Genomic DNA, 57,487 nt, shown 5'->3' with positions numbered 1-57,487 from the left:
GCCACCGGGGTGCCCGTCGACCACCACGGCGAGTTCACCGAGTTCGCGGGGGCGATCACCGTCCCGCCGTCGGCGCAGGGACACCCGGTGGTGTTCCAGGCCGGGGGATCGCCGCACGGACGAGACTTCGCCGCGCGCGTCGCCGAGGGCGTGTTCGCCGTCGAGCTGACACCCGAGCCCGCCCGGGAGCACTACCGCGCCGTCAAGCAGGCGGCCCGGACGTACGGCCGTCGGGCGGCGGACGTGGCGATCGTCCCGGGGCTGTCGCTCGTGCTCGGCAGCACCGAGGCCGAGGCGCAGCGGCGGTTCGACGAGCTCGAGGCCCTCGCCCCGGACGGCTACTCCCTGCGGGCGCTCGGGACGCACCTCGACGCCGACCTCACCGACCTCGACCCGGACGCGCCGGTCCCCGCGGCGATCCTCGACCGCGAGGTGGACCCCGTCACCTACGGCCCCTCGCTCGGGTACCACGAGACCGTCGTGCGCTGGGTCCGCGCGCACAACACGTCCCTGCGGGAGGTCCTGCGCGGCTTCGGTGGCTACGGCGCCCGGATCGTCGTCGGTACCCCGGAGCAGGCCGCCGACACCATCGAGGAGTGGTACCGGACCGGGGCCGCCGACGGCTTCAACCTCATGATCGACGAGTTCCCGCGCGGCCTCGAAACCGTGGTCGACGAGCTCGTGCCGATCCTGCAGCGGCGCGGCGTGTTCCACCGCGAGTACGAGGACGTCACGTTGCGCGGGCGGCTCGGGGCGCGGGCGCGCGGGCTGTAGGGCGCGCTCCGCGTGACGCCGTGTGACGCGACGACCAGGCCCGCCGCGTCACACGGGGCAACGCCCGGTCACGCTCCGCAACACCCGTCGTGCCCGGGCCCGGTCGGTCATAGCGTCGCCACCATGACCGACTACCTCGACCGCGAGCACGACAAGACCTTCACGAAGGTCTACAAGCAGCAGACCCCGGACATCCTCTCGGCCTTCGTCCAGTTCGACGAGTCGGTGTTCCGGGCCGAGGGTCGCGAGATCCCGCTGAAGTACCGGGAGCTCATCGCACTGGCGGTCGGCATCACCACGCAGTGCGTCTACTGCATCGACGGCCACAGCCAGCGCGCGGTCACGGCCGGCGCGAACGAGGCCGAGCTCGCCGAGGCCGCCTGGGTCGCCACGGCCATCCGCGCCGGCGGCGGGTTCGCCCACGGCCGCCTCGGCTTCAAGTTCGGCGCCGACGCCGCGGCTCCCTCCGACTCCGCGACCTCCGCGTCGCACCAGCACTGACCACCGACCACACCCGACGGAAGCGCACCCCATGCCCGACCGCATCACCCTCGTCACCGCCCTGCAGGGCGCCGGCTGGCACCCCGCCGCCTGGCGCACCGCCGGCCCCGCGGCACAGCGCCTCACCAGCCTCCGGCACTGGCGCGACGTCGTCGTGGAGCAGGACCGCCTCGGCGTCGACGCCGTCACGATCGAGGACTCCTTCACCGCCGGTCCGGTGGACGCGGCGGGCGACCTCGACACGAGCACGGTCGTCGGCCGCCTCGACGCCCTCCTCGTCGCGAACGCGGTCGCCCCCGCGACGCGCGCGCTCGGTCTGGTCCCGACCGTCTCGGTGACGCACACCGAACCGTTCCACGTCGCCACGGGCCTCCAGACCCTCGACCACGTCTCGCAGGGGCGAGCCGGGTGGCGGATCCAGGTGAGCCCGACGGCCCGCGAGGCAGCGCTCTTCGGGCGCCGTCCCGGCGGCGACGAGGCGTCCGTCCTCTTCGACGAGGCGCGCGAGGTCGCCGAGGTCGTCTCGCGACTCTGGGACAGCTGGGACGACGACGCGATCATCCGCGACGTGACCACCGGCCGGTTCATCGACCGCGACCGCATCCACAACGCCGCGTTCGCGGGGTCCTTCGTCTCGGTCCACGGCGCGTCGATCGTGCCGCGGTCGCCGCAGGGCCGTCCGCCGGTCTTCTCGCTGGCGCACCGCGCCGACGCGGCCGCGTTCGCGGTGGACGCTGCGGACGTCGTGCTCGTCACGCCCGGGTACGACGGACGGGAGGCGCGGGACCTGCTGTCGGAGATCCGTCACCTCGAGCAGGTGGCCGGCTCGGACGTCCGTCGTCCGGTCCTCGCCGACCTCGCGGTGCTCATCGGGTCGTCGTCGGCCGCCGCCGCCGACGCGCTGGCCTCGCTCGACACGGCTGCCGGTGCCCCGTACGCGTCGACGTCCGACACGTCCGTGCTGGCGACGACCGTGCCCGAGCTCGTCACGCTCATCGGGGACCTGCGAGACCTCGGGTTCGCCGGTGTCCGACTCCGGCCGCTGCGCATCCCGCTCGACTCCACGGCGATCGCCCGCGAGCTCGTCCCCGCGCTCGTCACGGCCGGCCTCCGTGCCGACGTGGCCTCGCGTCCCACCGCCGACCTGCGCACGCGGCTCGGCATCGCCCCGGCGGTCAGCCGGTACGCGTCCGCATCCGCCCCCGTGGAGGTCCCAGCATGAGCGCCAAGCGTCAGGTCCACCTCGCCGCCCACTTCCCGGGCGTCAACAACACCACGATCTGGAGCGACGACCGGGCCGAGAGCCAGATCGCGTTCTCGTCGTTCGAGCACTTCGCCCGGAACGCCGAGCGCGGGCTGTTCGACTACCTGTTCCTCGCCGAGGGCCTGCGGCTCCGCGAGCAGAAGGGGCGCATCCACGACCTCGACGTCGTCGGGCGCCCGAACACGCTCGCGGTCCTCGCCGCCCTCGCCGGGGTCACCGAGCACATCGGGCTCGTCGGCACGCTGCAGACCACGTTCAACGAGCCGCTCGAACTCGCGAAGCAGCTCGCGACGCTCGACCACCTCACCGACGGACGCGCCGGCTGGAACGTCGTGACCAGCTCGGACGCGTTCCACGGCGCGAACTTCCGTCGTGGCGGGTTCCTGGACCACGCCGACCGGTACACGCGGGCGGCGGAGTTCATCGAGCTGTCCCGCGAGCTCTGGGACTCGTGGGAGTCCGACGCCGTCGTGGCCTCGGGCGTGTTCGCCGACCGCTCCCGGATCCGCGACGTCGACCACCACGGGCCGCAGTTCGACGTGACCGGGACGTTCCCGGTGCCCCGGAGCCCGCAGGGGCACCCGGTGGTCGTGCAGGCCGGCGACTCCGACGAGGGGCGCGACCTCGCCGCGGCGCACGCCGAGGTGATCTTCTCGCTGCACACCGAGTTCGAGGACGCGAAGTCCTACTACGACGACATCACGGCGCGCCTCGAGCGCGTCGGCCGCTCGAAGGACGAGCTGCACATCCTGCCCGCGTCGACCTTCGTCCTCGGAGACACCGCCGCGGACGCCGCTGAGCGGGCCCGGGCGATCCAGCGTGCCCAGGTCAGCCCGGCCACGGCGATCGCGTTCCTCGAGCAGGTGTGGAACCGCGACCTGTCCGGGTACGACGTGGACGGCCCGCTGCCCGACGTCGAGCCGGACCTCGAGGGCGCCGCGATCACCCGCGGCCGCGCACGGCACACCCGCGACGTGCCGGCGCTCGTGCGGTCGTGGCGCGACCGCGCCGAGGCCGAGCACCTGTCCATCCGTGAGCTCGTCATCGCGGTGTCGACGCGCGGCGGGTTCGTCGGGACGCCGTCCCACATCGCGGCCGAGATCGACCGGTACGTCCAGGAACGTGCGACGGACGGCTTCGTCGTGGTCCCGCACACCAACCCGTACGGCCTCGACGAGTTCGTCGACACGGTCGTCCCGCTGCTGCAGGAGCGCGGCGTCTACCGGGAGTCCTACACCGAGGGCGCGACGCTCCGCGAGACGCTCGGTCTGCCCGGGACCATCCGGGACCGCCGGGGAGTGCTCGCGTGACGGTGCGCAGCCTGTCGATCCTCGTGCCGGGGAACTTCGCGGACGACGCACCCGTCGACGGCCTCGAGGCCACGCTCGACCTCTTCGTCACGGCGGAGCGGCTCGGCGTCGACGGCGCCTGGGTCCGGCACCGTCACCTCGAGCACGGCATCGGATCGGCGGCGGTGTTCCTCGCCGCGGCCTCGCAGCGCACGATCGCGATCGAGCTCGGCGTCGCCGTCGTGCCGATCGGGTGGGAGAGCCCGTTCCGCCTCGCCGAGGACTTCTCGCTCGCCGACGTCCTGTCGCACGGGCGGGTCCAGGTCGGGCTGTCGACCAGCGCCCCGCACGAGGGCATCCTCGGCGACCTGGTGTTCGACGGCGACTGGCGCTCCTTCGACCGCGGCTACGGACGGGTCACCCGCTTCGTCGACAACCTGCGCGGGGACTTCCTCGGCGGGGACGACACCGTCATCCAGAGCCCCGGCAACGTCCAGCGCCCGCGGCTGCAGCCGTACGCACCGGGGCTCGTCGACCGGGTCTGGTACGGCGGGGGATCGCTCCGGTCGGCCGCCTTCGCGGGCAGCGCCGGGCTCAACCTGCTCATCGGCAACCTCACCTCGGGCGAGGGCACGGACGACTACGGCACCGCTCAGCGGAACCAGCTCGCCGCCTACCGCGCCGCGCTCCCGTCCGGCCGGACACCCCGCGTCGCCTGGGGACGATGCGTCGTCCCGACGGACTCGGCCGACCGCGTCTCGCGTGAGCGGTACCGGACCTGGTACGAGTCGCGCCTCGATCGGCAGACGGCACCGCAGGGTCCCCGGCGCACCCTGTTCTCGGCGGACCTCGTGGGACCGGCCGAGCAGATCGTCGAGCAGCTCGTCCGGGACGCCACGCTCGCCGAGGTCGACGAGTTCCGCATCGAGCTGCCGTACGAGTTCGCCGGCGACGAGTACGAGCAGATCGTCTCGGACGTCGTGTCGAGGGTCGCGCCGGCCCTCGGGTGGGCACCAGCGCGGACGGTGGTGGCGGCGTGACCCGGTACGTGCTCTCGCGCATCGGGCAGGCGGTGCTCGTGCTCTGGGCGGCGTGGACGATCTCCTTCTTCGTCCTCTACGTCCTGCCGAGCGACCCCGCCCGGATCATGCTCGGTCCGGACGCCACCGACGTGACGCAGGCGCAGCTCGACGCGCTCCGCCACCAGTACGGACTCGACCAGCCCGTGCTCGTGCAGTACTTCCAGCACCTCGGTTCGCTGCTCACAGGCGACCTCGGCCGCTCGATCGGCGTCGGACGACCCGTCACCGAGGTCATCGGCGAGGCCGTCGGTCCCACCGCGCAGATCGCCGTCGTCGGCCTGCTGCTCGCGATCGTGTTCGGCGGCGGGCTCGCGGTCCTCGCCACGTGGACCCGCAACCGCGCCCTCGGGCAGTTCCTGCTGCAGCTGCCGCCGGTCGGTGTCGCCGTCCCGGGCTTCTGGTTCGCCCTGCTGCTCGTGCAGTGGTTCTCGTTCGGCCTGCACGTGTTCCCGGCGTTCGGCGGCGAGGGACCGTCGTCGGTCGTCCTCCCCGCGATCACCCTGGCGCTGCCGACCGGCGCGACGATCGCCCAGCTGCTGTCGAAGTCCCTGGTCGCGACGCTCCGTGAGCCGTACGTCGACACCGCCTACGCCAAGGGCGCCGGACGCTGGCGCGTGCAGCTCCGGCACGCGCTGAAGAACGCCGCGCTGCCGGCCCTCACCGTGACCGGCCTCATCGTCGGACAGCTGTTCTCCGGCACCGTCGTCACCGAGACGGTGTTCTCCCGCCCGGGCCTCGGCCGCGTCACCGCGACCGCCGTGCAGGGGCAGGACATCCCCGTGGTCCAGGGCATCGTGCTCGTCGCCGCGGCGATCTTCGTCGTCGCGAACCTCGTCGTCGACCTCGTGTACCCGCTCCTCGACCCGCGTGTCGTCCTGGCCGGGAGCCGCCGGAAGCTCCGGGAGCAGGACGGTCCGACACCGGGCGGCGGCACGGGCGACGCGGCGGGCCCCGGCGCAACCACGGGCACCACCGCCCCGACACCCCAGGGAGTCCCCGCATGACCGAGACCACGCAGCTCGCGATCGGCCGTCCCGCGTCGCTCGTCTCCGACCGCGTCCCCGGCGGCGCGACCGCACTCCGAGGCGTCGTCGCCCGGCCGACCCTCACGCTCGCCGTGCTCTGGCTCGCCCTGGTCGTCCTCGCCGCGCTGCTCCCCGGCGCCTTGACCCACCTCGACCCGCTCGCCGCGGAACCCGCCGTGAAGCTCACCGCGCCCGACGCCGCACACTGGTTCGGCACCGACCAGCTCGGCCGCGACCTCTACGCCCGCGTCGTGCACGGCACGGCGCTCACCCTGCAGGCGGCGATCCTCGCGATCCTCATCGGGCTCGTCGGCGGCTCGGTGGTCGGGCTCCTCGCCGGGTTCGTCGGCGGGGTGGTCGACACCGTGCTCATGCGCGTCGCGGACGTCCTGCTCGCCATCCCGAGCCTGCTGCTGTCGCTGACGATCGTCACCGTCCTGGGCTTCGGCACCGTGAACGTCGCGGTGGCGGTCGGCGTCGCGAGCATCGCCACCATCGCCCGGATCATGCGCTCCGAGGTCGTCCGGGTCCGCACCGCCCCGTACGTCGAGGCGGCCACGGCGAACGGGAACCGCTGGTGGCGGGTGCTGCTCGTGCACGTGCTGCCGAACGCGGCCGGACCGGTGCTCGTCCTCGCCGCGCTCGAGTTCGGCACCGCGATCCTCGCCGTCTCCAGCCTGAGCTTCCTCGGCTACGGCGCCCAGCCGCCGGCACCGGAGTGGGGCTCGCTCGTCTCGACCGGCCGCGACTTCATCGCCACCTCGTGGTGGCTGACGACCATCCCCGGTCTCGTCATCGCGGTCACGGTCCTCGCCGGCAACCGCGTCGCCCGGGCACTCGACACCGAACGGCGGGCCGTCCGATGAGCCTCCTCAGCATCCGCGACCTCACGGTCGCGTACGGCCACGGCCGGCACGCGCGGACGGCGCTGCACGGCGTCTCCCTCGACGTCGGTCGCGGCGAGCGCGTCGCGATCGTCGGCGAGTCCGGTTCGGGCAAGTCGACGACGGCGCACGCGGTCCTGCGGCTCCTGCCCGCAGCGGCCGAGCTGACGGGAGGCACGGTGCGGCTCTCCGGGACCGCCGCCGGTTCCGCGGACCTCGACCTGGTCACCGCGTCCGACGCCGAGGTCCGTCGTGTCCGCGGCGTCCGGATCGGCTTCGTGCCGCAGGACCCGACCGTCTCGCTCAACCCCGTCACGCGCATCGGTCGGCAGGTCGCCGAGGTGCTCGAGATCCACGGGATCGCGACCGGGGCCGACGCCCGCCAGCGCGCCGTGGAGGAGCTCCGTCGCGCCGGGATCGACCGTCCGGAACTGCGCGCGGAGCAGTACCCGCACGAACTCTCCGGCGGCATGCGGCAGCGAGTGCTCATCGCCATCGCGTTGATCGGCGACCCGGAGCTCCTCGTCGCCGACGAGCCCACGAGCGCCCTCGACGTCACCGTGCAGCGGACGATCCTCGACCACCTCGACCGACTCGTCGCCGAGCGGGGGACGAGCGTGCTCTTCATCACGCACGACCTCGGGGTCGCCGCGGACCGGGCGGACCGGATCGTCGTGATGTCCGAGGGGCGGATCGTCGAGCAGGGCACCCCCGCCGAGGTGCTCGGCGCTCCCCGCGAGGCGTACACCCGCACGCTCATCGCCGCGGCGCCCAGTCTCGACGACGTGACCGTGTCCGTGGGGGCCGACCCGCGCCTCCCGTCCGACCGTGACGACCCGCTCGTCGTCGCGACGGGCCTGCGGAAGTCCTTCGCCCGCGTGGCCGCCGTCGACGGCGTCGACGTGACCGTCCCGCGCGGCCGCACCCTCGCGCTGGTGGGGGAGTCCGGGTCCGGGAAGTCGACCACGGCGCGCCTCGTGCTCGGTCTCGAGCGCGCCGACGTGGGCACCGTCCGGTTCGACGGCGACGACGTGAGCGCCGCCCGCGGTGCGGCGCTGCGGGCGTACCGGCGCCGCGCGCAGATCGTGCAGCAGAACCCGTACGCGGCCCTGCACCCGCGGCTTTCGGTCGGGTCGATCATCGCCGACCCGCTCGCGGCGTTCGGGATCGGCACCCGGCGGTCTCGTGCGGCCCGTGCGGCGGAGCTGCTCGACCTCGTGGCCCTGCCCGCATCGGCGGCGGGGCGGCGGCCGTCGGAGCTGTCGGGCGGCCAGCGGCAGCGCGTCGCCATCGCCCGGGCGCTCGCGCTCGACCCGTCGTTCGTCGTCCTGGACGAACCGGTCTCGGCGCTCGACGTGTCCGTCCAGGCGCAGATCCTCGACCTGCTCGCGTCGCTGCAGGAGACGCTCGGCGTCACGTACCTGTTCATCTCGCACGACCTCGCCGTCGTCCGCCGCATCGCCCACGAGGTGTCCGTCCTCCGGGGCGGGCGTGTGGTCGAGCACGGCGCTGTCGCCGAGGTCCTCCACCACCCGCAGCACGAGTACACCCGTGCCCTGCTCGACGCGATCCCCGGTCGATCCCGGCGCGTCGCACCCCTCACCCCCTCCGAAGGAGTCTCATGACCATCCACCGCACCCCGATCCGTCTGGTGGTCGCGATCGCGGCCGGCACCGCGGCGGCCCTGGTGATGGCCGGCTGCTCGTCGGGCGGCACCGCGTCGTCGTCCTCGTCGAAGCCCGTCGACGGCGGCTCGCTGACCTACGCGATCGCCAACGACCCGATCACGCTCAACCCGACCGGGACCGGCGCCGGCAACGACACCCTCGCCATCACCCGGCAGCTCGTCGACTCGCTGCTCTGGCAGGACCCGTCGGACGGCTCGCTGAAGCCCTGGCTGGCGACGAAGTACTCGGCGAACGCAGACGCGACCGCGTTCACGTTCGACCTGCGCTCCGGTGTGACGTTCTCCGACGGGTCGGCCTTCGACGCCACCGCCGTGAAGGACACCTTCGACGACATCGCGAAGGCCGGGGCGTCCAGCACCGCCGCCGCGTACTTCTCGGGGTACCAGGAGACGAAGGTCGTCGACGACGACACCGTCGAGGTCGACTTCACGACGCCGAACGCCGCGTTCCCGAACGCCACCGCGTCGGTCGCGCTCGGCATCGTCGCGCCGAAGACCACCGAGACGCCGTTCGAGGACCGGGCCGACGGCACGGCCGTCATCGGGACGGGCCCGTTCACGCTGTCGTCGTACACGAAGAACACCTCCACCGTCCTGACGAAGCGCAAGGACTACGACTGGGGCCCGGCCGCGCGGTCGAACACCGGCGCGGCGCACCTGTCGAAGGTGACGTTCCAGGTCGTCCCGGAGGCGAGCGTCCGCACCGGCAGCCTGCAGTCCGGCCAGCTCGACGCGATCAGCAGCGTGCAGCCGAGCGACGTCGACACGCTCAAGTCGCAGTACGAGCTCGTGACCCGCGCCAACCCCGGGCAGGTGTTCGGGCTCACGTTCAACCAGAAGCGCCCGCTCGTGTCCGACCTCGTCGTCCGCAGGGCGATCGCGCAGGCCGTCGACCCGAAGACCGTCCGGGACACGTCGCTGAACGACCTGTTCGAGGTCGCGACGTCGGTGCTCGGCTCGACCACCCCCGGGTACTCCGACACCTCCTCGGCGATCTCGTACGACCCGGCCGCGGCCGAGCAGGCGCTCGACGAGGCCGGGTGGAAGACGGGCTCGGACGGCATCCGCGCGAAGGACGGCCAGGAGCTTCGGCTCAAGCTCATCTGGATCACGAACTTCGGGCCGAACCAGACCTCGCTCGAACTCATCCAGCAGGAGCTGCGGAAGGTCGGCGTCGGTCTGACCCTCGAGAGCGGCACCGTCCCGCAGTACCTCGCCAACACCACGAGCGGGGACTGGGACCTCGCGTGGGACAACAGCTCCCGCGCCGACGGCGACGTCCTCCGCTCGAAGTTCTCGAGCGACGGCGCCCAGTCGATCGGCGCCGCCGACGGCACGCTCGACGCCCTGTTCACGAAGGAGCTCTCGCAGTCGTCCGCCACCGAGCGTGCGGCCACGTTCGCGGCGATCCAGGAACGGATCGCGTCGCAGGTGGACTTCGTCCCCGTGCACGAGCTCACCAGCATCATCGCCACAACGAAGGACGTGCACGGCATCGCGTTCGGCGCGGACACCCGCCTCGACCAGCTCACCGGCGCCTGGACGGACGCAGCATGACCGCCGTCCCCCTGTCCGTCCTCGACCTCGTCCCGGTCAGCGCCGGGTCCACCGCCGCGCAGGCGCTGCACCGCACGATCGACCTCGCGCAGCACGCCGAGCGTGCCGGGTACGCCCGGTACTGGCTCGCCGAGCACCACCTCAACCCGGGTGTCGCCGGCAGCGCACCGAACATCGTGATCGGGGCCGTGGCCGCCGCGACCTCGACGATCCGCGTCGGCAGCGCGGCGACGCTGGTCGGCAACGTCCGAGGGCTGCAGATCGCCGAGACCTTCGGCACGCTCGCCGCGTTGTACGGGCCGCGGATCGACCTCGGTCTCGGCCGGTCGGGCGCCCCCGCACCCGGTGCTCCGAAGCCGCCGTCGCTCGCCCCGCGCGAGGACGAGGTCGTCGACGGGCTGCTCATCCCGGCACCGTTCGACTTCCGGATCGCCCCGCGCAGCCGGTTCGCGCTGCAGGGCGAGCTGCTCGGTCGCGTGCCGGGCGACGTCGACCGGTTCGAGGGCGAACTCGACCTGATCCGGGCGCTGTTCGCCGGGACCTGGTCACACGACGGCGCGGTCGTCGAGGCGCCGCCCGCCGCCGGTACCCCCGTCGAACTCTGGATCCACGGCTCCACCGGGGGTGCGAGCGCACGGGCCGCCGGCGCGCTCGGCCTGCCCTACGGCGCGAACTACCACACGTCGCCGGGCACGGTCCTGGCGTCGGTCGAGGCGTACCGCGACGCGTTCCGCCCCGGTGTGCTCGACGCGCCGCACGTCATCGTGTCGGCGGACGTCGTCGTCGGCCGGGACACCCACGAGGCGTCCGGACTCGCCCTCGGCTACGGCCAGTGGGTGCACTCCATCCGCTCCGGTGTCGGGGCGATCGAGTACCCGACGCCCGAGTGGGCCCGGGAGCACCCGTTGGACGACGCTGCGGCGGCATCGGTCGCGGACCGCATCGCCACGCGGTTCGTCGGCGATGCGGGCACGGTCGCGGACCAGCTCGAGACGCTCCGGCGGGCCACCGGGGCGGACGAGCTCCTCGTCACGACGATCACGCACGACCACGACGCGCGGGTGCGCTCCTACGAGCTGCTCGCGGCCGAGTGGGCGCGGCGTGCCGAGCAGGCGGTGCCGGCCGCGGTCTGAGACGTCGTCGGCCGACGGACGGGAGGCACGGTGCCAGCTGGCACCGCGCCTCCCGTCCGTCGTGTGCGCGTGTCTCGCGCACGGCTGGTCGGTTGCCGACTCGACGCGACATCGTCGTCGTCGTACGACGTCGACCGTGTCGCTGTCGTGCGTCCGCGGAAGCCCGCGTGCGCAACGAGCGACGTGACTGCTGTCGTACGACGTCGACCTTGTCGCACGGCATGGCACGGCACCGCACCGCACCGCGCCCCGAGGGCACGCGCGACGACACCCCCGCGGCCAGATCGGCCACGGGGGTGTCGGACAGCGCGTGCCGGGTCAGCTGGCGTCGAGCGGCAGGCCCTCCGGGTTCAGCTCGGACTGCTTCACGGCCTCGTTCGACAGGTTGTAGGCCGTGAGCCACTTGGCGTACGTGCCGTCGTCGATGAGCTCGTTGATGGCCTCCTGGACCGGCTTCGCGAGCCCGTCGCCCTTCTTGGTGGTCGCCGCGATGAGCCCCTGCAGGTCGGCGCCGGCACCCGAGTACGTGCCCGCGGTCGTCGTCGCCTTCGCCGTCCCCGCGTTCTGCTTGTTCTGGTAGGCGATCGTCGGGTTCGGGCCGAGGTAGCCGTCGACCTTGCCGGACTGCACGGCTAGGAGCTTCGCGTTCGCGTCCGGGTAGTACTTCACCGTGATGGTCTTGCCCTGCTTCGCGAGGTCGGCCTTCCACCCGAGCAGGATCTTCTCCTGGTTCGTGCCGGAGTCGGTGGCGATCGTCTTGCCGGCGAGCACGGACGGGTCTCCGTCGAACCGCAGGGAGCTGCCCTCCTTCACCTGCAGCGCGAGGTTGTCCTGGCGGTACGAGGCGAAGTCGTACTTCTCCTTGCGCTGCTCCGTCACGGTGATGTTCGACAGGCCGACGTCGACCGATCCGCCGTCGATGCCGACGAACAGGTTGTCCCACGTGGCGTTCTTCACCTGGGGCTCGAGGCCGAGCTTCGCCGCGACGAGACGGCCGAGGTCGGGCTCGGAACCGGTCAGCGTCTTCTGGTCGTCGCCGGTGAAGGCGAGGGGCGGGTACCCGGACGGCAGGGCCCCGATGCCGATGACGAGCTTGCCGGACTGCTTGACGTCGGCGGGGAGCTCGTCGTGGAGCTTCGAGTCCTCCTGCACGGAGACCTTCGTCTCGGTCGCGGCGCCGTTCGAGGCGGCGCCGATCGTGACGGTGCCGTCGTCCGAGCCGGTGCCGGCGCTGGCGTTCGCGGCGCAGCCGGCGAGGGCGACGACGACGCCGGCGGCGAGGACGAGGGCGCCGGCGCGGTGCCGCCAGCGGGAGGGGGTGATCGGGGACATGGTTCTCCAGGGTGCGTCGTGGGTCGGAACGGGTGGGGAGTTCAGCGGACGCGGGACAGGAAGTCGCGCGTGCGGGGGTGCTGCGGGTCGTCGATGAGCTGCGCCGGTGGGCCCTGCTCGACGATGCGGCCGTGGTCGAGGAAGACGACGTGGTCGGCGACCTCGCGGGCGAAGGCGACCTCGTGCGTGACGATGACGAGCGTCGTACCGGACTCGGCGAGGTCCGTGATCACGCCGAGCACCTCGCCGACGAGTTCGGGGTCGAGGGCCGAGGTCGGTTCGTCCAGCAGGACCACCGAGGGCTCGAGCGCCAGCGCCCGGGCGATCGCCACGCGCTGCTGCTGCCCGCCGGAGAGCTGGCGCGGGCGGGTGGCTCCGCGGTCGCCGAGACCGACGCGTTCGAGCAGCGTCTGGGCCCGGGCCCTCGCGGTGGCGGCGGGGACCCCGGAGGCGATCGGTCCCTCGGCCACGTTCTCGAGCGCGGTGAGGTGCGGGAACAGGTTAAAGTGCTGGAACACGAACCCGATCCGGGAGCGCTGCCGCAGGATCAGGCGCTCGGGCAGCTCCTTGTAGCGCGGGACCCCGTCGCGGCCGGTCCGCACCCGGACGCCGATGGTCTCGCCGCCGACGGTGACGACACCGCGGTCGAGGGGTTCGAGGTGGTTGATCGCCCGCAGCAGCGTGGACTTGCCGGACCCGGACGGGCCGAGGATCACGGTGACGCTCCCGGACGGCAGCGACAGGTCGACGCCGTCGATGACGACGTTCTCGCCGAAGGCCTTCACGGCGCCGTGGATGCCGATGGTGGCGCTCATCAGATGGCCTTCCCGTCGTTCTGGCCGGACGCGACCACGCGGTCGGCGGCGACCACCTGTGCAGCGCGTGCCGACGAGGAGGGGCGATCCGCGCCTCCTGGGCCTCCCCGGCCGCGCCCGGAACCGCGGCGCACCGCGGACCGGAGCCGCTGGAACGGCGTCGGCGGGAGCGCGCGGACGGAGCCGCGGGCCGTCCAGCGCTCGACGTAGTACTGCACGATCGACACCGCACTCGTGAGCGCGAGGTACCAGATCGTCGCCACGACGAGCAGCGGGATGACGTCCGTCGGGTACGTGCTCGACAGGTTCTGCACCACGCCGAACAGGTCGAGGAGCGACACGTAGAACAGCAGCGAGGACGCCTTGAGCAGGCCGACGATCTGGTTCACGAAGGCCGGCACGATCGAGCGGAGCGCCTGCGGCAGGATCACCCGCACGAACTGGCGGCGGCGGGGGAGCCCGAGGGCCTGCGCGGCCTCGTGCTGGCCGTGGTCGACGGCGAGCACACCGGCGCGGACGATCTCCGACGCGTAGGCGATCTCGCTGAGGCTCAGCCCGATGACGCCGATCGCCAGGTCGCCGAGGACGTTCGCGGTCGGGACCTCGAACTGCGGTCCGAACGGGACGCCGATGCCGATGGTCGGGTACAGCGACCCGAGGTTGTAGAGGAAGACGAGCACCAGGATGAGCGGCACCGAACGGAACAGCCACACGTAGCCCCAGGCGAGCCCGGACAGCACCGGGTTGCGCGAGAGCCGGCCGATCGCCACGACGATGCCGCCGGCGAAGCTGATCACCGCGCTCAGTGCCGTCGCGACGAGGGTGAGCTGCAGGCCGGTCAGGATCGCCGGGCTGAACAGCCACTTGCCGACCGCCGGCCAGCCCCACTGCTCGTTGGTGAAGAGCGTCTCGACGAAGTTCAGGAGGACCACGAGGACGACCGCCGCGGCGATCCACCGCAGCGGGTGGCGCAGCGGGACGACGGGGCGGTCGAGCGCGGCGCGTCCGGCGGCGTCGATGGTCGCGTCGGCCGGGCTTCCGGCGGGACTTCCGGTCGGAGTTCCGGCGGGGCTTCCGGTCGGGCGCTCCGTGTCGGTGGTCTGGGTCATGTCGCGACCGTAGGAGGTGCGCCGAGGCGCGACAACGCCGCGCGAAACACATCGGCACGGGAGGGAACCCGGCGTCACACGCGGGGATCGGATGACGCTCTGTGACGCGGGACGGCGGCTATCGTGACCCCCATGACCGCACACCGCGTGACCGCACCGGAGCCGCCGGCCGACGGCAGCAAGCCGAAGGGGCCGGCGTCGTACTTCCCGAGCATCGAGAAGACCTACGGGCGTCCGGTGCAGGAGTGGCTCGACCTCGTCGTGGACCGGCTCGACGGCCAGAAGCACATGGAGGTCGTCGCCTGGCTCAAGACCGAGCACGGCATGGGACACGGGCACGCGAACGCCCTCGTCGGCTACGTGCGGAACGCCCTCGCCGACTGATCCCCTCGCCGTGGCGGTTGTCGGTGGTGCTGCCTAGCGTGACAGCGTGGCCGAACCCGTCGACGCGTGGTGGCGCCGCCGACAGTGGTCGCGCGGCGTGGCGGTTCCGTACGCCGTGGGGGAGTTCCGTGCCGAGTGGTCCTCGTACCCGGTGCTCGTCCGGCAGTACCACCCGGAGTGGAACCACGGCGTCGTCCTCAGCCAGGTGCCACCAGCTGCCGAGGTCCTGCTGACGTGGGAGTGCGACGTCGGGCACGTCTTCGTCGCGACCCCGGGTGAGCAGCGCTCCCGTCCGGGTCGTGAACGACGCCGGTCGGTGTGGTGCCCCGAGTGCGCCGTCCAGGCCCAGCCGCAGCGCTGGCCCGTGCTGCCCTCCGACTGGCCGGCCGCGGTGCCGGTGCCGCAGCGGGTCGTGCGGGTCACCGGTCGGCAGACCCTGCCCGCGGCTCCGGCGCGAGGGACCCCGGCCGGTGCCGTGGCGTCGACGCGGTCCCGCCCTCGTCGCCCGGAACCCGGTGCACCCCGCCGGCCTCGGCCCCCGGCCGTCCCGCGGTCGATCTGCCCGAAGACGCCGCGGCTGCCCTCGGGGGAGTCGTTCACGAGCGTGTGCGCCCCGGCGACGGCCTCCGCGGTCGAGGCCGAGCTCCGGGCCGCCCTCGCCGAGCGGTTCGCCTTCACGTTCGACCACTCCGCGATCCGCCTCGACCGACCGTTCTTCGACCACGTCGAGGTCTGGCCGGACATCATCCTGCCGGAGCTCCGCGTCGCGATCGAGTACGACTCCACCGGACGTCACGGCCTCGAGCACGTCGGACCCCGGCAGGAGACGGACCGCCGGAAGGACCGTGCCGTGCGCGGTGTCGGGTGGGAGGTCGTCCGTATCCGGACCGGCCGGCTGCAGGCGCTGGGGCCGTACGACCTCGAGGTCTCCGGGATCTCCGGCCGGACGATCGCGCGCCTGGCCGACACGCTGCGCGAGGTCCGCGGCGCGCTCTTCGTCGACGCGTACGCGCGCTGACGCGCTGGCGCCCGCGCGTCGGCGCCGCACAACCACAGTGCGCCGGAACCGCGGTTCCCCGCGGTTCGGCGTGCCTTCCGTTGTGCGCAGCACCCGCCGGCCGCCCGCCGCCCCCGCGTCAAACCACGGAAACGACGTCGAACCGCGTGCGACGGCTGGTGCGACGTCGCTTTCGTGGTTCGACGCGCGGGGCGCGCACGCCTTCGCCCGCCGCACAACCACAGTGGGCTGGAACCGCGGTTCCCCGCGGTTCTACTTGCCTTGCGTTGTGCGCAACACTCGCCGACCGGGCGCCGCCGGCCGCCCGCCGCCGCACCGCGCCGCGCGTCACCCGCGCAGCGCCAGCGCCTCGCTCCGCCACCGGGCGTGCAGCTCCCACGGGTCGCTCACGCCCGCGGCCACGACCGCGACGTGCTCGAGCAACTCCGGCGTCACCCGGAACCACTCCGTACCGGGGTACCGCGACCCGGCGAACTGCGCGTGCCGCCGCCGCTCGAGGGTCCGGTCGCCGCGCTCGAACCCGAGGAGGTCCTGGTGCGGGATCGCCGCGAGCCGCTGCCGCGGGTTCGCCGTCGTCCCGATCTTGATCCGGTCGCCGAAGTCGTCCCGCATCCGCAGGTAGTACACGACGTCGACCCTCGGGGGAGCGAGGTCCCCGTCCGGCACGTCGCCCCAGCGCCACTCGCACGTCGCACACACCGCACCCGACGGGAAGCGCACGCCGACCCGCGACCCGCACACCGGGCACGGGCCGGGCAGCACGTCCTCGACGCCGACGTGCTCGGCGGCGGCGTCGACCACGAGGGCGACGTGTCCGGCGCACAGCGGCACCGCGGGCACCGCCGACCCGGCGACCGCACCGGCGTCGCAACCGGGCGCGCAGCACGAGAGGGCGACCATGCCGGGAACGCTAGCCCGACCCACCGACGCCAGCCGCGCCTCCAGGCCGGCGCTACTCGGTGAAGATGACGCCGATCGGTTCGCGCTTCTCCTCCTGGAACCGGTCCTCGGCGCGCCCGAGCGCCCAGTACGCGGACAGCGACATCTCGGACTTCTCGAGTCCCCAGTCGTCCTGCAGCAGTCGACGGATCGCCTTCATCGCGGTCCGCTCGCCGTGCGCGAACACCTGCACGGGCCTGGAGGCGCGCTCCAGCGAGCGAGCCGCCTCCAGCAGCAGCGTGCCCGGCTCGGCGCCGGTGGCGTCGCGGTGCAGCCACCGCAGGTCGACCCCGGCCGGGTGCGCGACGTCCTGCTCGTCGGCCGGACCCGCCACCTCGACGAGGGCGACGCCCGTGGCGGTGTCGGCCATGCCCTCGAGGGCGGCGGAGATCGCGGGGAGCGCGCTGTCGTCGCCGAGCAGCACGTGGGTGACGTCGGGGTCGGTGGACGGGGCGTACCCGCCGCCGGGACCGGAGAGGGCGAGGAGGTCGCCGGGCTGCGCCGAGGCCGCCCAGGGACCCGCGAGGCCGTCGTCGCCGTGCACGACGAAGTCGACGGCGATGGTCTTCGCCTCGTGGTCGACGGCGCGCACGGTGTAGGTACGGCGCGCCGGCCGGTCGTGCTTCGGGAGCGACTCGCGCAGCGACTCGAGGTCGTACGGCGGCGTGAGCCCGAGCGACGGCTTCGCGAGCAGGAGCTTGACGTACTTGTCCGTGGTGGCGAGCCGCTCCGGGTCCGCTGCCGCGACGAACTCGTCGAAGGCGGGACCGCCGAGGTGGACGCGGACCATGTGCGGCGAGAGACGCTCCGTGCGGTCGACGACGAAGACGTGCTGGGGGCGTTTGGGTTTCGAGCTCATCGGTGCGAGCTTCCTCTCTCGACTTCTGGGTGCGCTGTGCTTGACGTACCGCTCAGTAAGGTTAGCCTTACCTCCATGGACACCGTCATCCCGTTCTCCGAGCTGCTGCGTCGGCGCACGCGTCGCTCGCAGGGGTCGGGTGGCGACGGGTTCATGCAGGACCTGCTCGCCGGGCGGTGCGACGTCGGCGAGTACGCGGCCCTGCTCGGACAGTACGCGTTCGTGTACGACGCCCTCGAGCGCGCGGCCGAGCGGATGGCGGACCACCCCGTGGCTGCCCCCTTCGTCACGTCGCAGTTGACGCGGATGCCGGCGATCCGGGCGGACCTCGAGTACCTCATCGGTCCGGACTGGTCCGAGCTCGTGTGCCCGCTGCCCGAGACCACCGCGTACGTCCGACGACTGAACGAGGTCGCGGCGACGTGGCCCGGCGGGTTCGTCGCCCACCACTACACGCGGTCCCTCGGCGACCTGTCCGGGGGGCGACTCATCGGGCGGCTGCTCGCGGAGCAGTTCGGCTTCGAGACGAACGGCGTCCTGTTCTACATCTTCGACCAGGTCGCCGACCCGAGCGCGTTCGAGCAGACCTACCGGGCGCAGCTCGATGCGGCTCCGTGGTCGGCCGAGGAACGCGAACGGGTGATCGCCGAGGTCGAGCTGGCGCACCGGCTCGACAGTGGGCTGCTCGCGGGGCTCGACGCGACGCGGGGGCCGGTGCTCGGACGCCCCGGGGCGTGGTCCGACGACGACGGGCCGCAGGGCGCGGGCGACGACGTGGCCGTGATCGCGTGACCGAGCCGAGTTGACCCGAGCGGCCACGTGCCGCCCACCAGACCCGCCGGGATCGCGGAGCGCGTCGCTTCGCAGGGGTGCTTCCGCCACGCGCCGCGATCCCGGCGTTCCCTTCGCTCGTGCCGCGTGCGCCGCGCCGAGCCGCGCCGTGCCGCCCGCGTCGCGCCGCGGGCGCTTGGTGAGCAGAAACTGTCGGGTGCGGGCAGCCCAGGCGACCATTTCTGCTCACGAAGCGGGCCTGCCGCCCCCGCCTCAGTGCCGCATGCGGCGCGCGAGCTTCTGGATCGGGCCGGTCTTCGGCGCGCGCTCCGCGGGTTCGACGACCTCCTGCTGGTAGAAGTCCGCGAGGTCCGCCATCAACGCCCGACGCTCCGCCCGCGCGTACGCCCGACGCTCCCGCGTGAAGGCGATCACCGTCGACCAGCACATCAGCACCATCACGACGCTGAACGGGAGCGCCGTCGTGATCGCCGCGGTCTTCAGCGCGTTCAGCCCGCCCGCGAGCAGGAGCGCCACCGCGACGAGGGCCGTGACCCCGGCGAAGAACACCCGGATCCAGTTCTTCGGCTCGATCTGCCCGCCGGTCGCGATCATGCCCATCACGAGCGCGCCCGAGTCCGCCGAGGTCACGAAGAACACCCCGATCAGGATGATCGCCCCGATCACGAGCACGGACCCGGCGGGCATCCCGCCGAGCAGCTGGAACAGGACCTGCTCGACGGACACGCTGCCGTCCGCCCCGACGAGGTCGCCGGTGCCGTGCAGCTGGTCGTACAGCGCGGTGCCGCCCATGATCGCGAACCAGAGGAAGGTCAGCAGCGTCGGGACGAACAGCACGCCGAGCACGAACTGCCGGACGGTCCGTCCGCGGGAGATCCGCGCGATGAAGATGCCGACGAACGGCGCCCACGACATCCACCAGCCCCAGTAGAACGTCGTCCACGCGCCCTGCCACTCCTGCCCGGCCCGACCCGCGAAGGCGCTTGTGTCGAACGCCAGCCCGACGAACCCCTGCACGTACTGTCCGATCGACTGCACGAACTCGCCGAGCAGGAACTGCGTCGGCCCGACGAACAGGACGAAGACGAGCAGCACGGCCGCCAGCACGAGGTTGATGTTCGACAGGATCTTCATGCCCTTGCCGACGCCGCTCAGCAGCGACCCGACGGCTATCAGCGTGACGACGACGATCAACCCGATCTGCAGGCCCCGGGTGTTCTCCGCCGCCCCGGTGTACTCGAGCCCCGCCCCGATCTGCAGCACGCCGAGCCCGAGCGACGTCGCGACCCCGAACAGCGTGCCGATCAGCGCGAGGACGTCGATGAGGTTGCCCCACCCGCCCACCACGCGCTTGCCCAGCAGCGGCTCGAGCGCCCAGCGGATCGACACCGGTCGCGACCGCCGGTGGATCGCGTACGCCAGGGCGAGCCCGACCACGACGTAGATCGCCCACGCGTGCAGGCCCCAGTGCAGGAACGTCTGCGTGAGCGCCTGCTGCGCGAGGGCGTCGTCGTCGCCCGTCACCCCCGGCCGTGGTGCGGCGAAGTGACTGAGCGGCTCGGCGACGCCGTAGAACACGAGCCCGATGCCCATGCCCGCGGCGAACAGCAGCGACAGCCACGAGAGCGTCGAGAACTCCGGCGCCTCGTCGTCCTGGCCGAGCACGATGTCGCCGAACCGGCTGAACCCGATCCAGATCGCGAAGACGACGAACGCGGCCGCGGCGATCACGTAGTACCAGCCGAAGTCCCGCACGATCCACCCCTGGACGGCCGAAAAGACGTCCTCGGTGGCACGAGGCGCGGCGAGCGCGACGGCGACGAACGCGAGCACGATCCCCGCGGCCGGCCAGAAGACCCAGCGCTCGACGGGCGGCTTCCGGACCGCCGTGTCGGCCGGCGGGCCAGGAGGCGCGGATCCCGTCCTCACGTCGTCCTGCGTCCGCCCCGTGGCGGGTTCGCGGTCTGCCGGCTCGGCCGTCTCGTCCATGGCGTCCCTCCACCCACGGATGCGGAGCATCCCTGGCCGGATTCTACGAACGCTCGCCGTGGTCCGTCCGGGTGCGATGGGAACGGGCGAGGCCGCGCACCCGCCCGCCGCGGTCCGTCCGGACGGTTGTCGTCACCGGTCCCGACGGGCCGATACGCTGCTGGGATACCGGGACGACCTTCCCGGCCGAGACCCGGAGAGGACCACATGACGATCGACGGTCAGACGCGCCACGGACGCGCGCGGGACGACGTCAGTGGCGCGGTCGACAGCGACCTGCGCTCCGACGTGCGGTACCTCGGCAAGCTGCTCGGACGCGTCCTGCGGGAGACCGGCGGCGAGGACCTCCTGCACGACGTGGAGAGCCTCCGTGCCGCGGTCATCGACGCGTACGAGGGCGGCGAGGCCGAGGGCGCCGCGCGTGCCGAGGCCATCGTCGCGGACCTGTCCGCCGAGCGGGCCGAGGCCGTGGCCCAGGCGTTCACCACGTACTTCCACCTCACGAACCTCGCCGAGGAGCACCACCGCGTGCGCGTGCTCCGGCACCGCGGCGACGACGGCGGACTCGCGGGGGACTCCTTCCCGGCGACGTACGCCTCGCTCGTCGAGCAGGTCGGCGACGAGGCCGCTGCGGCCCGGCTGCGCGAACTCCGGTTCCACCCGGTCCTCACGGCGCACCCGACCGAGGCCCGCCGACGCGCGGTGACCACGGCCGTGCGGCGCATCACCGACCTCATCGACGAGCGCGACCGGACGACGAACACCACGGCCCTCGCCGAGAACGAGCGCCGGCTGCTCGAGGAGATCACGACCCTCCTGCGCACCTCGCCGCTCCGCACGACCCGCCCGACCCCGCTCGACGAGGTCCGCACGGCGATGAGCGTGTTCGACCAGACGCTGTTCGAGATCGTCCCGCAGGTCTACCGTCTGCTCGACGACCGGCTGCTCGGTGACGACGCCGGCCGCGTGCCGGTCACCGCACCCGCCTTCGTGCGCTTCGGCACCTGGATCGGCGGCGACCGCGACGGCAACCCGCACGTCACCGCGGACGTCACCCGCCAGGCGGCGGAGATCGCGGCCGAGCACATCCTGCTCGGGCTCTCCCGCGCCGCCACCCGCATCGGCAGCACCCTCACCCTCGACGCGAGCGAGACCCCGGCGGACGCCGGTCTCACCGCGCTCGTCGCCGCGCAGGAGTCCCTCGACCCCGGGATCGCCGAGCGCATCGGGGTCCGTGCGCCGAACGAGACGCACCGTCGGGCGCTCCTGTTCGTCGCCGCCCGCATCGACGCCACGCGCCGGGGCGAGGCCGAGCTCGCCTACCCTGGGCCGGACGCGCTCCTGGCCGACCTCCGCACGATCCAGACCTCGCTCGTCGCGGCCGGGGCCACCCGTCCCGCGAACGGCGAGCTGCAGAACCTCGTCTGGCAGGTCGAGACCTTCGGGTTCCACCTCGCCGAGCTCGAGGTCCGGCAGCACTCGCAGGTGCACCGGAACGCCCTCGCAGAGATCCGCGCCGGTGGGGAGCTGAGCGAGACCACGGAAGAGGTCCTCGCCGTGTTCCGCACGATCGCCGCGCTGCAGGCCCGCTACGGCGTCCGCGCCGCCAGCCGCTACATCGTGTCGTTCACGCAGTCGGCAGCCGACCTCGCGAACGTCCACGAGCTCGCGGTCGCCGCACTCGGGTCGCCCGAGGCCGCCCCGGTGCTCGACGTCATCCCGCTGTTCGAGACCTTCGCGGACCTGCACGCCAGTGTCGACATCCTCGACGAGGCCGTCCGCACCGAGCCGTTCCAGCGTCGCCTCGCAGCGACCGGTCGTCGCCTCGAGGTCATGCTCGGCTACTCCGACTCCTCGAAGGACGTCGGTCCGGTGTCGGCGAACCTCGCGCTCTACGACGCACAGGCCCGGATCGCCGACTGGGCGAAGCAGCACGACGTCGAGCTCACGCTGTTCCACGGCCGCGGCGGCTCGCTCGGCCGCGGTGGTGGCCCGGCGAACGAGGCCGTCCTGGCGCAGCCCCGCGGTTCCATCGACGGACGCCTCAAGCTCACCGAGCAGGGCGAGGTCATCTTCGCCCAGTACGGCGACAAGGACATCGCCGCACGGCACCTCGAGCAGATGGCCTCGGCCACGCTGTTCGCGTCCTCGCCGTCGAACGAGGACCGCACGGCCGTCGCCGCCACGCGCTTCGCCGACCTCGCGCAGCAGCTCGACGACGTCTCGCGCGAGGCGTTCTACGGCCTCGTGAAGGCGGACGGCTTCGCGCCGTGGTTCGCGCGCGTGACCCCGATGGAGGAGATCGGTCTGCTCCCGCTCGGCTCCCGTCCGGCCCGCCGTGGTCTGAGCGTCGAGTCGCTCGAGGACCTCCGGGCGATCCCGTGGGTGTTCTCGTGGACGCAGGCGCGCATCAACCTCGCCGGGTGGTACGGCCTCGGTTCCGCGCTCGAGGCCGTCGGCGACGTGGAGCTCCTCCGAACCGCGTACGCCGAGTGGCCCCTCTTCGGCGCGATGATCAAGAACGTCGAGATGTCGCTCGCGAAGACCGACGAGCACATCGCCCGCCGGTACCTCGAACTTGCGGACCGTGACGACCTCGCCGCGATGGTCCTCGACGAGATGCTCCGCACGCGCGAGTGGGTGTTGCGCGTCTCGGGCGGGAGCGACGTCCTCGAGGACCGTCCCGTCCTCGCACGCGCCGTCCGGCTCCGCAGCCCGTACGTCGACGCGCTCTCGCACCTGCAGCTCCGGGCACTCCGCGCGATCCGCACCTCGGGCAGCACGGACCCGACGGACGGTGACCACCGGCTGCTCCTCCTCACCGTGAACGGCATCGCGGCCGGCCTGCAGAACACGGGCTGATCCGCGCGGACCGGCCGTCGGTCGTCGACGCGACCGTCTCGGGCCCAGGAGGCGCGGTGCCAGCTTGCACCGCGCCTCCTGGCCGTCTCGGTGTGCGCAACGCGACACCACCGCCCTTGTCGAATCGATTCGGGGGCGCGTAGCGTGGCCGACGTGACGACGGAGCGCACAGGACCGACCAGTCGGACGACCGCCCTCCCACCGATCCTGCCGCTCGCCCTGATCGTCGGCGTCTCGCCGTTCGCGACCGACATGTACATCCCGGCCCTGCCGGCGATCGCACGCGACCTCGGCACGACGCCCGGTGCCGTGCAGCTGTCCCTGACGGCGTTCCTCGTCGCGTTCGCCGTCGGGCAGCTGCTCGCCGGACCGGTGAGCGACGGCATCGGGCGGCGTCCGCTGATGCTCGTCGGCACGGCGGTCTTCGCCGTCGCCTCCGTCGGGTGCGCGATCGCGCCGGACGTCGTGACGCTCGTCGTGGCGCGGGTGTTCCAGGGGCTGGCGGGTGCGGCCGGGGCGGTCGCCGGGCGGGCGATGGTCTCGGACGTGGTCGACGGGCCGCGGATGGCGAAGGTGTTCGGGACCCTCGCGGCCATCAACGCGATCGGCCCCGTCGTCGCCCCGCTGGCCGGGGGAGCGGTGCTGACGGTCGGCACCTGGCGACTCATGTTCGTCGTCCTCGCGGTGCTCGGTGCGGCGTTCTTCGTCGCCGTGGTCGTCCGGTTCCGCGAGACCCTGCCGCGGGCGTTCCGCGGAGGGGTGGGCCTCGGTGCGAACTGGGGTCGCATCCGTGAGCTCATGGGCATCCCGCGGTTCCGTGCGTACGTGCTGACCGGGGTGCTCTCGACCATCGGGTTCTTCGCGTACATCGCCACGAGCTCGTTCGTGTTCCAGACCGGCTTCGGGTTCTCCGAGGGGATGTACACCCTCGTGTTCGCCACGAACGCCTCGATGATGATCGTCACGACGCTCGTGTTCCGCCGCGTGGTCGGTCGGTTCTCGGAGGACGCGCTGCTGTCGTTCGGCCTGGCGCTCGGGACCCTCGGCGCGACGGGCGTCCTCGTGTCCGCGCTGCTCGGGGCCGGCGCGGTGCCGGTCTGGGTCTCGCTCGCCGTCGTGACCGCGGCGTGGGGGTTCGTCCTGCCGGCGGCGATGACCCGCACGCAGCACGTCGGTGCTGCGCACCCGGGGACCGCAGCGGCACTGCAGGGCGGGCTGACGTTCGGGCTCGGCGGCCTCGGCACGCCGCTCGCGGGCGCGCTCGGCGGGACGGCCGTCGCGATGGGGTCGGTGATGGCGGTGCTCATGGCGGCTGCCGTGGTCGTGCAGCTGCTGGCGACGCGACGGACCGGACGCGCCTCGACGGGTTCGTGACCCGGACCCGGTAGGTTGCAGGGTGCACCCCGCACCGATCCCAGGAGGCACCGACATGGACATCGTCGTACACGAAGCGGACGCCGGCGCCGCCGTGCTCGAGTGCAGCGGCCGACTCAACATGGTGTCGGCCCCGACGTTCCGCGAGACCGTCGCGAAGGTCGTCGGCGACGGACGGCCCCGCGTGGTCGTCGAGCTGTCCGGGGTGGAGTTCATGGACTCCTCCGGTCTCGGCGCGCTCGTCGGGTCGCTCAAGGCCGCGCGACAGGCCGGCGGGGACCTCCGCATCGCGGCGCCGTCCGACCAGGTCGAGATGGTGCTGAAGCTCTCCAACATGGACAAGATCCTCCGCACGTACCCGGACGGGGACGCCGCGGTGACCGACTGGGCATGAACGCCGCGGTGGGTGGGCACAGCCTCGACCTGGCGTGCCCGCCGGACGACGTCACGGCGGTGCACGCGTTCCTCGCGACGGTGTGGGACACCGAGCCCACCGTCTCGGCCGAGGACCGGATGGCCCTCGAGCTCGCGCTGGTCGAACTCACCTCGAACGTGATCGAGCACGGGGCGGCCGGTCGCGGCGTCTCGTGCTCGCTCCACCTCGACGTCGGGTCGGACGCGGTCGAGGCGCAGCTGACCGACGACGGTGTGCCGGTGCCGGTCGACCCGTCCGCCGCGCAGCTGCCCGACGCGCTGGCCGAGAGCGGGCGGGGCCTGGCGCTCGTGCAGATGGTGGTCGACGACCTGCGCTACGAACGGGTCGCGGACCGGAACCTGTGGACGGTCCGGCGCGGGCGCCACTGAGTGCCGCTCGTGTCTGACGGACCGGTTCGTCCGCTTCGCGCAGCCCGTGGGCCGGTATCCGCAATGCGTGCGCATACATCCCGTAGGCTCCGCGCCGCCGTGTCACGATCCAGTCGATGAACGTCGAGCCCGACCCCAGGAACAGCTTCGAGACGTCCGGGGCCGACCTCGAGGCGGCGATCCAGATGTACGAGGACGCGTACGAGAGCGTGGGCTTCCAGGCGGAGCGCACGGAACGCCCATTCAGCTACCGCTTCCGGGTCACGGGCGACGAGACGATGTCCTTCCGCTCCACCCGGTTCGACGCCCGGATGCAGGGCGAGCTCGAGTCCGGCGACGAGTACGTCGTGATGTGGCTCGCCGACGGTGGGGGCACCGTCGACGTCGGGCGGCAAGAGGTCGCCTTCACGCCCGGCACGCCGATGATGTTCCCGACCGGTCGACCGTTCGCCTTCGACCTGCAGGACCTCCGGCAGAGCCTGGTGCAGTTCGACCGCACGTTCCTCGAGGGCGTGGCGGCCGAGGAGCACGGCACGCAGCCGGCCCCGCTCGTCTTCGACCACACCCAGCCGCCGCGGCGCGAGGACCTCCGCGGGTGGAACGCCCAGGTCCGCCGGGCCGCCGAGACCGTGCTCGGTGAGGCACCGGTGTCGCAGCTGGTCCTCGCGGAGACCGCCCGGGACACCGCCCTCGCGCTCCTCCGCACCTTCCCGCACACCGTGCTCGCGCCGGACATCACCCTGCCGCAGGGCGCCACCGGCCGCGTGCGCGAGGCCGTCGAGTACATGCACGCGTTCGCCCACACCCCGATCAGCACGACCGACGTCGCCGAGCACGTCGGGCTCAGCGTGCGCGGGCTCCAGCAGGCGTTCCAGCGGCAGGTCGGTACGGCGCCCAACGCGATGCTGCGCGGCATCCGGCTCGACCGCGTCCGCGAGGAACTCCGCCGCTCGTCGCCCGGTGACGTCACGGTCGCCGCGATCGCCGTGCGGTGGGGCTTCGCCCACCTCGGGCGGTTCTCCGGGGCGTACGCCTCGCGCTTCGGCGAGTACCCGCGCGACACGCTGCACGCCTGATCCGACCGCCCACTACGCTTCGAGGGTGCGCAGACCTCGACCGTGGGTGATCGTCCCCGGGATCTGGAACTCCGACCCCGACCACTGGCAGTCGCTGTGGCAGGACGACCGGTCGGCCGACGACCCGGGCGCGGTCGTCCGGATCGCACCGGCGTCGTGGAGCGAACCCGACCCGGACGACTGGTCCCGCGCGATCACCAGCGCCGTGGCCGCCGTCGACGAACCGCCGGTGCTCATCGCGCACAGCCTGGGCGTCCTCGCCGTCGCCGCGTGGCTCGGTCAGCGCGGACACGCCGAGGTCGCGGGTGCCTTCCTCGTGGCGCCGCCGGACCCGCTCGCGCCGGGGTTCCCCGCCGCAGCGGCCGGGTTCGTCGAGCCGGTGGCCCAGGCGGCCCCTGCGGTCGCGACGCGTCTGGTGGTCAGCGACGACGACCCGTACTGCACGCTCGACCGGGCCCTGGCGTTCGCGGACGTCCTCGGTGCCGGAGTCGTCCGGGTCGGCACGCTCGGCCACGTGAACGTCGCCAGCGGTGTCGGTGCCTGGCCGGCCGGCCGTGCACTCGTGGACGACCTCGAGCGCACGCTCTGACACCGTCCGCGACACGCCGTTCACCTTCGAGGCGATATGGCAGGGACTCCGGCGACACACCGGGGATGTCCGCCGAGATGAGCGTTGCGATATTTATCCTTCGATCATGGAAACGCAGTCCGGTGCACGCACCCCCCTCGTCGACCCGTTCGGTCGCGAGCTCGAGGAGTGGCTCCGTGACGCCCCGGCGACGCGCGCCCCGTACCTGTCGGACCTCGTGGTCCCGCCGGTCACCGGGCCCGTGCAGCGTCCGGACGCAGCGTCGGACGCCCCCGTCGAGCCCGCCACGACCAGCGGCGCCGCGGCCGTCGTCGATGCTGTTGTGCCGGCCGACGACTCCGCCTTCCGTCGCCCCCGCGACCGTGCTCGGCACGCCGCGGTCTGCGCGCCGTCCTTCCCCGAACCGCCGGAGCGCATCGCCCTCCGCATCGAGGACCTCGCCGTCGAGGTGTCCTCGGCCAGCGGGCGCACCACGATCGAGCGCATCGTGATCCTCGAGGACGAGGTCCGTCGTCGTGACGAGGACCTCGCTCGCCTCGCCGCGTGGGAGGCCACCGTCGCCGGACAGCGCGACCCTGAGATCGAGGCCGCTCGGGCGTTCGCCCACTCCGTCTTCGCGGACCTGCTGGCCGATGCCGCGCTCGAGGCCGATCGTCGTGACCGTGCCGCGGCGCGGCGTGCGGCGACGGGCAGCGTGCCGGTCGCAGGCGTGCCCGCGTCGGCCGCCGTCCCGGCACCCGCCGTCGTCACCGCCGTCGTCACCCCGACGGGTTCCGCACCCGCTCCCGCACTCGTGGACGCGACCGAGGTCGTGGACGCGATCGACGCCCCCGAGGCGACCACGCCGGGACGCGACGAGCCCGCTCGACCGGTGCTGTCCCTCCCGGTCGTCTCACCGGTGTCCGCGAACACGCGACCCACGCCGCTCGTCCAGCCCGCGACCGGGCCGACCGTGATCGACCGTGCCGCGTTCGCCGCCGCCCTGACGGCGCACGCCGGCGCGACGGCCAGCACGCCCGTCGTGCTCCCGGAGGCCGTCGTCCCGACGACCGCCGAGACCGCCGCCGCCGAGACCGTCGGCCACGCGCCGGCCGCGCACACGCCCGCCGGGCACCCCGCCCACGCAGCCGACGTCGCGTCCGAGGACCGTGCCTCCGCCGGGTGGTGGACGCGCTTCGTCGCCGTCGTCATGCGCGCGTTCGGTCGCCGCTGATCCACCGGGCAGCCGCGCGTCGCCCGTCGTCCACAGTGCTGCTCGGTCCCGTGGTCGTCCACAGGGCGCCCGGACCGACCCGGGCGGCTCGGTAGACTGACGGGATGCCGACGCTCCGCGAACTCCAGGCCGTGATCGAAGACCTGTGGCCCGCCGCCGGCGCCGAGTCCTGGGACTCCGTCGGGCTCGTGGCGGGGGACCCCGACCAGACGGTCGAGCACGTGCACCTCGCGGTCGACGCCGTCCCGGCCACCGCCCGCGAGACGGTCGAGCTCGGCGCTGACCTGCTGCTCACCCACCACCCGTTGCTGCTCCGCGGCGTCACCACGATCGCCGAGTCGACCTACAAGGGCAGCGTGCTCGCCACCCTCGTGCGCGGCGGGGCAGCCCTCGTCGCCGCGCACACCAACGCCGACGTCGTGACGACGGGCACCTCGGCCGTGCTCGCCGACCGGCTCGGCCTGACCGACCAGCGCCCGCTCGAGCCCGGTGCGGACCCGTCGACGGGCATCGGCCGCGTCGGGGTGCTCGCCGAACCGACCACGCTCGGCGCGCTCGCCCGAGCGCTGGTGGACCTCCTGCCCGGCACCGCGACCGGCGTCCGGGTCTCGGGGGAGTTCGACCGGCCCGTCCGTTCCGTCGCACTCTGCGCCGGCGCCGGCGACGCGTACCTCGGGCACCCCGACGTGCTCGGGGCCGACGTCTACGTCACGAGCGACCTCCGGCACCACCCGGCGTCCGAGTTCCGCGAGCAGGCGATGCTCGTCGGCGGGCCCGCCCTCATCGACACCTCGCACTGGGCCACCGAGTGGCTCTGGCTCGACGTCGCCGCCGAGCAACTCCGCCGCGCCGCGGGCGTCCGCGTCACCGTGAGCGACCTCCGCACCGACCCGTGGGACTTCGCCGTCCTGCCGGCCGCCGAACCCACCACCGACACACAAGGAGTCTGACCATGAAGGCAGCACCCGAGGACCAGGTCATCCTCCTCGACGTCCAGCGTCTCGACAACGACGTCACCCGGATCGCGCACCGCATCACGTCGCTGCAGAAGGGCGACCGGCTCACCGAGCTCGGCACCACGGCGGCGGGGCTGCGCGCCCAGCTCGCGGCGGCCACCGGCGAGGTCGAGGACGCCGAGCGCGAACTCGCCCGCCTCGAGTCCGACACCGCCACGGCGCAGGCCCGTGTGGAGCGTGACACCACGATGCTCCAGAACGTCTCCAGCGCGAAGGACGCCGCTGGTCTCCAGAGCGAGCTCGAGTCGCTGCAGCGCCGCATCGGGGACCTCGAGACGGCCGAACTCGAGGTCATGGAGAACCTCGACGGCTTCCGCGCCCGCGTCGGTGACATCGAAGCGCAGCTCGCCGACGTCGAGGCTGCACGTGCCGGACTCGTGGCCGAGCGTGACGCCGAGATCGCCCGGCTCGAGTCCGACCGCGAATCGGCCACGCAGAGCCGTGCCGCCGTCGCCGCGAAGGTGCCGGCGGACCTCCTCGCGCTGTACGACCGGCAGCGGGCGCGGTACGGCTTCGGCGCCTCGCTGCTGCAGGGCGGGGTGTCCACGGCGTCCGGCGTGACGCTCACGAACTCCGACCTGCAGACCATCCGGCGGGCAGCGCCCGACGACGTCGTGCTCTGCCCCGACAGCGACGCGATCCTGGTGCGGACGGCGGAGTCCGGGCTCTAGACGCGACCTGACGACGGACGGGAGGCGCGGTGCCGGCCTCCCGTCCGTCGCGTGCGTGCGCTGGTCGCGTCGCGTCGCACGTGGGCGCAGTGTGCGAGGTTCCGTGCTGCGTGCGAGGGCGCTGACGTCGCACGCAGCACGGAACCTCGCACAGTGCCGCGGTAGGCGCGCGCGCCGCGCTTGCGCGCCGAGCGTGGGGTGCGAATGGGCCGGCCGTACGCCGGGTTCTGTCCCGCCGCTCGCGCGGCGGTGACGGCCATCTCTCTCGGACCGACGTTGCCGTCGGCCTCCAGCGGTCTACCCGAGGACTCGGCGAGCAGCCTCAGCGTCCTCTGTCTGACCTTGCTCCGGGCGAGGTTTACCGAGCGGATCCGGTCACCCGGACCCCTGGTGGTCTCTTACACCACCGTTTCACCCTTACCGACGTCGCCGCCGGCGGTCTGCTTTCTGTGGCACTGTCTCGCGGATTGCTCCGGGTGGGTGTTACCCACCGCCCTGCTCTGTGGAGCCCGGACGTTCCTCGGCACTCCCGGGGGAGTGACGCGACCGTCTCACCGACCCATTCGCGAGCACGAGTCTACCGGGCACGTGGCCACGTCGAACCACGGAACCGACATCGAACCAGCGGCGTGGGCCGGTTCGATGTCGGATTCGTGGTTCGACCCGCGGCGAGGCCGCGGTGAGGTGGCGCTCCCGGGAGGGGGCCGCGGCGAGGCCGAGTGCTACGACTGCGAGCGCGCGGCCAGGGTCGCGGCGCCGATGATGCCCGCGTTGTTCCGGAGCGTCGCCGGGATGATGTCCGCCTGCAGGTCGAGCAGCGGGAGGAACTCCTCGTACTGCTTCGACACCCCGCCGCCGACGACGAAGAGCTCCGGGGAGAGCAGGGCCTCGAGCGTGGAGTAGTACTTCTGCAGCCGCTTCGCCCAGTGCTTCCACGACAGGTCGTCGCGCTCCTTCGCGGCGAACGAGGCGCGCGACTCGGCGTCGTGCCCGTCGATCTCGAGGTGCCCGAGCTCCGAGTTCACGATGAGCACGCCGTCGTTGATGAGCGCCGTGCCGATGCCGGTGCCGAGCGTCGTGACGACGACCAGGCCGTCCTTGCCCTTCGCCGCACCGAACTGCTGCTCGGCGAACCCGGCGGCGTCGGCGTCGTTGACGAAGTGGATGGAGCGGCCGAGCTCCTTCTCGAAGAGCGCCTCGGCCTCGAAACCGATCCACTTCTTCGAGACGTTCGCCGCGGACATGGTCTTGCCGTCGCGGACGATCGCCGGGAAGCAGACCCCGACGGGCACGTCCGACGCCGGAGCGAGCTCGTCGAGGATGGACGCGGCCACGGCGACGATGTCGTGCGGCTTCCCGCCCTCCGGCGTGGCCTTCTTGATCCGGTCGGTGGTGAGTTCGCCGGTGGAGACGTCGACGATCGCGCCCTTGATGCCCGTACCGCCGATGTCGACGCCGACTGCGAGGGAGGTCATGAGGAGCCTTTCGGTGTGGAGGTCAGGAGACCGTGAGGAGTTCCGCGCCGCGCTCGGTGACGACGAGGGTGTGTTCGAACTGTGCGGTCCACGACTTGTCCCGGGTGGAGACGGTCCAGTCGTCGGCCCAGATGTCGGCGTCGATGCCGCCGAGCGTGAGCATCGGCTCGATCGTGAAGACCATGCCGGGCTCCATGACGTCGTCGAAGCGCGGGGCGTCGTAGTGGGGGATGATCAGCCCGGAGTGGAACGCCCGCCCGACGCCGTGGCCGGTGTAGTCGCGGACGACGCCGTAGCCGAAGCGCTTCGCGTACGCCTCGATGGCACGGCCGATGACGTTCACCTGCCGGCCCGGGGCGACGGCCTTGATCCCGCGCTCGAGGGCGAGTCGCGTGCGGGTCACGAGGTCCTCGACCTCCTGCGACGCCTGCCCGACGACGAAGGTGCGGTTCGTGTCGCCGTGCATCCCGTCCTTGTAGGCGGTGATGTCGATGTTGACGAGGTCGCCCTCCTGCAGGACGGTGTCGTCGGGGATGCCGTGGCAGATGACCTCGTTGAGGCTCGAGCAGAGGGACTTCGGGTAGCCGCGGTAGCCGAGCGTCGAGGGGTAGGCGCCGTGCGCGACGACGAACTCGTGGCCGATCCGGTCGAGCTCGTCCGTCGTGACACCGGGGCGGATCGCCGCGCCGACGGCGTCGATGGCCTGGGAGGCGATGCGGCCGGCGGTGCGGATGCGCTCGACCTCGTCCGGGGTGTACGTGTCGCCGAGCCCGTGCTCGTGCGGCTCGGCCTTGCCGACGTACTCAGGACGCTCGATCTCCTTCGGGACGGACCGCAACGGGGAGATGCGGCCGGCGGTCAGGTGTCCGTGTTCGTCCCGGGGCATGCGGACCACTCTAGCCGGGGCCGCGTGTCGCGCGGACGCGAGGGCCTGGAGGCGCGGTGCCGGCCCGACGGACGGGCACCGCGCCTCCAGGCGGTCACCCAGCGCGCGGGGCGCGGCGTGGCCACACCGCGGCCGCCCCACCTGGGTACGGTGGCGGCATGAGTGACGAACGCATCGAGTCCCAGTGGTGGTTCAACGAGAAGAAGCACGCCGTCGAGCAGGGCCCGCAGTCGCCGCAGCGCGACCGGATCGGCCCGTTCGCCTCGCGTGAGGAAGCGCAACACGCCCTGGACCGGATCAAGGCGAACAACGAGCGTTGGGACGACGAAGACCAATAGGCTGAGACTCCCAGCTGGACCAGCTGCACCACGGAAAGGGCGTCAATGGACAAGCAGACGGACTTCGTGCTCCGCACCATCGAGGAGCGGGGCATCAAGTTCATCCGACTCTGGTTCACGGACGTCATCGGGACCCTGAAGTCCGTGGCGATCGCCCCGGCCGAGGTCGAGGGCGCGTTCGCCGAGGGCATCGGGTTCGACGGCTCCGCGATCGAGGGCCTCACGCGCTCGTACGAGGCGGACGTCCTGGCCCACCCGGACCCGTCGACGTTCCAGATCCTCCCGTGGCGCGGCGAGATCGACCCGACCGCGCGGATGTTCTGCGACATCACGACGCCGGACGGCCAGCCCGCCGTCGCCGACCCGCGCAACGTGCTCAAGCGCACGCTGGCGAAGGCGAGCGAGCGCGGCTTCACGTTCTACACGCACCCCGAGATCGAGTTCTACCTGCTGAAGAGCCGCGACTGGAAGGACGGCGGCCCGCAGCCCGTCGACCGTGCCGGCTACTTCGACAACGTCCCCGGCGGCAGCGCGCACGACTTCCGTCGCCGGTCCGTCCGGATGCTCGAGGACCTCGGCATCTCGGTGGAGTTCTCCCACCACGAGGCCGGCCCCGGCCAGAACGAGATCGACCTCCGCTACGCCGATGCACTGACGATGGCGGACAACATCATGACGTTCCGCACCGTCGTGAAGGAGGTCGCGATCGAGCAGGGCGTCTACGCGACGTTCATGCCGAAGCCGATCTCCGGCCAGCCGGGCTCGGGCATGCACACGCACGTGTCGCTGTTCGAGGGCGACCAGAACGCCTTCTACGAGGCGGGTGGCCAGTACCAGCTGTCCGACACGGCGAAGCACTTCATCGCCGGTGTCCTCAAGCACGCGCCGGAGATCACCGCGGTCACGAACCAGTTCGTGAACTCGTACAAGCGCCTCTGGGGCGGTGACGAGGCCCCGTCGTTCGTGACCTGGGGCCACAACAACCGCTCGGCCCTCGTGCGCGTCCCGCTGTACAAGCCGAACAAGGGCCAGTCCGCCCGCATCGAGTACCGCGGCATCGACTCGGCGGCGAACCCGTACCTCGCGTACTCGCTGCTGCTGGCCGCAGGGCTCAAGGGCATCGACGAGGGCTACGAGCTCCCGCCAGAGGCCGAGGACAACGTCTGGAGCCTGTCCGACTCCGAGCGCCGTGCCCTCGGGTACAGCCAGCTGCCGGCGAGCCTCGACCACGCGCTGAGCCTCATGGAGGACTCGGAACTCGTGGCGGAGACGCTCGGCGAGCAGGTCTTCAACTTCGTGCTGCTGAACAAGCGCCAGGAGTGGAAGGCCTACCGCGACCAGGTCACGCCGTTCGAGCTCGACACGAACCTCGGCGCGCTCTGACGGCACCGGGGGCACGCACCACATGACCGGTCGGACGACGACGTCGCGTTCCGAGTTGGCCCGCCTGGGCTTCGCGGAGCTGTCGGAGAGCCTGGAACGCATCGCCGACCTGGAGGCGCGGTTCGGCCCCGACCTGCAGGTGCCGGTGAGCGGGTCCCCGGCACTGTGGGAGTCCACGGCCGATCCGGACGGCGCACTCCGCGCGCTCGAGCGGCTGCTCGAGCGCGCGCCGGACGAACTGCGTCCGGTCCTCGCGGACGACGCCGCCACCGAACGGCTCGTGCGGCTCCTCGGGGCGTCGGTCGGGCTCGGCGAGTTCCTGCACCGCCGTCCGGCAGAGATCGACCTGCTCCTGGCGCCCGTGACGGCGCCGTGGTCCCAGCAGGAGTACACCGATTCGCTGCTCGCCGCGATCGACGGTGCCACGGGCGAGGACGCCCGACTCCGGCTCCGGGTGCGCTACCGCCGGCACCTGGCACAGATCGCGCTGTTCGACGTCCTGAACGCCGCGCCGACCGAGGCGTTCCCCGCCGTCGCGGCCGGGCTGGCCGACCTCGCCGGTGCCGCGCTCGAGGCCGCGGTGGACGTCGCCCGGCGCGAGGTCCCGTTCCCCGCGGCCGACGTCGAGGCGACGCCGCTCGCCGTCATCGCGATGGGCAAGGCCGGGGCCCGCGAACTCAACTACGTCAGCGACGTCGACGTCATCTTCGTCACCGAACCCACCCGCGACGACGAAGCGGGCACGGGCGTGGGGACCGACCGTGCCGTGCTCATCGCCACGCGGCTGGCGATCGCGGCCACGCACGCCATCACCGACCTCGCGGCCGAACCGGCGCTGTGGGAGGTCGACGCGAACCTCCGGCCGGAGGGCAAGGACGGCGCACTCGTCCGGACGCTCGACTCCCACGTGGCGTACTACGAGCGCTGGGCGAAGGAGTGGGAGTTCCAGGCCCTGCTCAAGGCGCGGCCGATCGCCGGGTCGGCCGACCTGGGGGAGCGCTACGCCACCGCGGTCGCCGGCTTCGTGTGGACGTCGGCGCAGCGACCGGGGTTCGTCGAGTCCGTGCAGCGCATGCGGCAGCGGGTCACCGACAACATCCCCGACGACGAGGTCGACCGGCAGCTCAAGCTCGGGCCGGGCGGTCTGCGCGACGTCGAGTTCACCGTGCAGCTGCTGCAGCTCGTGCACGGCCGCGACGACGAGACCGTGCGGGTCCGGTCCACGCTCGAGGCGATGGACGCGCTCACCGACGCCGGCTACGTCGGCCGTGCCGAGGCCGCCCGCTTCGGGCCGGACTACGCCCTGCTCCGCCTGCTCGAGCACCGCATCCAGCTCCGCCGCCTGCAGCGCACCCACCTGATGCCCTCCGACGAGGACGAGCTCCGGGTGCTCGCCCGGTCGAGCGGTCTCGCACGGTCCGCTGCGGCGCTCGAGACACGGTGGCGCGCCGTGAAGCTCGAGGTCCGCGGCCTGCACGAGCGCCTGTTCTACCGACCGCTCCTGTCCGCGGTGGCCGCGAGCGACGGCGACATCGTGCTCACCAGCGACCAGGCGGTCGACCGGCTCGGCGCGATCGGCTTCGCGGACCCCGCCGGGGCACTCGGCCACATCCGGGCACTGACGCAGGGCACGAGCCGCCGGGCGGCGATCCAGCGGAACCTGCTGCCGGTGCTCCTGCGCTGGATGGCCGAGGGACCGGCACCGGACCGAGCGCTCCTGGCCTTCCGCCGGCTGAGCGACACCCTGGGGGAGTCGAGCTGGTTCCTCCGCATGCTCCGGGACTCCTCCGGCGCGGCGCACTCGCTCACCACCGTGCTCTCGGAGTCGGCGTTCCTGTCCGGGCTGCTCGAACGCTTCCCCGAGGCGGTGGCCTGGCTCGACGAACCGGAGGCGCTGCTGCGCCCCCGGCCGATCGAGTCGCTGCTCGCCGAGGTCACGGCGACGACGGCACGGCACGGGGACGACGTGGACGGCGCAGCGGCCCTGGTCCGGTCCGCCCGACGGCGTGAGACGCTCCGGCTCGGCATGGCCGCCGTCCTCGGACACCTCGACGTCGATGCCCTCGGCCCCGCGTTGAGCGACGTCACGGAGTCGACCCTGGCCGGTGCCCTCACGCTCGCGCGACGGGACGCCCCGGCAGGCCTGGAGTTCGGCGTCATCGCGATGGGGCGGTACGGCGGCCGTGAGCTCGGCTTCGGCTCGGACGCCGACGTCCTCTACGTGTACCGGGCGACCGAGGACGTCCCGTCGGAGCAGGCTTCGCGAGCGGCGCAGACCATCGTGCGGGAGCTCGCCCGCTTGACCGACGACGCGATCCACCCTCTCGACCTCGACATCGACCTCCGCCCCGAGGGCAAGAACGGCCCCGTGGTGCGCACGCTCGACTCCTACGGCGCGTACTACGCCCGCTGGTCGCTCACGTGGGAGGCCCAGGCGTTGCTCCGCGCCCGCGGGGCGGTCGGGGACGCGCAGCTCCTGCGTGACTTCGAGCACCTCGCCGACCGCACGCGCTACCCGGAGCACATCGACGACCAGCAGGTGCGCGAGGTCCGACGCATCAAGGCCCGCGTCGAGTCCGAACGCCTCCCGCGCGGTGCGGACCCCGCCCGGCACCTCAAGCTCGGCCGCGGTTCCCTGAGCGACGTGGAGTGGTTCGTCCAGCTCCTCCAGCTGCAGCACGCGCTGACGATCCCGGGCCTCCGGACGACGTCCACGCTCGAGGCGCTCGACGCCGCCCGCGACGCCGGACTCGTCGCCCCCGACGACGCCGAGCGTCTCGGTGCCGCCTGGCGCTTCGCCTCGCGGACGCGGAGCGCGCTCGTGCTCTGGTCGGGCAAGACCACCGACGTGCTGCCCGTCGACCGGGTGCAGCTCGAGGGCATCGCACGTCTGCTGGAGTACCCGCCGGGGTCCGCCTCGGAACTCGAGGAGGACTACCTCGGGGTCACCCGCCGGGCACGTCAGGTCTTCGAGCGCGAGTTCTACGGCGCCTGACGCCCGTCGCGACACGCCCGGACCGACGTGTTTCGCAGCGAGTTGACACGTCCTCGGAAGTGAATTCCCCGTAACGTGCAGCGTCCCCCGTTCGACATCTGCCTGTACCCCGGCCGGTCGAACTCCGGCGTCCGTTACCGGGACGTGATCCTGCTGGCCGCGTCGACGCGAGGCGACGGCCGGAGCTGCTCGCGGCGCGCCCGGCGACCATGACCTGAACAGGGCTTTCGCTGGGGGTCGAGCCGCGCCTCCTGGACCGTCCACCACCCGTACAGGGTGAGTGGCAGGGTGAACGTGGTCCACCGGAGTGCTGTCAGCACCAGTGCGGACACGATGACCACACGCGGAGGGGGACCGTGGTGTACCCCGTAACGTGCCCGTAACGCCCCCGGTCGGGGGTCGCGTTGCGCACCGGGTCACGGTTCTGCATCAATGGGGTCACCCGAACCGGCCCTGATTCCCCAACGACGCGGAATCTCCACCTCGAACGTTGAAGCAGGGATCGATGTTCACCTTCATTCTGCAGATCAGGCAGATGGTCGAAGGGCACCCCGAGTTCTACCTGTTCGCCGTGTACTCCGCGGTGATCTGGTTGCTCTGGCTGCTCAAGGTCATCCTGTCCGCCCGCTACCGCCCCTACACCGGCACCTACACCGGCACCACGAGCGTCGTCGTCCCCGTCGTGGACGAACCGCTCGACCTCTTCCGCGACGTGATCGGCCGCATGGTCGAGCAGCGTCCCGGCGAGATCATCGTCGTCATCAACGGCGCCCGCAACGAGGCCCTCGAAGCGGTCTGTGACGAGTTCGCCCCACTCGTCCGCTGGACGCACACGCCCATCCCGGGCAAGCGCAACGCCGTCAAGGTCGGCACCGAGATGTCCAACGGCGACATCACCGTGCTCGTCGACTCGGACACGGTGTGGACGCCCGGCACCCTCGACGAGCTGCTCAAGCCGTTCGCGGACGCCTCGGTCGGTGGCGTGACGACGCGCCAGCGCATCCTCGAGCCGACGCGCAGCTGGATCACCCGCTGGGCGGACTGGCTGGAGAACTCCCGCGCGCTGTACTCGATGCCCGCGCAGAGCGTCCTCGGCCAGATCGGCTGCCTGCCCGGGCGCACGATCGCCTTCCGTCGCGACATCCTCGTGCGCGTCATGGACCGGTTCATGCACGAGAAGTTCATGGGCGTGTTCCTCGAGGTGTCCGACGACCGGACCCTGACGAACCTCACGCTCAAGGAGGGGTACCGGACCGTCTACCAGTACACGTCGCTGGTCTACACGGACGCTCCGCTGCAGGTGAAGAAGCTGTTCAAGCAGCAGCTCCGCTGGGCCCGTGGTTCGCAGTACAACACGCTCCGGATGCTCCCGTGGATGCTCGGCCACGCGCCGATCCTCGCGGTGTTCTTCCTCACCGACATCATCCTGCCGTTCATGCTGTTCGGCGTGATCGCCGGCTGGATCTACCGCGCCTTCACCGGTCAGGGCGAGAACCTCTACCAGGGGATCCTGCAGCAGTACGGCTTCTCGACCGGCTTCGTCTACGTCGCCGCCCTCATGGTGGTCTCGTCGGTGCTCAGCATGGCGATCCGGCAGATGCGGCACCTCGCCGAGAAGCCGAGCGACTTCTTCCGCCTGCCGATGTTCATCATCGTGTCGACGTTCTTCCTCATGCCGATCCGGCTCATCGGCTTCTTCCGCCTGGCGCACGCGTCCGGCTGGGGGACCCGTGCCGGTGCGTACGCCGGTGGACCGATGGAGGAGGACCCCGCGGACGCGGTGCAGCCCTCGGCCGTCGCCACCCAGACCCCGGTGAGCCCGATCGACGCGGCTGCCCCGGCCTCGGCCGGCGGAGCCGGCTACGGCGACGACCAGCGCGCCGTGGACCGGGCGTTCGACGACCTGTTCGGCCCGGACGCCACCACCAACTCCACCGCGACGGTGCTCGCGACCCGCCGCTCGGCAGCCACTGCAGCGCAGTCGCAGTCGGCGACCGCGGCTGCCCCCGCCCCGGCACGCGTCCGTCGGTACAACCCGTACGCCGCGATCCCGTACTGCATCGGCTTCGCGATCTTCGCCCTGGAGGCCTTCCTCATTGTCTGACCTCATCCGCTCCTCAGGTGCCTGGTGGGCCCAGTCCAGCAAGCACGCACGACTCACCGCGGTCGGGACCACCGCCATCGTCCTCGTCCTCGGACTCATCACCTGGAACGTCTGGGTGTCCCCGGCGGGCTCGGTGTCCACCGCGGTCCACCAGGCGCTCGGTGTGACGCCGCCGAAGAAGAAGATCTCGGCGGCCGAGCTCCAGACGAAGCTCACGGCCGCCCAGGAGAAGATCTGGGCGCTCGAGGGCAAGCTCGACTCCTCGACCGCGCAGTCCGGCTCGCGTGCCGACCAGATCGCCGAGCTCAAGGCGCAGATCGCGTCGCTGCAGTCGGACCTCGGGGCCGCCAAGGCCGCCGGGGCACGGTCCAGTGACGGCGCGTCGGGTTCGGGAGGGTCGGGCGACGGTTCCGGCGGCTCCGGGTCGGCCGACGGCTCGGGCAGTGGCTCGGGTGGTTCCGGCGGCTCCGGCAACGGCTCCGGCAACGGTTCCGGCTCCGGCAACCACGGCGTCACGAACCCGAACGGCGGCCCCTCGAAGGACCCCGGCACGACCCCGATCTCCGTCCCCACCAAGGCGCAGATCATGGCGCAGCCGGCTCGCTGGTACGGCCTCTACACCGCGCAGTCCCCCTTCAACTGGGCGGAGTACGACGAGGTCTCGCAGCAGGTCGGCAAGGCCACGAACATGGTCGGCTTCTTCCAGGGCTTCGACCAGGACTTCAACGCCACCGCCGTCCAGCGCGCGTGGGCGAACGGCCGCCTGCCGCTCATGACCTGGGAGTCCGCACCCGCCAAGACGGGCAACGACGCGAAGTACGTCCCCGGGTACACGAACGAGGACATCGTCTCGGGCAAGTTCGACGCCTACCTCACGAAGTACGCGAAGGCCCTCGCGGCGAACGGGCAGCCGATGGTCATCCGGCTCGACCACGAGATGAACGGCTCTTGGTACAACTGGTCCGAGGGGACGGCACAGCAGAACGCAGCCGGGTCCTACGTCGCGATGTGGCAGCACGTGCACGACGTCTTCCAGGCCAGCGGCGCGAACAAGTACGTCATCTGGAACTGGGCACCGAGCCGCATCGACAAGCTCGGCAACGACAAGTACATGCAGCTCGACTACCTGCGTGAGTACTACCCGGCGTCGAAGTACGTCGACTGGGTCGGCATGAGCGGGTACTACCGCACCGCCTCCGAGTCGCCGACCTTCGACAACACGTTCGGCAAGACCCTCGCCCAGCTCCGCCAGATCGCACCGGACAAGAAGATCCTCCTCAGTGAGATCGGTGCGACCGAGACCGGGACGAGCGTGACCAACGGGCAGAAGGCGAAGTGGATCACCTCGCTCTTCGACGGCCTCGCGGAACCGGCCAACGACGACGTCATCGGCTTCTCGTACTTCAGCGAGACCGCGACCACGGTCGTGGACGGCGTCCGCACCACGAACGACTGGCGACTCAACTCCCGCGCCGACAGCCTCCAGGCCTTCGTGGCCGGCATCTCGCGCACCGACACCGACTACGACCTGCAGGAGGTCAAGCAGTGACCGCTCAGAAGAAGACCGCAGACTCCCGTCCGGCACCCGTCATCAGCGTCATCGGCACCGGCTACCTCGGTGCCACCCACGCGGCCGCCATGGCCGAGATGGGCTTCGAGACCATCGGCGTGGACGTCGATCCCGCCAAGCTCGCGGCCCTGTCGGCCGGCGAGGTCCCGTTCTACGAGCCCGGCCTGCCGGAGCTCATCACGAAGCACGTCGCCAGCGGCAAGCTCCGCTTCACGGCGTCGCTGCCCGAGGCCGTGGCCGCGGCCGACGTCCACTTCGTCTGCGTCGGGACGCCGCAGCGCGCCGGGTCGCACGCCGCGAACCTCACCTACGTCGAGAACGCCACCCGCGGTGTCGCCGAGAACCTGACGCACCCCGGCCTCATCGTCGGCAAGTCGACGGTCCCGGTGGGCACGGCCGAGCGGCTCCGCGGCATCGTCCGCGAGTTCACCCCGTCGGGCATCGACGCCGAGCTCATCTGGAACCCGGAGTTCCTGCGCGAGGGCAAGGCCGTCGACGACACGCTGCACCCGGACCGGCTCGTCTGGGGCGGTGCCTCCGCGTCGGCCGACGCCGTGATCCGCGAGGTCTACGCCGCACCCATCGCCGAGGGCACCCCGGTCATCACGACCGACCTCGCCACGGCGGAGCTCGTCAAGGTCAGCGCGAACGCGTTCCTCGCCACGAAGATCTCGTTCATCAACGCGATCTCCGAGATGTGCGCGATCACCGGTGCGGACGTGTCCACCCTGGCGGACGCCCTCGGGCACGACGCCCGCATCGGCCGCAAGTTCCTGAACGCCGGCCTCGGCTTCGGCGGTGGCTGCCTGCCGAAGGACATCCGGGCGCTCATGCACCGGGCGAACGAGCTCGGTGCCGGTCGTGTCGTCGGGCTCATGCAGCAGGTCGACGAGATCAACATGGGCCAGCGCGAGCGCGTCATCGACATGACGATCGACGCGCTCGGCGGCTCCGTGCTGAACCGTCGCGTCGCCGTGGTCGGGGCGGCGTTCAAGCCCCTCACCGACGACGTCCGCGACTCGCCGGCGCTCAACGTCGCCGCTGCGCTGCACCTCCGCGGCGCCCAGGTCACCCTGTGGGACCCGGAGGCGATGGAGACCGCCCGCCGCTCCTTCCCGACGCTCACCTACTCGTCGTCGATGGAGGGTGCGATCGAGGACGCCGACGTCGTGCTCGTCCTCACCGAGTGGGACGAGGTCATCGCCGCCGATCCCGCGGCGCTCGCCTCGATCGTGGGGCGTCGCACGGTGATCGACGCCCGCAACTGCCTCCCGGTCGCCGACTGGGTCAAGGCGGGTTGGACCGTCCGTTCCCTGGGACGGCCCACTCCGGTCACGGGTGCACCCGTGAGCGTCGCTGCGGGGACGAACGACGCGGTGGCCACCGCGCGGTAGTCACCCGGACGCGAAGCGGGGTCTGTGCCGGGGCGGCACGGGCCCCGTTCTCGTGTGCCCGGCGGACCTGGCGCGTTCGGCGCGGTCCGGCACGTTCCGTCGCTTCGGCAGTGGACGCAACTGCCTGGAGGCGCGGTGCCGGCCCGCCGGGCGTGCGCCGCGCCTCCAGGCAGGCACGTTCCCACCCGGTGGCCGGGCCCGCAGGCGAGTGTCGGCACAGCGAGAACGCCCCCGCACCGGAGACCGGTGCGGGGGCGTTCGTGGTGCGGTGCGTGTCAGACGCCGAAGTAGAGCTCGTACTCGAACGGGTGCGGGCGCTGCGCGAGCGGGAGGATCTCGTTCTCGCGCTTGTAGTCGATCCAGGTCTGGATGAGGTCCTCGGTGAAGACGTTGCCCTTCGTGAGGAACTCGTGGTCCGCCTCGAGCGCCTCGAGCGCCTCGTCGAGGGAGCCGGGGACCTGGGGGATGCCCTTCGCCTCTTCCGGCGGGAGCTCGTAGAGGTCCTTGTCGACCGGCTCGTGCGGCTCGATGCGGTTCTGGATGCCGTCGAGGCCCGCCATCAGCTGCGCGGCGAACGCGAGGTACGGGTTGCCCGAGGCGTCCGGCGCGCGGAACTCGATGCGCTTGGCCTTGGGGTTCGTGCCCGTGATCGGGATGCGGATCGCGGCGGAGCGGTTACCGGCCGAGTAGACCAGGTTGACCGGGGCCTCGAAGCCCTTCACCAGACGGTGGTACGAGTTGATCGACGGGTTCGTGAAGGCGAGCAGCGCCGGTGCGTGCTTGAGGATGCCGCCGATGTACCAGCGGGCGAGGTCGGACAGGCCACCGTAGCCGTTCTCGTCGTAGAACAGCGGCTTGCCGTCGCTCCAGAGGGACTGGTGGGTGTGCATGCCCGAACCGTTGTCACCGAAGAGCGGCTTCGGCATGAACGTGGCGACCTTGCCCCACTGGTCGGCGGTGTTCTTGACGATGTACTTGAACTTCAGGATGTCGTCCGCGGCGTGGACCATCGTGTCGAACTTGTAGTTGATCTCCTGCTGGCCGCCGGTGCCCACCTCGTGGTGCGAGCGCTCGAGCTCGAAGCCCGCCTCGATCAGCTTGAGGGTGATGTCGTCGCGGAGGTCGGCCGTCTTGTCGACCGGCGACACGGGGAAGTAGCCGCCCTTGTAGGGGGTCTTGTTGGCGAGGTTGCCGCCCTCTTCCTCGCGACCGGTGTTCCAGGCGCCCTCCTCGGAGTCGACCGAGTAGAACGACTTGTTCTGGGTGACCGAGTAACGGACGTCGTCGAAGATGTAGAACTCGGCCTCGGGGGCGAAGAACGCGGTGTCCGCGATGCCCGTCGACGCGAGGTACTTCTCCGCCTTCTTGGCGACCTGACGCGGGTCACGGCCGTAGATCTCGCCGTTCCGCGGGTTGTAGATGTCGAAGATCATGATCAGCGTGCGCTCCGCGCGGAACTGGTCGATGTACGCCGTCGTCACGTCGGGGATGAGCTGCATGTCGGACTCGTGGATTGACGCGAAGCCGCGGATCGAGGAGCCGTCGAAGAGCTGGCCGACCGAGAAGAAGTCCTCGTCGACGGTGGAGGCCGGGATGTTGAAGTGCTGCTGCACACCCGGCAGGTCCGTGAACCGGATGTCGAGGAACTTGACGTCGGTGTCCTTGATGAAGGCCAGGACCTCGGAGGAATCGCTGAACATGTGGGCCGATCTCCAATGGGTTGGGTGATGTCGGAGGGTCCATCTCGGCACCCTCCGACGAGGCTATTGACACCGAGTTTCCCGGACATGACTGGATTGTTTCGTGCGTGTTACGTCGACCCGTTCGCCTACGCTGGGACCATGGCCCGCAGCACCAGTTCGTCGTCCGCGTCGTCCTCCGGGGGATCGGGGCATCCCGACGGCTGGCCGGGCAAGGACCTCGGTCTGCCGGAAGAGGGGCCCCGCAGCGTCGGGCGGATCGGCCGCCGGATCGTGGCCCTGCTGATCGACGGTGCGCTGGCCGACCTCGTGGCGTACGTCACCGGTGTGTGGTCGCCCGTGAACGGCTCGGGGGACATCGCGCACTCGTGGATCCAGATCGCGATATTCGCCGTGCTGCAGATCCTGTTCATCTGCCTGCTGTCGGGGTCGTTCGGGCACGTGTGCGTCGGGCTCCGGGTGGTGCCGATGCGCGGCGGGTACGTCGGGGTCTGGCGGCCGGTGGTGCGGACGGTGCTGCTGTGCCTGGTCGTGCCGGCGCTGATCATCGACCGCGACAGCCGTGGGGCGCACGACCGGATCGCCGGGACGGTGTTGGTGCGGCGCTGAGGGGCCTGCGGCGCGGAGCGCGTGGCGCGGGCGGCGCGAGAGCGCGGCGGCGCGGGGCGCTGAGCGCGCAGCGGCGCGGAGCGGGCGGCGTGAGAGCGCGGCGCAGCACGGTGCGAGGTTCCGTCCTCCGTGCGAGCAGGCGCCCGTCCCACGGTGCGCCGAACCTCGCACGGTGCGCGATCGACCCATCGCCGACGTTCGGACCGCCAGCGCACGGGACCCGCGCTGCACGGTGCGAGGTGCTTCGCCGGGCATGAAGTTGCCCACTCGGTGCCGCACTTCGAGCCCGCACCGCGTGGTCGACCTCGCACCGACAGGCGAGAGCCGCACCCTGCGAGGCCGCCGACGTCGCATGACGCCGCACGGACGCCGTGGTGCGCGACGCCGCACTGCGCGACGCCGCTGACCCCACCGCGCCAGCGCCCGTCGCGCCCTGCCGACGCAGAACGCCCCCGACCTGGCACGGTCGGGGGCGTTCGTCGTCTGTGGGGGAGTCCGTCAGCGCGGACGTCCCGCGCGGGCCCGCATCGGGTCCATCCCCTTCGGGATCGCCGCGGCCGGGCTCTGCGTGAGGGAGTCGAGCCGGTTCGCGACCGCCAGGACCTCGTTGCGGTTGAGCGCCTTCTTGAACTTGTTCATCGCGCGGGGGAGCTTGTGCAGCGTCACCGAGTCGTCACCGTCGCCGTCCTTGCCGCTGGCCACGTGCACGACGTGCACCGGGACGTTCGGGACGATGCGCTGGACCTTGCGGCGCTCCTCGTCGACCTGGCGGTTGAGGTTGCCACGCTGGCCCTCGGTGATGAGCACGACACCCGGGGTGCCGACGGCCCGGTAGACAGCGGCCTGCGAACGACCGTGCACCGCGACCGGCATCTCGCTCGAGCGCCACTGACGGCGGAGCGAGTTCGACAGCACGGCACCCACGGCACCGGGCTGCCCCTCGATCTGCGAGTAGGCGGCACGTTCGGCCAGCCGACCGAGGACGATCAGGAAGAGCAGCACACCCAGCAGCACGCCGGCCACGATCCAGAGGATGATCGCGAGCCAGTTCTGCCCGGGCAGCAGCAGGGCGAGCAGGACACCCAGCACCACCGGGACGACGAACGCCAGGGCGAACCACCAGACGGAGCTCGGGTCCGCCCGACGGGTCATCGTGAAGACCTGGTACATCTGCTTGAGACGACCCGGCTCCTTCGCCGTCGTACCTTGAGAACTGCTGCGTGCCATGCGACCAGGATACGGCCTGTCCCGACTTCCGAGGACCGTCGATGCTCTGGCTGTGGGCGAACAGCGTTCTCCACAGGACGGCGTCCGGTCCGCCGGAGGCCGGTCGGGCCCGGCCAGGCTGTCGGGATGCAGACGCTCCCCGATCACGTCCGGTGGCACGCGGTGGACGACGAGCAGCCGTTGCTCACCTGGGTCGCCGACCGCGCCGCCGTCGCCCCGGACCCCTCGGCACGGCACCTCGTCCCGGTCGTCGACGTCGGCCGACTGGCGGACGGACGGCTCGCCGTCGACGTCCTCCGTCCCGCGGGGACGGTGCTGTCCGCGGCACTCGACACCCTCGGCACGCCGACCACCGGTGTCGCCGTGACGCTCACCGTCCCGATGCTCGAGCTCGCAGTGACCGAACGGTCCGGCGCGGTGCAGATCGGCTCCGCGGGGCTCGACGACGTCCTGGTGGACGATGCCGGTGCGGTCGTGCTGTGCGACCGGCCACCCGGGTCGGACGGCGTCCGGCGGTCCGACCAGAGCGGCGCGAGGGTCCTGGTCCTCGCGGCCCGGCTGGTGTGGGAGCGGACCGACGCACGCGCGCCGGACCGTCCGGCCGTCGATGGTGCCCTCGCCGAGGCCCTCGACGGCGACACGACGGCGATGCGTGCGGCGCTGGCAGTGGTCCGGGCCGCCGCGGCGCCGCGCCCGATCCGCTGGGAACGGCCGTCGGGCGACCTGCTCGTCGGGTTGCCCGAGCGCACGTCGATGCCACCGGGGTCGGCTGGTTCCCTCGGGACGGCGCTGCGCGGGGTCGTCGAGCACGGCCTCCCGATCGGCGGTGGGAGACGGCTGCCGCTCCGACGCGCGCTGGTGGGGGTCGTGGTCGCGGCGGGGCTGACCGCGGCGGTGGTCTTCGCGATCGGCTGAACACGCCGGCAACGGGGAACGGCCCCGATCCACGGTGGGATCGGGGCCGTCCGGAGTACGACGAGCGCTGGGCTCAGTACCCGAGGTTCGGGCCGAAGTTGCCCTCCTCGAGGCGGTTCTTCACCGCGACGAGGTAGCGCGACGCGTCGGCGCCGTCGATGATCCGGTGGTCGTACGACAGCGCGAGGTAGACGAACGAACGGATCGCGATGGCCTCTTGCCCGTCGACCTTCACGACCGCCGGACGCTTCGTCACGATGCCCGTGCCGAGGATCGCCGACTGCGGCAGGAACACCACGGGGGTGTCGAACAGCGCGCCACGCGAACCGGTGTTCGTCAGCGTGAACGTGCCACCCGCGAGCTCGTCCGGCTTGAGCTGGTTGTTGCGGGTGCGCTCGGCGAGGTCCGCGATCGACTGCGAGAACTGCGCCAGGTTCAGCGACGCCGCGTCCTTGATCACCGGGGTGAGCAGGCCGCGCTCGGTGTCCACCGCGATGGAGACGTTCTCGGTCTCCGGGTAGACGATCTCCTCGCCCTCGACGGTCGAGTTGATCTTCGGGTGCGCCTTGAGCGCCTCGGACGCCGCCAGGGCGAAGAACGGCATGAAGGAGAGCTTCGAACCGGTCTTCTCGAGGAACTCGGCCTTGTGCGCGTCACGGAACTGCGCGACCTTAGTCACGTCCACCTCGACGACGCTGGTGAGCTGCGCGGTCGAGGTCATCGACTGCACGGCGCGCTCGGCGACGACCTTGCGGAGGCGGGTCATCTTCTCGCGGGTGCCACGCAGCGGCGAGACCTCGGCGACGAACGGACCGGCCGGGGCCGCAGCGGCGGAACCACCGGCGGCCGGGGCCTTCGCAGCGGCTTCGGCAGCGGCGAGGACGTCTTCCTTGCGGATGCGTCCGCCGACGCCGGAGCCGGTGACGGTCGAGAGGTCGACACCCTGCTCGTTCGCGAGCTTGCGCACGAGCGGGGTGACGTAGCCGGAGGCCGAGGCGTCCTGCGTCGGGTTCGGCACCGAGGCGCTGGCGGCCGAGCCACCCGAGGCGGCAGCCGGAGCCGGAGCGGCAGCCGGAGCCGGGACCGCTGCCGGCGGGGCAGCGGCGGGCGGCGGCACCGGAGCGGCCTGCGGCACCGGAGCGGCGGCGGGCGGTGCAGCCGGGGCCTGCGGCGCAGCGGGCTGCGTCTGACCGGCGGGGGCCGGCTCGGGCTCGGTCGGCTCCGGGGCAGGGGTCTCGGACTCCTGCTCGGTGCTCGGTGCCGCCTCGGGCTCCTCGGCGTCGGCAGCGGCCTCGTTCGAGGACTCGTCCGACTCGGTGGAGCCACCGTCGGAGGAACCACCGTCGGACGACCCGTCGCCGATCTTCACCAGCGCGGTGCCGACCTCGACGGTCTCGTCCTCCTGCACGAGGATCTCCTCCACGACGCCGGCGATCGGCGACGGGATCTCGGTGTCGACCTTGTCGGTCGAGACCTCGAGCAGCGGCTCGTCGACCTCGACCCGGTCACCGACGTTCTTCAGCCATCGGGTCACCGTGCCCTCGGTGACGCTCTCGCCGAGCGCCGGGAGGTTGACGGATTCGCTCATCGGGTGGACTCCTCTTCGCAGGGGTGGTTCGTGGTGGTGGTCATGGTGTTCACAGTGCGTGCAGCGGCTTGCCCGCGAGGTGCAGGAACGCCTCGCCGAGTGCCTCGTTCTGCGTCGGGTGCGCGTGGACGAGCGGCGCGACGTCCTCGGGGTAGGCCTCCCAGTTCACGGCGAGCTGTGCCTCGCCGATGAGCTCGCCGACCCGGGCGCCGATCATGCTGACGCCGACGACGGGGCCGTCGACCACACGGACGACCTTGACCGAACCGGACGTGCCGATGATGTGGCTCTTGCCGTTGCCGGCGAGGTTGTACTCGTACGAGTCCACCTTGTCGGCGCCGTACTGCTCCTCGGCCTTGGCCTGCGAGAGACCGACCGATGCGACCTCGGGGTCGGAGTACGTGATCTTCGGGATGTTCTTGTCCTCGATGATGACCGGGTTGAGCCCGGCGATCTCCTCGGCGACGAAGATGCCCTGCTGGAAGCCGCGGTGCGCGAGCTGCAGGCCCGGAACGATGTCGCCGACGGCGTACACGTTCGGGATGTTCGTGGCGAGGCGCTCGTTCGTCGTGACGAACCCGCGGTCCATCGCGACGCCGACCTCGTCGTAGCCGACGTTCTGCGTCACGGGGCCACGGCCGACCGCGACGAGCAGGATGTCGCCGTCGAAGGTCTTGCCGTCCTCGAGCGTGACGACCACGCCGTTCTCGTGCTGCTCGACGCCCTGGAACCGGACACCGAGCGAGAACTCGATGCCGCGCTTGCGGAACGCACGCTCGAGCTGCTTCGACATCGACTCGTCCTCGGCCGGGACGAGGTGGGGGAGCGCCTCGACGATCGTCACCTCGGCACCGAAGGACTTCCAGACGCTGGCGAACTCGACGCCGATGACGCCACCACCGAGGATGACGACCTTGTTCGGCACGTAGTCCATGCGCAGGGCGGTCTCGGACGTGATCACACGACCACCGATCTCGAGGCCGGGGAGCGACTTCGAGTAGGAGCCGGTCGCGAGCACGATGTTCTTGCCGGTCACGGTCTGGTCGCCGACCTGCACGGTGTTCTGCGAGGTGAGGCGGCCCCAGCCCTCGACGACGGTGATCCCGCGTGCCTTGATGAGCCCCTGGAGGCCCTTGTACTTCGACGAGATGACGCCCTGCTGGTACTCGATGACCTTCGGGACCTCGACACCGGCGAACTCGGCGATGACGCCGTACTTCTCGGCGTCGCGCGTCGCGTCGGCGACCTCGGCCGCGTGCAGCAGCGCCTTCGTCGGGATGCAGCCGCGGTGCAGACACGTCCCCCCGAGCTTGTCTCCCTCGATGAGCGCGACGCTCATGCCGAGCTCGGCGGCCCGGAGCGCAGCGGCGTAGCCACCACTGCCGCCACCGAGGACCACGACGTCGTAAGTCTGTTCCGTCACCTGGTGCAACTCCCTCGTGCGTGTCGGGACCGATCGGGCCCCACTGGACACCGCGGCGGCGGCGTCCGACGGTCGGACCGCATGGTTCCGGTCCCGTCCCGTTGGTTTCCGGCGGGGGCGCGTCGAGCGCGCCGTCCCGCCGGAGTCAAACCTACTACTTGGCCTGGAGCTCTTCTGCGAGCGAGATGAGCGTCCGGACCATGGCGCCGGTCGCGCCCTTGCCGAGCCACCCGTAGCCGCCGCCCTTGTTCTCCGACGGACCGGCGATGTCGAGGTGCGCCCACGGGATGCCCTCGCCGACGAAGCGCTCGAGGAACTTGCCCGCGAGGAGCATGCCGCCCGCCGGGTTGCCGACGGTGGCGTTGACCATGTCGGCGACCTCGCTCGCGAGTCGGGCGTCGAGCTCCTCGGGGAGCGGCATCGGCCAGATCGGCTCCGCCACGGCCCCGGCGACCGCGCGGACCTGCGCGACGAGGTCGTCGCTGCCCATGAGGCCGGTGGTGCGGTCACCGAGCGCGACGACCTGCGCCCCGGTCAGCGTCGCGACGTCGACGATGGCGTCGGGCTGCTCGAGCGACGCGGCGGCCATGCCGTCACCCAGCACGAGTCGGCCCTCGGCGTCGGTGTTCGTGACCTCGACGGTCTTGCCGTTCTTCAGCGTGAGGACGTCGCCGGGGCGCGTCGCCGAGCCGGAGGGCATGTTCTCCGCCAGGCACAGCCACGCGGTGACGCGGACGTCGAGTCCGAGACGCGCGGCGGCGACGGTCGCGGCGAGGACGGTGGCGGCACCCGTCATGTCGGTCTTCATGCCGAGCATGGAGCCGGCCGGCTTGAGCGAGAGACCACCCGAGTCGAACGTGATGCCCTTGCCGACGAGTGCGAGGTGCTTCGTCGCGGACTCCGGCGCGTACCGGACGACGACGAGCCGCGGCGGGCGCTCCGAGCCGCGACCGACACCGAGGATGCCGCCGAAGCCCTGCTCCTCGAGCGCGGTCTCGTCGAGGACCTCGACGGTGAGGGGGAGCCCCTCGGCCTGCGCACGGGCGACGTCGGCGACGTCCGCCGGGCCGAGGTCACCGGCAGCGGTGTTGACGAGGTCGCGCACGAGCGTGGCGGCGTCGCCGACGATCGCCGGGCGGACGGTGGCGTCGGCCGCGGCGGAGGGTGCCAGCACGGTCACCTGCTGGTCCCCGCGGGCAGGACCGGTCGTGCCGGCGCCCTTGTGTCGGGTGAACGAGTAGGCACCGAGCGCGGCGCCCTCGAGCGCGGCGTCGACGAGCTCGGTCGTGTCGGTCGGCAGCGCGAGGACGATCGACGACGCGAGGGGGAGCTGGCGGACCGCGCTGCCGGCGGCCGAGCGGAGTGCCGCTGCGTCGGTGCCGGAGCCGAGCCCGATGAGCGCGATGCCCTGCGCGTCGACACCGACGGCGGGGATGCGCACGAGCTGGTCCTTCGCACCGGTCGCACCGATGGCAGCGAGGTCGATGCCGTCGAGCGCGGAGAACGGCGTCGTGGCGGGCGTCGCGATGGTCGCGGGAGCGCCGTCGGACCCGGGCCGGACACCGAGCACGAGGACGTCGGCGGAGATCGAGGCGGGAGCGGAGGAGTCAGTGGAGAGCGTCGGTCGGACCATGCCCCAACCCTATCCAGCAGGTGTTCGCTGTCGGCGTGGCCGCCCGGCACCGGGGGACACCGGCTCCCCGCCTAGCATGGGGACGGTGAACCACCCCGAGGAGCTCTACACCTTCGCCGAGGACGCGCCGTCCGTCCCCGAGGGGCTGCACCTGGTCGCCGGACTCACCGGGTTCGCCGACGCCGGCTCGGCCGTGGCGCAGGTGACGACCGCCGTCCTGGACGACCTCGAGACGGAGCTCGTCGCCGAGTTCGACCCGGACGTCCTGCTCGACTGGCGTGCACGCCGCCCGGTGATCACCTTCGAGCACGACCACATCGCCGCCGTCGAGCCGCCGCGGCTCCGCCTGCACCTCGTGCGCGACGAGATCGGCCAGCCGTTCCTCTTCCTCTCCGGGTACGAGCCGGACTTCCAGTGGAACCGGTTCGTCCGCGCGGTCACCGACCTCGCCGCCCAGCTCCGGGTCGCCGACACCACCTGGGTCCAGTCGATCCCGATGCCCGTCCCGCACACGCGCCCGATCAGCCTCACCGTCTCCGGCACGCGCGCCGACCTCGTCGAGCAGATGAGCGTCTGGAAGCCCGAGACCCAGGCGCCCGCGAACGTCCTGCACCTCGTCGAGCACCGGCTGTCCGAACTCGGCGAACAGGTCACCGGACTCGTCCTGCTCGTCCCGCACTACCTGTCCGACACCGAGTTCCCGGACGCCGCCGTCGCGGCGCTCTCCGGCATCTCCGCCGCCACCGGCCTCATCTTCCCCTCCGACGAGCTGCGCGAAGAGGGACGCGAGTTCCGCACCCGCGTCGACGAGCAGGTCGCCGGCAACGAGGAGCTGCAGCGTCTGGTCGGGGTGCTCGAGGAACGGCACGACACCTACATGGAGGGCAACCCGATCGCGTCGCCGCTCACCGGCGTCGACGGGCAGGTCCCCACTGCGGACGCGATCGCCGCGGAGCTGGAACGCTTCCTGGCGGACCGCCGCACCGACGGCGACGCGAGCGGCGACTAGCCGTTCCGATCAGCAGCACCCACGGCGACGCGAGCGGCGAGCGGCCGCACCGACGTGGCGGAGGCGGGTCGCGCCTCCTGGACCGTCGGACGGGAGGCGCGACACCCGTCCGTCGCGCTCGTCACGTTCTCCACAGCCCGTCCTGGCGGCGGTGCCGCCCCCGCTAGCCTGGTCACGTGAACTCCCGCCGCGCCTTCCTCGTGTGGGGCGTCGCGGTGCTGGCGTACGTCCTCGCGGTCGTGCAGCGGTCCTCGCTCGGGGTCTCCGGCGTCGACGCGCAGGACCGCTTCGCGGTGTCGGCGGCGGTGCTGTCGACGCTCGCGGTGGTGCAGATCGCCGTCTACGCCGGACTCCAGATCCCGGTGGGGATCGCCCTCGACCGCGTCGGCCCGCGCCGACTCGTGCTGCTGGGCGCCGCGCTGCTCGTCGCCGGCCAGGCCGTGGTGGCGGTGTCGCCCACCATCGGGCCGGCGATCGCGGGGCGTGTCCTCGTCGGCGCCGGGGACGCGATGACCTTCATCTCCGTGATCCGCCTCGTGCCGATGTGGTTCAGCGGGCCGATCCTGCCGCAGATCTCGCAGTGGACCGGCAACCTCGGCCAGGTCGGGCAGATCCTGTCGGCGTTCCCCTTCGCCGTGCTGCTGCACACCGCGGGGTGGTCGCCGGCGTTCGGCGTCGCCGCGGCCGCGAGCGCCGTCGGGCTCGTGCTGGCGTTCGTCTTCGTCCGGAACGGCCCCGTGCCGGTGCGCACCGACACGATCCCGCTGCCGCACACCTGGCGGGGCGCGTTCCACACCTTCGGGCACGCGCTGCGGCGTCCCGGTACCCAGCTCGGCTTCTGGTCCCACTACGTCACGCAGTCCTCCGGAACGGTCTTCTCACTGCTCTGGGGCGTCCCCATGCTGCGCGGGCTGGGGTACTCCCCGTCCGAGGCGGCCGGCTTCCTCACCGTGATCGTCGTCACCGGGTTCGTCGTCGGGCCGGTGCTCGGCGTGCTCTGCGCCCGGTTCCCGCTGCGACGGTCGAACCTCGTGCTCGGGATCGTCGTCGCTCTCGCGGTGGTGTGGACCGCCGTGCTCGTGTGGCCCGGACAGCCGCCCACGTGGCTGCTGATCGTGCTCGTCGTCGTGATGGGGATCGGCGGGCCGGGGTCGCTCATCGGGTTCGACTTCGCGCGGTCCTTCAACCCCGTCGGCTCCCTCGGGTCGGCGAACGGCGTGGTCAACGTCGGCGGGTTCCTCGCCGCGTTCGTGATGATGTTCCTGATCGGCACGATCCTCGACCTCGCGTCGTCGGCGTCGGGGCAGACCGTGTTCGCGTGGACGAACTTCCGGCTGGCCCTCACCGTGCAGTACGTCGTGGTCGGGATCGGCGTCGTGATGCTGCTGCACGCCCGTCGTCGCACGCGCCGGGTGCTGCACGCCCAGGACGGAATACGGGTGGGGCCGCTCTGGGTTGCACTCGTTGCGCGCCTGCGGAAGCGGAGCGTGCAATAATGAACGCGGACCCGTTCGGGCCTCCTGTGTCTCGGAGCACTCCAGTGCGCCGCAGAAACCGGGGGACTTGACATGGGTCCTAGTGCTGCCCGGAACGGTAGGACCTGATGACGCGGGAGACCGCGGCGCAGGCCCTGGGCGGCGAGGGAGGCCACGACCCCACGAACGTGGCACGACGAGAGAGGTGATCGCATGGCTGCCCGGAGCACGACGATCGATCCCACGAAGGACACCGAGCCCGAGGGCACCGCAGCAGAGAGCGCTGCGGAAGCCGAGGGGACGGCCGCGCCGAAGAAGCGCGCCACCAAGACCACCGCCAAGAAGGCCGCCCCGAAGAAGGCCGCCCCGAAGGCGAAGAAGAAGGCCGACGACGACGAGGACATCGACGAGGAGACCCCGGTCGCCGAGGCCGACGCGACCGACGACGCCGACACCGAGACCGACGAGAAGGACACCAAGCCGGACGCCGCAGCAGCGGTCGCCGCGGGTGCGCTCGTCATCTCGCAGTCCGACGACGACGAGGCGCCGGTCTACTCCACGACGATCACCGGTGCCACCGCCGACCCGGTGAAGGACTACCTCAAGCAGATCGGCAAGGTCGCCCTCCTCAACGCCGAGCAGGAGGTCGAGCTCGCGATGCGCATCGAGGCCGGCCTGTTCGCCGAAGACAAGCTGCAGCACTCGACCGGGCTCTCGAAGCCGGAAGAGCGCGAGCTGCGCTGGGTCGCCCGTGACGGTCAGCGCGCGAAGTCGCACCTGCTCGGCGCGAACCTCCGCCTGGTCGTGTCGCTCGCCAAGCGCTACACCGGCCGCGGCATGCAGTTCCTCGACCTCATCCAGGAAGGCAACCTGGGCCTGATCCGTGCGGTCGAGAAGTTCGACTACACCAAGGGCTTCAAGTTCTCGACCTACGCCACCTGGTGGATCCGTCAGGCGATCACCCGTGCCATGGCCGACCAGGCCCGCACGATCCGCATCCCGGTCCACATGGTCGAGGTCATCAACAAGCTGGCCCGCGTCCAGCGCCAGATGCTGCAGGACCTCGGTCGCGAACCCACTCCGGAAGAGCTCGCCCGCGAGCTCGACATGACCCCGGAGAAGGTCGTCGAGGTGCAGAAGTACGGCCGCGAGCCCATCTCGCTCCACACCCCGCTGGGTGAGGACGGCGACTCGGAGTTCGGCGACCTGATCGAGGACACCGAGGCGGTCGTCCCGGCCGACGCCGTCGGGTTCACGATGCTGCAGAAGCAGCTCGAGAGCCTGCTCGACTCCCTCTCCGAGCGTGAGGCGGGCGTCATCCGCATGCGCTTCGGTCTCGGGGACGGCCAGCCGAAGACCCTCGACCAGATCGGTGACACGTTCGGCGTGACGCGTGAGCGCATCCGTCAGATCGAGTCCAAGACGATGGCGAAGCTCCGCCACCCGTCGCGGTCGCAGTCGCTGCGCGACTACCTCGAGTAGGCCGATGCGCTTCGTCATCCCGATCCTCGTCGGGCGGATCCTCCGCGCCCTCGCACGTGCGCGTGGCGGGGGGTCCGCCTACCCCGGGTACATCGTGCTCAAGCTGGTGCCGAACTTCCTCCAGCACGTCACCGCGCAGTTCCCGAACGGCGTCGTCTTCGTGCTCGGTTCGAACGGCAAGTCGACGACGACCCACATGATCTCCGACATCGTGCGGGCGCACGGGCTGCGGGTCTTCACGAACCCGTCCGGGGCGAACCTGCCGCAGGGCATCGCCTCGGCGCTGCTGTCCGAGGTGTCGCTGACCGGCAAGCTCAAGGCGGACATAGGCATCCTCGAGGTGGACGAGGCCTTCGCGGTCGAGCTCGCCGGGATCCTGTCGCCGTCCACCGTGACGATGCTCAACGTCCAGGTCGACCAGCTCTACCGGTTCTTCGAGACCGAACGCGTCGCCACGATGATGCTCGACACCGCGGCCCTGTCGACCGCGAACGTCATCACCAACCGTGACGACCAGTTCCTCGACGCGTACGTCGGTACGGACGGCCAGCTCGTGCTGCGCTTCGGCGCCAGCGCCGAGGTCGTCGCCGCCGCGCCGAACGGCCTGCAGAACGCCGACGACTTCGACCGGCAGGACGCCGTGCCGAACGTCGCCGACGCCGAGGTCGTGGTGAACACCGGCGACGGTGCGACCATCCGCTTCGACGGTGCCGAGATCCCGGTCCGCCTGCCGGCTCGCGGGCTGCACTACGCCGTCGACGCGGCAGCGGCCACCGCGACGGCGAGTGCCGCACTCGGTGCGCAGTTCCGCGCCGACGCCGTGACGACGGCCTTCGGCACGATGAAGCCGGCGTACGGACGTGGTGAGCGACTCCCCATCGCGGGCGAGTCTGCCGAGTTCACGATGTTCAAGAACGCCGCGAGTCTCCAGCTCAACCTCGACGCCCTGCCGGACCACCCGGAACAGGTGCTCATGGCGATCGACGAGGGCACGCCGGACATCTCCTGGATCTACGACATCGACTTCTCGAAGCTCGACCACGTCGACGTCGTCTCCGGCGACAAGGCTTGGCAGATCGCGATCGCCCTCGAGCACGCCGGCGTCCGCATCGGCCGGGTCGAGCCCGACGTCGAGGCCGCGATCAAGCACATGGAGCAGCTCGGTTCGACGAACTCCGGGACGAAGAACTTCATCGTCAACTACGAGATCATGATGATCGCCCGCAAGGCCCTCGGCCACCCGGACATGGAGAAGACCGCATGACGGCCGACCGGCTGACCATCCTGCACGTCTACCCCCGCCAGATGGGCGTCTCGGGCGACCGCGGCAACGTGGCGGCCCTGGTCCGTCGTGCCGCAGCCGCGGACATCGCCACCGAGGTGCTCGAGTACGCGCCGGGTGACGAGCTCCCCACCGCGGCCGACGTCGTCGTGATCGGCAACGGACCGCTCAGCGCGATGCGGTCGCTCGGCGACGACATCGCACGCATCGGTGCGCCGCTCCGCGAGTTCGCCGCTGCCGGGGTGCCCGTCGTGGCCGTCGGCGGCGGGTTCGACCTCGCCACGACCGAGGTCGTCCCGACGGACGGTGCTCCCGTGACCGGCTTCGGGGTCTTCGACGCGCGTGCCGTCCGCGGCGCCGAGCGTCGGGTGAACTACTTCGTGCTCGAGACCGCGTACCCGCTGCTCCCCGGAGCCCCGACGCGCCTCGCCGGCTTCGAGGACCACGCGACGCGCATCGAGCTCGGTGCCGGTGCCCGGCCGTTCGCCGACGTCGTCTCCGGCGGCGGCAATCAGGCGGGCGCCCCGGTCGAGGGCGCGATCGTCGGCAACTCCTTCGGCACGCACACGCAGGGGCCGATCCTGCCGCTCAACCCGCAGCTGACCGACGGCGTCCTCGCCGCGGCCACCGCTCGGCTCGGCCGCGAGTACGCACCGGACCCGGAGCGCACCGCGTCGATCGACCGCTACGCGCGTGAAGCGCGGGCAACCGTCGACCGCTACGTCGACAAGGCGTTCAAGCGGATCGCCTGACGCGACCCGCAGACAGACAGGAGGCGGGGGGGGGGGGGGGGGCCCGCCCCCGGGGGGGTGGGGGGGGGGGGGGGGGGGGGGGGGGGGGGCGCCGGGGGGGGGGGGGGGGGGGGCGGGGGGGGGGGGGGGGGGGGGGGGGGGGGGGGGGGGGGGGGGGGGGGGGGGGGGGGGCGGGCGCCCCCCCCCCCTCCCGTCCGTCTGTGGGTTGC

General features: G+C 71.9%; 48 protein-coding genes and 1 other RNA gene (1 of these 49 cut by a window edge). 35 read left to right on the top strand and 14 right to left on the bottom strand.

The features are described 5' to 3' along the window. From WFH25_RS04845 to WFH25_RS04800, 10 genes are all read left to right on the top strand, one after another. Positions 1-774, top strand: partial view of an LLM class flavin-dependent oxidoreductase gene (locus WFH25_RS04845; protein WP_336696996.1) — the 3' portion only. 501 nt of this gene lie to the left of the window's left edge; the window shows 774 of its 1,275 coding nt (coding positions 502-1,275); the start codon falls outside the window, past its left edge; its stop codon occupies positions 772-774. A 123-nt stretch (positions 775-897) separates the two neighbouring features. Next, positions 898-1,275, top strand: coding sequence for a carboxymuconolactone decarboxylase family protein (locus WFH25_RS04840; RefSeq protein WP_070418756.1), 378 nt, complete (start codon positions 898-900; stop codon positions 1,273-1,275). Between the two features lie 31 nt (positions 1,276-1,306). Next, complete coding sequence (locus tag WFH25_RS04835; protein WP_336696994.1) at positions 1,307-2,497, top strand: LLM class flavin-dependent oxidoreductase; 1,191 nt, start codon at positions 1,307-1,309, stop codon at positions 2,495-2,497. Then, positions 2,494-3,849, top strand: a complete 1,356-nt coding sequence (locus WFH25_RS04830; protein ID WP_336696993.1) for an NtaA/DmoA family FMN-dependent monooxygenase — start codon at positions 2,494-2,496, stop codon at positions 3,847-3,849. Before WFH25_RS04835 ends, WFH25_RS04830 begins: the two co-directional genes overlap by 4 nt. Next, complete coding sequence (locus WFH25_RS04825) at positions 3,846-4,868, top strand: LLM class flavin-dependent oxidoreductase (RefSeq protein ID WP_336696992.1); 1,023 nt, start codon at positions 3,846-3,848, stop codon at positions 4,866-4,868. The genes WFH25_RS04830 and WFH25_RS04825 overlap by 4 nt, the downstream gene beginning before the upstream one ends. Then, positions 4,865-5,914: an ABC transporter permease gene (locus tag WFH25_RS04820; RefSeq protein ID WP_336696991.1), complete on the top strand. Its 1,050-nt coding sequence runs from the start codon at positions 4,865-4,867 to the stop codon at positions 5,912-5,914. Before WFH25_RS04825 ends, WFH25_RS04820 begins: the two co-directional genes overlap by 4 nt. After that, positions 5,911-6,801, top strand: a complete 891-nt coding sequence (locus WFH25_RS04815; RefSeq protein ID WP_071301934.1) for an ABC transporter permease — start codon at positions 5,911-5,913, stop codon at positions 6,799-6,801. The genes WFH25_RS04820 and WFH25_RS04815 overlap by 4 nt, the downstream gene beginning before the upstream one ends. Further along, positions 6,798-8,444, top strand: a complete 1,647-nt coding sequence (locus tag WFH25_RS04810; protein ID WP_336696990.1) for an ABC transporter ATP-binding protein — start codon at positions 6,798-6,800, stop codon at positions 8,442-8,444. Before WFH25_RS04815 ends, WFH25_RS04810 begins: the two co-directional genes overlap by 4 nt. Beyond that, on the top strand, positions 8,441-10,063 hold the full coding sequence (locus tag WFH25_RS04805) for an ABC transporter substrate-binding protein (protein ID WP_336696989.1): 1,623 nt from the start codon (positions 8,441-8,443) through the stop codon (positions 10,061-10,063). The genes WFH25_RS04810 and WFH25_RS04805 overlap by 4 nt, the downstream gene beginning before the upstream one ends. After that, complete coding sequence (locus WFH25_RS04800) at positions 10,060-11,196, top strand: LLM class flavin-dependent oxidoreductase (protein WP_336696988.1); 1,137 nt, start codon at positions 10,060-10,062, stop codon at positions 11,194-11,196. The genes WFH25_RS04805 and WFH25_RS04800 overlap by 4 nt, the downstream gene beginning before the upstream one ends. A 318-nt stretch (positions 11,197-11,514) precedes the next feature. Here the strand turns inward: WFH25_RS04800 and WFH25_RS04795 are convergent, their stop codons facing one another. Genes WFH25_RS04795 through WFH25_RS04785 form a run of 3 tightly spaced genes read right to left on the bottom strand, consistent with a single transcriptional unit; the run spans position 11,515 to position 14,452 of the window. Further along, positions 11,515-12,528 carry a transporter substrate-binding domain-containing protein gene (locus WFH25_RS04795; protein WP_336696987.1) on the bottom strand — a complete coding sequence of 338 codons (1,014 nt, stop codon included), beginning with the start codon at positions 12,526-12,528 and terminating at the stop codon, positions 11,515-11,517. A 41-nt stretch (positions 12,529-12,569) separates the two neighbouring features. Beyond that, a complete protein-coding gene (locus tag WFH25_RS04790) occupies positions 12,570-13,343 on the bottom strand; it encodes an amino acid ABC transporter ATP-binding protein (RefSeq protein WP_070418765.1) in 774 nt (257 codons plus the stop codon). Continuing rightward, on the bottom strand, positions 13,343-14,452 hold the full coding sequence (locus WFH25_RS04785) for an amino acid ABC transporter permease (RefSeq protein ID WP_336696986.1): 1,110 nt from the start codon (positions 14,450-14,452) through the stop codon (positions 13,343-13,345). Before WFH25_RS04785 ends, WFH25_RS04790 begins: the two co-directional genes overlap by 1 nt. Before the next feature lie 132 nt (positions 14,453-14,584). Between WFH25_RS04785 and WFH25_RS04780 the strand changes: the two genes are divergently transcribed. After that, positions 14,585-14,836, top strand: coding sequence for a DUF4287 domain-containing protein (locus WFH25_RS04780; protein ID WP_336696985.1), 252 nt, complete (start codon positions 14,585-14,587; stop codon positions 14,834-14,836). Positions 14,837-14,882: 46 nt separating this feature from the next. After that, positions 14,883-15,854, top strand: a complete 972-nt coding sequence (locus WFH25_RS04775) for a hypothetical protein (RefSeq protein WP_071295978.1) — start codon at positions 14,883-14,885, stop codon at positions 15,852-15,854. Positions 15,855-16,181: 327 nt separating this feature from the next. Here the strand turns inward: WFH25_RS04775 and WFH25_RS04770 are convergent, their stop codons facing one another. Further along, positions 16,182-16,754: a GIY-YIG nuclease family protein gene (locus tag WFH25_RS04770; protein WP_070418769.1), complete on the bottom strand. Its 573-nt coding sequence runs from the start codon at positions 16,752-16,754 to the stop codon at positions 16,182-16,184. Positions 16,755-16,806: 52 nt separating this feature from the next. Continuing rightward, the gene (locus tag WFH25_RS04765) at positions 16,807-17,652 is read right to left on the bottom strand and encodes a siderophore-interacting protein (protein WP_336696984.1); all 846 of its coding nucleotides are present in this window, start codon (positions 17,650-17,652) and stop codon (positions 16,807-16,809) included. 75 nt (positions 17,653-17,727) lie between these two features. Here WFH25_RS04765 and WFH25_RS04760 point away from each other — a divergent pair, with 75 nt between their 5' ends. After that, the gene (locus WFH25_RS04760; protein WP_336696983.1) at positions 17,728-18,444 is read left to right on the top strand and encodes a biliverdin-producing heme oxygenase; all 717 of its coding nucleotides are present in this window, start codon (positions 17,728-17,730) and stop codon (positions 18,442-18,444) included. A 252-nt stretch (positions 18,445-18,696) separates the two neighbouring features. On the opposite strand, the gene WFH25_RS04755 is transcribed toward WFH25_RS04760, so the two are convergent. Next, positions 18,697-20,463, bottom strand: a complete 1,767-nt coding sequence (locus WFH25_RS04755; RefSeq protein ID WP_336696982.1) for a BCCT family transporter — start codon at positions 20,461-20,463, stop codon at positions 18,697-18,699. 177 nt (positions 20,464-20,640) lie between these two features. Between WFH25_RS04755 and WFH25_RS04750 the strand changes: the two genes are divergently transcribed. The 9 genes from WFH25_RS04750 to WFH25_RS04710 all read left to right on the top strand — a co-directional run bounded on the left by WFH25_RS04750 (position 20,641) and on the right by WFH25_RS04710 (position 30,038). Beyond that, complete coding sequence (locus WFH25_RS04750; RefSeq protein ID WP_336696980.1) at positions 20,641-23,295, top strand: phosphoenolpyruvate carboxylase; 2,655 nt, start codon at positions 20,641-20,643, stop codon at positions 23,293-23,295. Between the two features lie 153 nt (positions 23,296-23,448). Beyond that, positions 23,449-24,669 (top strand): multidrug effflux MFS transporter, encoded by a 1,221-nt coding sequence (locus tag WFH25_RS04745; protein ID WP_336696979.1) that lies wholly within the window; start codon positions 23,449-23,451, stop codon positions 24,667-24,669. A 55-nt stretch (positions 24,670-24,724) separates the two neighbouring features. After that, the gene (locus WFH25_RS04740) at positions 24,725-25,063 is read left to right on the top strand and encodes an STAS domain-containing protein (protein ID WP_070418772.1); all 339 of its coding nucleotides are present in this window, start codon (positions 24,725-24,727) and stop codon (positions 25,061-25,063) included. Then, positions 25,060-25,473, top strand: a complete 414-nt coding sequence (locus tag WFH25_RS04735; protein ID WP_070418773.1) for an ATP-binding protein — start codon at positions 25,060-25,062, stop codon at positions 25,471-25,473. Before WFH25_RS04740 ends, WFH25_RS04735 begins: the two co-directional genes overlap by 4 nt. A 116-nt stretch (positions 25,474-25,589) precedes the next feature. Further along, positions 25,590-26,549 carry an AraC family transcriptional regulator gene (locus WFH25_RS04730; protein ID WP_336696978.1) on the top strand — a complete coding sequence of 320 codons (960 nt, stop codon included), beginning with the start codon at positions 25,590-25,592 and terminating at the stop codon, positions 26,547-26,549. Between the two features lie 25 nt (positions 26,550-26,574). Then, positions 26,575-27,138: an RBBP9/YdeN family alpha/beta hydrolase gene (locus WFH25_RS04725; RefSeq protein ID WP_336696977.1), complete on the top strand. Its 564-nt coding sequence runs from the start codon at positions 26,575-26,577 to the stop codon at positions 27,136-27,138. Positions 27,139-27,244: 106 nt separating this feature from the next. Next, on the top strand, positions 27,245-28,351 hold the full coding sequence (locus tag WFH25_RS04720; protein ID WP_336696976.1) for a hypothetical protein: 1,107 nt from the start codon (positions 27,245-27,247) through the stop codon (positions 28,349-28,351). A 104-nt stretch (positions 28,352-28,455) separates the two neighbouring features. Continuing rightward, positions 28,456-29,301: a Nif3-like dinuclear metal center hexameric protein gene (locus WFH25_RS04715; protein ID WP_229086604.1), complete on the top strand. Its 846-nt coding sequence runs from the start codon at positions 28,456-28,458 to the stop codon at positions 29,299-29,301. 2 nt (positions 29,302-29,303) lie between these two features. Further along, the gene (locus WFH25_RS04710; RefSeq protein ID WP_071301951.1) at positions 29,304-30,038 is read left to right on the top strand and encodes a zinc ribbon domain-containing protein; all 735 of its coding nucleotides are present in this window, start codon (positions 29,304-29,306) and stop codon (positions 30,036-30,038) included. Between the two features lie 201 nt (positions 30,039-30,239). Here WFH25_RS04710 and rnpB read toward each other — a convergent pair. The 3 genes from rnpB to map all read right to left on the bottom strand — a co-directional run bounded on the left by rnpB (position 30,240) and on the right by map (position 32,399). Continuing rightward, positions 30,240-30,600: RNase P RNA component class A (gene rnpB / locus WFH25_RS04705), an RNA gene on the bottom strand. Positions 30,601-30,760: 160 nt separating this feature from the next. Beyond that, on the bottom strand, positions 30,761-31,513 hold the full coding sequence (gene ppgK, locus WFH25_RS04700) for a polyphosphate--glucose phosphotransferase (RefSeq protein ID WP_336696975.1): 753 nt from the start codon (positions 31,511-31,513) through the stop codon (positions 30,761-30,763). A 22-nt stretch (positions 31,514-31,535) separates the two neighbouring features. Then, positions 31,536-32,399, bottom strand: a complete 864-nt coding sequence (gene map, locus WFH25_RS04695) for a type I methionyl aminopeptidase (RefSeq protein ID WP_336696974.1) — start codon at positions 32,397-32,399, stop codon at positions 31,536-31,538. 158 nt (positions 32,400-32,557) lie between these two features. On the opposite strand from map, the gene WFH25_RS04690 reads away from it, so the two are divergent. From WFH25_RS04690 to WFH25_RS04665, 6 genes are all read left to right on the top strand, one after another. Next, positions 32,558-32,737: an SPOR domain-containing protein gene (locus WFH25_RS04690; RefSeq protein ID WP_336696973.1), complete on the top strand. Its 180-nt coding sequence runs from the start codon at positions 32,558-32,560 to the stop codon at positions 32,735-32,737. A gap of 45 nt (positions 32,738-32,782) precedes the next feature. Continuing rightward, a complete protein-coding gene (gene glnA / locus WFH25_RS04685) occupies positions 32,783-34,120 on the top strand; it encodes a type I glutamate--ammonia ligase (RefSeq protein ID WP_070418782.1) in 1,338 nt (445 codons plus the stop codon). Between the two features lie 22 nt (positions 34,121-34,142). Beyond that, a complete protein-coding gene (locus WFH25_RS04680; protein WP_336696972.1) occupies positions 34,143-37,115 on the top strand; it encodes a bifunctional [glutamine synthetase] adenylyltransferase/[glutamine synthetase]-adenylyl-L-tyrosine phosphorylase in 2,973 nt (990 codons plus the stop codon). A 505-nt stretch (positions 37,116-37,620) separates the two neighbouring features. Continuing rightward, positions 37,621-39,219: a glycosyltransferase family 2 protein gene (locus WFH25_RS04675; protein ID WP_336696971.1), complete on the top strand. Its 1,599-nt coding sequence runs from the start codon at positions 37,621-37,623 to the stop codon at positions 39,217-39,219. Beyond that, positions 39,212-40,768: a glycoside hydrolase family 26 protein gene (locus WFH25_RS04670; RefSeq protein ID WP_336696970.1), complete on the top strand. Its 1,557-nt coding sequence runs from the start codon at positions 39,212-39,214 to the stop codon at positions 40,766-40,768. The genes WFH25_RS04675 and WFH25_RS04670 overlap by 8 nt, the downstream gene beginning before the upstream one ends. Then, positions 40,765-42,183, top strand: coding sequence for a UDP-glucose dehydrogenase family protein (locus tag WFH25_RS04665; protein WP_070418786.1), 1,419 nt, complete (start codon positions 40,765-40,767; stop codon positions 42,181-42,183). Before WFH25_RS04670 ends, WFH25_RS04665 begins: the two co-directional genes overlap by 4 nt. A 275-nt stretch (positions 42,184-42,458) precedes the next feature. Here WFH25_RS04665 and glnA (WFH25_RS04660) read toward each other — a convergent pair whose 3' ends face one another. Further along, on the bottom strand, positions 42,459-43,883 hold the full coding sequence (gene glnA, locus WFH25_RS04660; protein WP_070418787.1) for a type I glutamate--ammonia ligase: 1,425 nt from the start codon (positions 43,881-43,883) through the stop codon (positions 42,459-42,461). Between the two features lie 141 nt (positions 43,884-44,024). On the opposite strand from glnA (WFH25_RS04660), the gene WFH25_RS04655 reads away from it, so the two are divergent. Next, entirely contained in the window at positions 44,025-44,492 is a 468-nt protein-coding gene (locus WFH25_RS04655; RefSeq protein WP_070418788.1) for an RDD family protein, read from the top strand. Positions 44,493-44,990: 498 nt separating this feature from the next. On the opposite strand, the gene WFH25_RS04650 is transcribed toward WFH25_RS04655, so the two are convergent. Then, positions 44,991-45,719: a DUF4191 family protein gene (locus WFH25_RS04650; RefSeq protein ID WP_071295244.1), complete on the bottom strand. Its 729-nt coding sequence runs from the start codon at positions 45,717-45,719 to the stop codon at positions 44,991-44,993. Positions 45,720-45,845: 126 nt separating this feature from the next. Here WFH25_RS04650 and WFH25_RS04645 point away from each other — a divergent pair, with 126 nt between their 5' ends. After that, positions 45,846-46,634, top strand: coding sequence for a hypothetical protein (locus tag WFH25_RS04645; protein ID WP_336696969.1), 789 nt, complete (start codon positions 45,846-45,848; stop codon positions 46,632-46,634). Positions 46,635-46,707: 73 nt separating this feature from the next. Here the strand turns inward: WFH25_RS04645 and sucB are convergent, their stop codons facing one another. From sucB to WFH25_RS04630, 3 genes are all read right to left on the bottom strand, one after another. Continuing rightward, positions 46,708-48,222, bottom strand: a complete 1,515-nt coding sequence (gene sucB / locus WFH25_RS04640; RefSeq protein WP_092387436.1) for a 2-oxoglutarate dehydrogenase, E2 component, dihydrolipoamide succinyltransferase — start codon at positions 48,220-48,222, stop codon at positions 46,708-46,710. A 49-nt stretch (positions 48,223-48,271) separates the two neighbouring features. Continuing rightward, positions 48,272-49,645, bottom strand: a complete 1,374-nt coding sequence (lpdA, locus tag WFH25_RS04635; RefSeq protein ID WP_070418792.1) for a dihydrolipoyl dehydrogenase — start codon at positions 49,643-49,645, stop codon at positions 48,272-48,274. 154 nt (positions 49,646-49,799) lie between these two features. After that, entirely contained in the window at positions 49,800-51,278 is a 1,479-nt protein-coding gene (locus WFH25_RS04630; protein WP_336696968.1) for a leucyl aminopeptidase, read from the bottom strand. 76 nt (positions 51,279-51,354) lie between these two features. Between WFH25_RS04630 and WFH25_RS04625 the strand changes: the two genes are divergently transcribed. The 5 genes from WFH25_RS04625 to WFH25_RS04605 all read left to right on the top strand — a co-directional run bounded on the left by WFH25_RS04625 (position 51,355) and on the right by WFH25_RS04605 (position 57,278). After that, the gene (locus WFH25_RS04625; protein ID WP_070418794.1) at positions 51,355-52,287 is read left to right on the top strand and encodes a proteasome assembly chaperone family protein; all 933 of its coding nucleotides are present in this window, start codon (positions 51,355-51,357) and stop codon (positions 52,285-52,287) included. A gap of 176 nt (positions 52,288-52,463) precedes the next feature. Beyond that, the gene (locus tag WFH25_RS04620) at positions 52,464-53,783 is read left to right on the top strand and encodes an MFS transporter (RefSeq protein WP_071295248.1); all 1,320 of its coding nucleotides are present in this window, start codon (positions 52,464-52,466) and stop codon (positions 53,781-53,783) included. Positions 53,784-53,975: 192 nt separating this feature from the next. Beyond that, positions 53,976-55,244: an RNA polymerase sigma factor gene (locus WFH25_RS04615; protein WP_070418796.1), complete on the top strand. Its 1,269-nt coding sequence runs from the start codon at positions 53,976-53,978 to the stop codon at positions 55,242-55,244. A gap of 4 nt (positions 55,245-55,248) precedes the next feature. Then, complete coding sequence (locus WFH25_RS04610; protein ID WP_336696966.1) at positions 55,249-56,508, top strand: MurT ligase domain-containing protein; 1,260 nt, start codon at positions 55,249-55,251, stop codon at positions 56,506-56,508. Beyond that, the gene (locus tag WFH25_RS04605) at positions 56,505-57,278 is read left to right on the top strand and encodes a type 1 glutamine amidotransferase (RefSeq protein WP_336696965.1); all 774 of its coding nucleotides are present in this window, start codon (positions 56,505-56,507) and stop codon (positions 57,276-57,278) included. Before WFH25_RS04610 ends, WFH25_RS04605 begins: the two co-directional genes overlap by 4 nt. Positions 57,279-57,487: the final 209 nt, after the last annotated feature.

It is taken from the genome of Curtobacterium sp. USHLN213 (assembly GCF_037144815.1).
Classification (GTDB): domain Bacteria; phylum Actinomycetota; class Actinomycetes; order Actinomycetales; family Microbacteriaceae; genus Curtobacterium.
The sequence above is the reverse complement of the archived record's forward strand: the minus strand, read 5'-3'. Positions and strand labels throughout refer to the sequence as shown.

Excerpts from the sequence above, each read along its gene's own strand:
- WFH25_RS04840 (WP_070418756.1), top strand. The coding sequence starts at position 898 with ATGACCGACTACCTCGACCGCGAGCACGACAAGACCTTCACGAAGGTC.
- WFH25_RS04835 (WP_336696994.1), top strand. The coding sequence starts at position 1,307 with ATGCCCGACCGCATCACCCTCGTCACCGCCCTGCAGGGCGCCGGCTGG.
- WFH25_RS04830 (WP_336696993.1), top strand. The coding sequence starts at position 2,494 with ATGAGCGCCAAGCGTCAGGTCCACCTCGCCGCCCACTTCCCGGGCGTC.
- WFH25_RS04815 (WP_071301934.1), top strand. The coding sequence starts at position 5,911 with ATGACCGAGACCACGCAGCTCGCGATCGGCCGTCCCGCGTCGCTCGTC.
- WFH25_RS04810 (WP_336696990.1), top strand. The coding sequence starts at position 6,798 with ATGAGCCTCCTCAGCATCCGCGACCTCACGGTCGCGTACGGCCACGGC.
- WFH25_RS04805 (WP_336696989.1), top strand. The coding sequence starts at position 8,441 with ATGACCATCCACCGCACCCCGATCCGTCTGGTGGTCGCGATCGCGGCC.
- WFH25_RS04800 (WP_336696988.1), top strand. The coding sequence starts at position 10,060 with ATGACCGCCGTCCCCCTGTCCGTCCTCGACCTCGTCCCGGTCAGCGCC.
- WFH25_RS04795 (WP_336696987.1), bottom strand. The coding sequence starts at position 12,528 with ATGTCCCCGATCACCCCCTCCCGCTGGCGGCACCGCGCCGGCGCCCTC.
- WFH25_RS04790 (WP_070418765.1), bottom strand. The coding sequence starts at position 13,343 with ATGAGCGCCACCATCGGCATCCACGGCGCCGTGAAGGCCTTCGGCGAG.
- WFH25_RS04785 (WP_336696986.1), bottom strand. The coding sequence starts at position 14,452 with ATGACCCAGACCACCGACACGGAGCGCCCGACCGGAAGCCCCGCCGGA.
- WFH25_RS04780 (WP_336696985.1), top strand. The coding sequence starts at position 14,585 with ATGACCGCACACCGCGTGACCGCACCGGAGCCGCCGGCCGACGGCAGC.
- WFH25_RS04770 (WP_070418769.1), bottom strand. The coding sequence starts at position 16,754 with ATGGTCGCCCTCTCGTGCTGCGCGCCCGGTTGCGACGCCGGTGCGGTC.
- WFH25_RS04765 (WP_336696984.1), bottom strand. The coding sequence starts at position 17,652 with ATGAGCTCGAAACCCAAACGCCCCCAGCACGTCTTCGTCGTCGACCGC.
- WFH25_RS04760 (WP_336696983.1), top strand. The coding sequence starts at position 17,728 with ATGGACACCGTCATCCCGTTCTCCGAGCTGCTGCGTCGGCGCACGCGT.
- WFH25_RS04755 (WP_336696982.1), bottom strand. The coding sequence starts at position 20,463 with ATGCTCCGCATCCGTGGGTGGAGGGACGCCATGGACGAGACGGCCGAG.
- WFH25_RS04750 (WP_336696980.1), top strand. The coding sequence starts at position 20,641 with ATGACGATCGACGGTCAGACGCGCCACGGACGCGCGCGGGACGACGTC.
- WFH25_RS04740 (WP_070418772.1), top strand. The coding sequence starts at position 24,725 with ATGGACATCGTCGTACACGAAGCGGACGCCGGCGCCGCCGTGCTCGAG.
- WFH25_RS04735 (WP_070418773.1), top strand. The coding sequence starts at position 25,060 with ATGAACGCCGCGGTGGGTGGGCACAGCCTCGACCTGGCGTGCCCGCCG.
- WFH25_RS04730 (WP_336696978.1), top strand. The coding sequence starts at position 25,590 with ATGAACGTCGAGCCCGACCCCAGGAACAGCTTCGAGACGTCCGGGGCC.
- WFH25_RS04720 (WP_336696976.1), top strand. The coding sequence starts at position 27,245 with ATGGAAACGCAGTCCGGTGCACGCACCCCCCTCGTCGACCCGTTCGGT.
- WFH25_RS04715 (WP_229086604.1), top strand. The coding sequence starts at position 28,456 with ATGCCGACGCTCCGCGAACTCCAGGCCGTGATCGAAGACCTGTGGCCC.
- WFH25_RS04710 (WP_071301951.1), top strand. The coding sequence starts at position 29,304 with ATGAAGGCAGCACCCGAGGACCAGGTCATCCTCCTCGACGTCCAGCGT.
- ppgK (WP_336696975.1), bottom strand. The coding sequence starts at position 31,513 with ATGACCTCCCTCGCAGTCGGCGTCGACATCGGCGGTACGGGCATCAAG.
- map (WP_336696974.1), bottom strand. The coding sequence starts at position 32,399 with ATGCCCCGGGACGAACACGGACACCTGACCGCCGGCCGCATCTCCCCG.
- WFH25_RS04690 (WP_336696973.1), top strand. The coding sequence starts at position 32,558 with ATGAGTGACGAACGCATCGAGTCCCAGTGGTGGTTCAACGAGAAGAAG.
- glnA (WP_070418782.1), top strand. The coding sequence starts at position 32,783 with ATGGACAAGCAGACGGACTTCGTGCTCCGCACCATCGAGGAGCGGGGC.
- WFH25_RS04680 (WP_336696972.1), top strand. The coding sequence starts at position 34,143 with ATGACCGGTCGGACGACGACGTCGCGTTCCGAGTTGGCCCGCCTGGGC.
- WFH25_RS04675 (WP_336696971.1), top strand. The coding sequence starts at position 37,621 with ATGTTCACCTTCATTCTGCAGATCAGGCAGATGGTCGAAGGGCACCCC.
- glnA (WP_070418787.1), bottom strand. The coding sequence starts at position 43,883 with ATGTTCAGCGATTCCTCCGAGGTCCTGGCCTTCATCAAGGACACCGAC.
- WFH25_RS04655 (WP_070418788.1), top strand. The coding sequence starts at position 44,025 with ATGGCCCGCAGCACCAGTTCGTCGTCCGCGTCGTCCTCCGGGGGATCG.
- WFH25_RS04650 (WP_071295244.1), bottom strand. The coding sequence starts at position 45,719 with ATGGCACGCAGCAGTTCTCAAGGTACGACGGCGAAGGAGCCGGGTCGT.
- WFH25_RS04645 (WP_336696969.1), top strand. The coding sequence starts at position 45,846 with ATGCAGACGCTCCCCGATCACGTCCGGTGGCACGCGGTGGACGACGAG.
- sucB (WP_092387436.1), bottom strand. The coding sequence starts at position 48,222 with ATGAGCGAATCCGTCAACCTCCCGGCGCTCGGCGAGAGCGTCACCGAG.
- WFH25_RS04630 (WP_336696968.1), bottom strand. The coding sequence starts at position 51,278 with ATGGTCCGACCGACGCTCTCCACTGACTCCTCCGCTCCCGCCTCGATC.
- WFH25_RS04625 (WP_070418794.1), top strand. The coding sequence starts at position 51,355 with ATGGGGACGGTGAACCACCCCGAGGAGCTCTACACCTTCGCCGAGGAC.
- WFH25_RS04615 (WP_070418796.1), top strand. The coding sequence starts at position 53,976 with ATGGCTGCCCGGAGCACGACGATCGATCCCACGAAGGACACCGAGCCC.
- WFH25_RS04610 (WP_336696966.1), top strand. The coding sequence starts at position 55,249 with ATGCGCTTCGTCATCCCGATCCTCGTCGGGCGGATCCTCCGCGCCCTC.
- WFH25_RS04605 (WP_336696965.1), top strand. The coding sequence starts at position 56,505 with ATGACGGCCGACCGGCTGACCATCCTGCACGTCTACCCCCGCCAGATG.